This window comes from Halioglobus sp. HI00S01 (assembly GCF_001635445.1).
GTDB classification, from domain to species: domain Bacteria; phylum Pseudomonadota; class Gammaproteobacteria; order Pseudomonadales; family Halieaceae; genus Halioglobus; species Halioglobus japonicus.
On the sequence record NZ_LWEE01000006.1, the window covers coordinates 57,672 to 114,794 of the forward strand.

The 57,123-nt window shown below is 58.4% G+C and carries 58 protein-coding genes (2 of these 58 running past the window's edge); 36 read left to right on the forward strand and 22 right to left on the reverse strand.

From position 1 onward, the window contains the following. The 4 genes from A3709_RS01690 to A3709_RS22980 all read right to left on the reverse strand — a co-directional run. On the reverse strand, window positions 1-237 hold the 5' end (the start) of the coding sequence (locus A3709_RS01690; protein WP_197484035.1) for an energy transducer TonB. The gene continues 858 nt to the left of window position 1, outside the view; 237 of the gene's 1,095 nt are visible here — the first part of the coding sequence; it begins with the start codon at window positions 235-237; the stop codon falls past the left edge of the window. 706 nt (window positions 238-943) lie between these two features. After that, window positions 944-1,138 (reverse strand): hypothetical protein, encoded by a 195-nt coding sequence (locus A3709_RS01695; RefSeq protein WP_066049145.1) that lies wholly within the window; start codon window positions 1,136-1,138, stop codon window positions 944-946. Between the two features lie 329 nt (window positions 1,139-1,467). Beyond that, a complete protein-coding gene (locus tag A3709_RS01700; RefSeq protein WP_066049148.1) occupies window positions 1,468-2,265 on the reverse strand; it encodes an MOSC domain-containing protein in 798 nt (265 codons plus the stop codon). Between the two features lie 33 nt (window positions 2,266-2,298). After that, window positions 2,299-2,565, reverse strand: a complete 267-nt coding sequence (locus A3709_RS22980) for a hypothetical protein (protein ID WP_156507531.1) — start codon at window positions 2,563-2,565, stop codon at window positions 2,299-2,301. Window positions 2,566-2,758: 193 nt separating this feature from the next. On the opposite strand from A3709_RS22980, the gene A3709_RS01710 reads away from it, so the two are divergent. The 5 genes from A3709_RS01710 (at window position 2,759) to A3709_RS01730 (ending at window position 6,783) form a co-directional block, all read left to right on the forward strand. Beyond that, window positions 2,759-3,157, forward strand: a complete 399-nt coding sequence (locus tag A3709_RS01710; RefSeq protein ID WP_255359712.1) for an efflux RND transporter permease subunit — start codon at window positions 2,759-2,761, stop codon at window positions 3,155-3,157. Window positions 3,158-4,196: 1,039 nt separating this feature from the next. Further along, window positions 4,197-5,084 (forward strand): phytanoyl-CoA dioxygenase family protein, encoded by an 888-nt coding sequence (locus A3709_RS01720; protein WP_066049165.1) that lies wholly within the window; start codon window positions 4,197-4,199, stop codon window positions 5,082-5,084. Then, window positions 5,077-5,610 (forward strand): enoyl-CoA hydratase-related protein, encoded by a 534-nt coding sequence (locus tag A3709_RS24775; protein ID WP_197484037.1) that lies wholly within the window; start codon window positions 5,077-5,079, stop codon window positions 5,608-5,610. Before A3709_RS01720 ends, A3709_RS24775 begins: the two co-directional genes overlap by 8 nt. Beyond that, complete coding sequence (locus A3709_RS24780) at window positions 5,594-5,962, forward strand: enoyl-CoA hydratase-related protein (protein WP_255359709.1); 369 nt, start codon at window positions 5,594-5,596, stop codon at window positions 5,960-5,962. The genes A3709_RS24775 and A3709_RS24780 overlap by 17 nt, the downstream gene beginning before the upstream one ends. A gap of 5 nt (window positions 5,963-5,967) precedes the next feature. Next, complete coding sequence (locus A3709_RS01730; protein ID WP_066049168.1) at window positions 5,968-6,783, forward strand: putative RNA methyltransferase; 816 nt, start codon at window positions 5,968-5,970, stop codon at window positions 6,781-6,783. Here the strand turns inward: A3709_RS01730 and A3709_RS22985 are convergent. After that, window positions 6,780-6,917 carry a hypothetical protein gene (locus tag A3709_RS22985; RefSeq protein WP_156507532.1) on the reverse strand — a complete coding sequence of 46 codons (138 nt, stop codon included), beginning with the start codon at window positions 6,915-6,917 and terminating at the stop codon, window positions 6,780-6,782. The genes A3709_RS01730 and A3709_RS22985 overlap by 4 nt on opposite strands. A 155-nt stretch (window positions 6,918-7,072) precedes the next feature. On the opposite strand from A3709_RS22985, the gene A3709_RS01735 reads away from it, so the two are divergent. Next, window positions 7,073-7,582, forward strand: coding sequence for a DUF4124 domain-containing protein (locus A3709_RS01735; RefSeq protein WP_066049174.1), 510 nt, complete (start codon window positions 7,073-7,075; stop codon window positions 7,580-7,582). Here the strand turns inward: A3709_RS01735 and A3709_RS01740 are convergent. Continuing rightward, window positions 7,556-8,893, reverse strand: coding sequence for an MFS transporter (locus tag A3709_RS01740; RefSeq protein WP_066049177.1), 1,338 nt, complete (start codon window positions 8,891-8,893; stop codon window positions 7,556-7,558). The genes A3709_RS01735 and A3709_RS01740 overlap by 27 nt on opposite strands. 35 nt (window positions 8,894-8,928) lie before the next feature. On the opposite strand from A3709_RS01740, the gene A3709_RS01745 reads away from it, so the two are divergent. Both A3709_RS01745 and A3709_RS01750 read left to right on the forward strand, forming a co-directional pair. Beyond that, entirely contained in the window at window positions 8,929-9,723 is a 795-nt protein-coding gene (locus A3709_RS01745) for a glycerophosphodiester phosphodiesterase family protein (RefSeq protein WP_197484039.1), read from the forward strand. An 89-nt stretch (window positions 9,724-9,812) separates the two neighbouring features. Then, window positions 9,813-11,129 carry a DEAD/DEAH box helicase gene (locus A3709_RS01750; RefSeq protein WP_066049180.1) on the forward strand — a complete coding sequence of 439 codons (1,317 nt, stop codon included), beginning with the start codon at window positions 9,813-9,815 and terminating at the stop codon, window positions 11,127-11,129. Here A3709_RS01750 and A3709_RS01755 read toward each other — a convergent pair. From A3709_RS01755 to hexR, 4 genes are all read right to left on the reverse strand, one after another. Then, window positions 11,126-12,928, reverse strand: coding sequence for a long-chain-acyl-CoA synthetase (locus A3709_RS01755; RefSeq protein WP_066049183.1), 1,803 nt, complete (start codon window positions 12,926-12,928; stop codon window positions 11,126-11,128). The two genes, A3709_RS01750 and A3709_RS01755, sit on opposite strands and share 4 nt — an antisense overlap. 36 nt (window positions 12,929-12,964) lie before the next feature. Next, window positions 12,965-13,744, reverse strand: coding sequence for an endonuclease/exonuclease/phosphatase family protein (locus tag A3709_RS01760; protein WP_066049186.1), 780 nt, complete (start codon window positions 13,742-13,744; stop codon window positions 12,965-12,967). Window positions 13,745-13,866: 122 nt separating this feature from the next. Next, window positions 13,867-15,348: a PQQ-dependent sugar dehydrogenase gene (locus A3709_RS01765; RefSeq protein ID WP_066049189.1), complete on the reverse strand. Its 1,482-nt coding sequence runs from the start codon at window positions 15,346-15,348 to the stop codon at window positions 13,867-13,869. A gap of 71 nt (window positions 15,349-15,419) precedes the next feature. Next, on the reverse strand, window positions 15,420-16,265 hold the full coding sequence (gene hexR / locus A3709_RS01770) for a transcriptional regulator HexR (protein ID WP_066049192.1): 846 nt from the start codon (window positions 16,263-16,265) through the stop codon (window positions 15,420-15,422). Between the two features lie 126 nt (window positions 16,266-16,391). On the opposite strand from hexR, the gene eda reads away from it, so the two are divergent. The 5 genes from eda (at window position 16,392) to A3709_RS01795 (ending at window position 22,331) form a co-directional block, all read left to right on the forward strand. Continuing rightward, on the forward strand, window positions 16,392-17,033 hold the full coding sequence (eda, locus tag A3709_RS01775) for a bifunctional 4-hydroxy-2-oxoglutarate aldolase/2-dehydro-3-deoxy-phosphogluconate aldolase (protein WP_066049195.1): 642 nt from the start codon (window positions 16,392-16,394) through the stop codon (window positions 17,031-17,033). Continuing rightward, complete coding sequence (locus A3709_RS01780; RefSeq protein ID WP_066049201.1) at window positions 17,030-18,052, forward strand: type I glyceraldehyde-3-phosphate dehydrogenase; 1,023 nt, start codon at window positions 17,030-17,032, stop codon at window positions 18,050-18,052. The genes eda and A3709_RS01780 overlap by 4 nt, the downstream gene beginning before the upstream one ends. After that, window positions 18,053-19,051 (forward strand): type I glyceraldehyde-3-phosphate dehydrogenase, encoded by a 999-nt coding sequence (gap, locus tag A3709_RS01785; protein ID WP_066049204.1) that lies wholly within the window; start codon window positions 18,053-18,055, stop codon window positions 19,049-19,051. It abuts the gene before it with no gap. Between the two features lie 12 nt (window positions 19,052-19,063). Further along, on the forward strand, window positions 19,064-21,688 hold the full coding sequence (ppc, locus tag A3709_RS01790) for a phosphoenolpyruvate carboxylase (protein WP_066049206.1): 2,625 nt from the start codon (window positions 19,064-19,066) through the stop codon (window positions 21,686-21,688). A gap of 67 nt (window positions 21,689-21,755) precedes the next feature. Beyond that, the gene (locus A3709_RS01795) at window positions 21,756-22,331 is read left to right on the forward strand and encodes a hypothetical protein (RefSeq protein ID WP_066049209.1); all 576 of its coding nucleotides are present in this window, start codon (window positions 21,756-21,758) and stop codon (window positions 22,329-22,331) included. 66 nt (window positions 22,332-22,397) lie between these two features. Here the strand turns inward: A3709_RS01795 and A3709_RS01800 are convergent, their stop codons facing one another. After that, on the reverse strand, window positions 22,398-24,176 hold the full coding sequence (locus A3709_RS01800) for a wax ester/triacylglycerol synthase family O-acyltransferase (RefSeq protein ID WP_066049211.1): 1,779 nt from the start codon (window positions 24,174-24,176) through the stop codon (window positions 22,398-22,400). A gap of 226 nt (window positions 24,177-24,402) precedes the next feature. Between A3709_RS01800 and A3709_RS01805 the strand changes: the two genes are divergently transcribed. Then, the gene (locus tag A3709_RS01805) at window positions 24,403-25,554 is read left to right on the forward strand and encodes a hypothetical protein (RefSeq protein WP_066049214.1); all 1,152 of its coding nucleotides are present in this window, start codon (window positions 24,403-24,405) and stop codon (window positions 25,552-25,554) included. A 6-nt stretch (window positions 25,555-25,560) separates the two neighbouring features. On the opposite strand, the gene A3709_RS01810 is transcribed toward A3709_RS01805, so the two are convergent. Together A3709_RS01810 and A3709_RS01815 are read right to left on the reverse strand one after the other, a co-directional pair. Then, complete coding sequence (locus A3709_RS01810; protein ID WP_066049217.1) at window positions 25,561-26,181, reverse strand: methyltransferase; 621 nt, start codon at window positions 26,179-26,181, stop codon at window positions 25,561-25,563. 2 nt (window positions 26,182-26,183) lie between these two features. Continuing rightward, window positions 26,184-28,190, reverse strand: coding sequence for a DUF3604 domain-containing protein (locus A3709_RS01815; protein WP_066049220.1), 2,007 nt, complete (start codon window positions 28,188-28,190; stop codon window positions 26,184-26,186). Between the two features lie 220 nt (window positions 28,191-28,410). Between A3709_RS01815 and A3709_RS01820 the strand changes: the two genes are divergently transcribed. Beyond that, entirely contained in the window at window positions 28,411-29,055 is a 645-nt protein-coding gene (locus A3709_RS01820; protein WP_066049223.1) for a TetR/AcrR family transcriptional regulator, read from the forward strand. A 5-nt stretch (window positions 29,056-29,060) separates the two neighbouring features. On the opposite strand, the gene A3709_RS24390 is transcribed toward A3709_RS01820, so the two are convergent. From A3709_RS24390 to A3709_RS01845, 5 genes are all read right to left on the reverse strand, one after another. Then, the gene (locus A3709_RS24390) at window positions 29,061-29,246 is read right to left on the reverse strand and encodes a cold-shock protein (protein ID WP_229801718.1); all 186 of its coding nucleotides are present in this window, start codon (window positions 29,244-29,246) and stop codon (window positions 29,061-29,063) included. Window positions 29,247-29,581: 335 nt separating this feature from the next. After that, entirely contained in the window at window positions 29,582-29,794 is a 213-nt protein-coding gene (locus A3709_RS01830; RefSeq protein ID WP_066049229.1) for a cold-shock protein, read from the reverse strand. 89 nt (window positions 29,795-29,883) lie between these two features. Next, window positions 29,884-32,652, reverse strand: a complete 2,769-nt coding sequence (locus tag A3709_RS01835; RefSeq protein WP_066049232.1) for a valine--tRNA ligase — start codon at window positions 32,650-32,652, stop codon at window positions 29,884-29,886. A 136-nt stretch (window positions 32,653-32,788) separates the two neighbouring features. Continuing rightward, window positions 32,789-33,208, reverse strand: coding sequence for a DNA polymerase III subunit chi (locus tag A3709_RS01840; protein ID WP_066049234.1), 420 nt, complete (start codon window positions 33,206-33,208; stop codon window positions 32,789-32,791). A gap of 8 nt (window positions 33,209-33,216) precedes the next feature. Next, window positions 33,217-34,701 carry a leucyl aminopeptidase gene (locus A3709_RS01845; protein ID WP_231871073.1) on the reverse strand — a complete coding sequence of 495 codons (1,485 nt, stop codon included), beginning with the start codon at window positions 34,699-34,701 and terminating at the stop codon, window positions 33,217-33,219. A 93-nt stretch (window positions 34,702-34,794) separates the two neighbouring features. On the opposite strand from A3709_RS01845, the gene lptF reads away from it, so the two are divergent. Together lptF and lptG are read left to right on the forward strand one after the other, a co-directional pair. Continuing rightward, window positions 34,795-35,904 (forward strand): LPS export ABC transporter permease LptF, encoded by a 1,110-nt coding sequence (lptF, locus tag A3709_RS01850; RefSeq protein WP_066049236.1) that lies wholly within the window; start codon window positions 34,795-34,797, stop codon window positions 35,902-35,904. Continuing rightward, entirely contained in the window at window positions 35,891-36,952 is a 1,062-nt protein-coding gene (gene lptG, locus A3709_RS01855; protein ID WP_066049239.1) for an LPS export ABC transporter permease LptG, read from the forward strand. The genes lptF and lptG overlap by 14 nt, the downstream gene beginning before the upstream one ends. Before the next feature lie 45 nt (window positions 36,953-36,997). On the opposite strand, the gene A3709_RS01860 is transcribed toward lptG, so the two are convergent. After that, complete coding sequence (locus A3709_RS01860; RefSeq protein ID WP_066049313.1) at window positions 36,998-37,483, reverse strand: RDD family protein; 486 nt, start codon at window positions 37,481-37,483, stop codon at window positions 36,998-37,000. A 102-nt stretch (window positions 37,484-37,585) separates the two neighbouring features. On the opposite strand from A3709_RS01860, the gene A3709_RS01865 reads away from it, so the two are divergent. Further along, a complete protein-coding gene (locus A3709_RS01865) occupies window positions 37,586-38,272 on the forward strand; it encodes a response regulator transcription factor (protein WP_066049242.1) in 687 nt (228 codons plus the stop codon). Between the two features lie 5 nt (window positions 38,273-38,277). Beyond that, entirely contained in the window at window positions 38,278-39,660 is a 1,383-nt protein-coding gene (locus A3709_RS01870; RefSeq protein WP_066049244.1) for a HAMP domain-containing sensor histidine kinase, read from the forward strand. On the opposite strand, the gene A3709_RS01875 is transcribed toward A3709_RS01870, so the two are convergent. After that, window positions 39,657-40,502, reverse strand: a complete 846-nt coding sequence (locus A3709_RS01875; protein WP_066049247.1) for a hypothetical protein — start codon at window positions 40,500-40,502, stop codon at window positions 39,657-39,659. The two genes, A3709_RS01870 and A3709_RS01875, sit on opposite strands and share 4 nt — an antisense overlap. 114 nt (window positions 40,503-40,616) lie before the next feature. On the opposite strand from A3709_RS01875, the gene A3709_RS01880 reads away from it, so the two are divergent. The 3 genes from A3709_RS01880 to A3709_RS01890 are packed head-to-tail and all read left to right on the forward strand — an operon-like array spanning window position 40,617 to window position 42,965. Further along, window positions 40,617-41,651, forward strand: a complete 1,035-nt coding sequence (locus A3709_RS01880) for an AraC family transcriptional regulator (RefSeq protein ID WP_231871074.1) — start codon at window positions 40,617-40,619, stop codon at window positions 41,649-41,651. Between the two features lie 45 nt (window positions 41,652-41,696). After that, entirely contained in the window at window positions 41,697-42,017 is a 321-nt protein-coding gene (locus A3709_RS01885) for a BolA family transcriptional regulator (RefSeq protein ID WP_066049253.1), read from the forward strand. 3 nt (window positions 42,018-42,020) lie between these two features. Further along, the gene (locus A3709_RS01890) at window positions 42,021-42,965 is read left to right on the forward strand and encodes a rhodanese-related sulfurtransferase (protein ID WP_066049256.1); all 945 of its coding nucleotides are present in this window, start codon (window positions 42,021-42,023) and stop codon (window positions 42,963-42,965) included. Here the strand turns inward: A3709_RS01890 and A3709_RS01895 are convergent. Then, a complete protein-coding gene (locus A3709_RS01895) occupies window positions 42,946-43,677 on the reverse strand; it encodes a serine protease (RefSeq protein WP_066049258.1) in 732 nt (243 codons plus the stop codon). The two genes, A3709_RS01890 and A3709_RS01895, sit on opposite strands and share 20 nt — an antisense overlap. A gap of 126 nt (window positions 43,678-43,803) precedes the next feature. On the opposite strand from A3709_RS01895, the gene A3709_RS01900 reads away from it, so the two are divergent. From A3709_RS01900 to A3709_RS01960, 14 genes are all read left to right on the forward strand, one after another. Next, a complete protein-coding gene (locus tag A3709_RS01900) occupies window positions 43,804-44,667 on the forward strand; it encodes an SDR family NAD(P)-dependent oxidoreductase (protein WP_066049263.1) in 864 nt (287 codons plus the stop codon). A 110-nt stretch (window positions 44,668-44,777) separates the two neighbouring features. Continuing rightward, window positions 44,778-45,968, forward strand: a complete 1,191-nt coding sequence (locus A3709_RS01905) for an acyl-CoA dehydrogenase family protein (RefSeq protein WP_066049266.1) — start codon at window positions 44,778-44,780, stop codon at window positions 45,966-45,968. A gap of 23 nt (window positions 45,969-45,991) precedes the next feature. Further along, on the forward strand, window positions 45,992-46,825 hold the full coding sequence (locus A3709_RS01910) for an alpha/beta fold hydrolase (RefSeq protein WP_082849817.1): 834 nt from the start codon (window positions 45,992-45,994) through the stop codon (window positions 46,823-46,825). Between the two features lie 88 nt (window positions 46,826-46,913). After that, window positions 46,914-47,702, forward strand: coding sequence for a fumarylacetoacetate hydrolase family protein (locus tag A3709_RS01915; protein ID WP_066049273.1), 789 nt, complete (start codon window positions 46,914-46,916; stop codon window positions 47,700-47,702). Between the two features lie 78 nt (window positions 47,703-47,780). Beyond that, complete coding sequence (locus A3709_RS01920; RefSeq protein ID WP_066049276.1) at window positions 47,781-48,689, forward strand: acetaldehyde dehydrogenase (acetylating); 909 nt, start codon at window positions 47,781-47,783, stop codon at window positions 48,687-48,689. A gap of 67 nt (window positions 48,690-48,756) precedes the next feature. Beyond that, window positions 48,757-49,788, forward strand: coding sequence for a 4-hydroxy-2-oxovalerate aldolase (gene dmpG, locus A3709_RS01925; RefSeq protein ID WP_066049279.1), 1,032 nt, complete (start codon window positions 48,757-48,759; stop codon window positions 49,786-49,788). Between the two features lie 103 nt (window positions 49,789-49,891). Beyond that, the gene (locus A3709_RS01930) at window positions 49,892-51,766 is read left to right on the forward strand and encodes a S8 family serine peptidase (RefSeq protein WP_066049282.1); all 1,875 of its coding nucleotides are present in this window, start codon (window positions 49,892-49,894) and stop codon (window positions 51,764-51,766) included. A 5-nt stretch (window positions 51,767-51,771) separates the two neighbouring features. After that, window positions 51,772-52,491: a sulfite exporter TauE/SafE family protein gene (locus tag A3709_RS01935; protein ID WP_197484040.1), complete on the forward strand. Its 720-nt coding sequence runs from the start codon at window positions 51,772-51,774 to the stop codon at window positions 52,489-52,491. 22 nt (window positions 52,492-52,513) lie between these two features. Then, window positions 52,514-53,416 (forward strand): EamA family transporter RarD, encoded by a 903-nt coding sequence (rarD, locus tag A3709_RS01940; protein WP_197484041.1) that lies wholly within the window; start codon window positions 52,514-52,516, stop codon window positions 53,414-53,416. Beyond that, on the forward strand, window positions 53,413-54,099 hold the full coding sequence (locus tag A3709_RS01945; RefSeq protein ID WP_066049288.1) for a COG3650 family protein: 687 nt from the start codon (window positions 53,413-53,415) through the stop codon (window positions 54,097-54,099). Before rarD ends, A3709_RS01945 begins: the two co-directional genes overlap by 4 nt. A gap of 167 nt (window positions 54,100-54,266) precedes the next feature. Continuing rightward, a complete protein-coding gene (locus A3709_RS01950) occupies window positions 54,267-54,896 on the forward strand; it encodes an OmpW family protein (RefSeq protein ID WP_255359711.1) in 630 nt (209 codons plus the stop codon). A 171-nt stretch (window positions 54,897-55,067) separates the two neighbouring features. Next, window positions 55,068-55,676 carry a hypothetical protein gene (locus tag A3709_RS01955; RefSeq protein ID WP_066049293.1) on the forward strand — a complete coding sequence of 203 codons (609 nt, stop codon included), beginning with the start codon at window positions 55,068-55,070 and terminating at the stop codon, window positions 55,674-55,676. 177 nt (window positions 55,677-55,853) lie between these two features. Beyond that, the gene (locus tag A3709_RS22990) at window positions 55,854-55,991 is read left to right on the forward strand and encodes a hypothetical protein (protein WP_156507534.1); all 138 of its coding nucleotides are present in this window, start codon (window positions 55,854-55,856) and stop codon (window positions 55,989-55,991) included. Beyond that, window positions 55,992-56,552: a hypothetical protein gene (locus A3709_RS01960; protein ID WP_066049295.1), complete on the forward strand. Its 561-nt coding sequence runs from the start codon at window positions 55,992-55,994 to the stop codon at window positions 56,550-56,552. 30 nt (window positions 56,553-56,582) lie between these two features. Here A3709_RS01960 and A3709_RS01965 read toward each other — a convergent pair whose 3' ends face one another. Further along, on the reverse strand, window positions 56,583-57,123 hold the 3' portion of the coding sequence (locus tag A3709_RS01965; RefSeq protein ID WP_369795105.1) for a phosphotransferase. The gene runs 107 nt beyond the window's last position; the window shows 541 of its 648 coding nt (coding positions 108-648); its start codon lies beyond the right edge, outside the window; the stop codon is at window positions 56,583-56,585.

A 57,123-nucleotide genomic window follows, 5' to 3' on the forward strand; every position in this document is an offset into this window, starting at 1 on the left:
GACGAGCAGTGATGTGCCGTTAAGCGCGAATTGCGTATTGCCTTCGTCGTCACGTCGTATAACGATGCTGTCACCGCGCAGAAAGGAGCCTTGGACGCGTACTTTTATCTGCTCAATCACTTCAATGACGGTGCCCGGTGTGCGCTGCTCAGAGCCCATTTCAGCCTGAAGCAACAGCGTTCCAAAGTAGCCTCGGGTAGAGATTCGACGTGTTTCGATCCTGTATTCCATGGCCATGGCGCTGTCTGAATCCGCACTCGGAGTTACCCCTCTAGGGCTGAATAGTCCCGCCAGGTAAATGTCCCGCGCAGTGTCGGTATAGACAGACAGGCCGCTGAGGACTAGTGAATCCTGGGCTCTGGAGGCCGATGTTAGGAGCAAGAGTAAACAAAATACAAGTAGGCCGAATGCTCGCATGCGACGCATGGGGTTTGCCTCATGATGGAGATAGAAAATCTGCTCTATTCAGTGATCTGATAAGATCATGAGGTTTGTTGGTTACAATTACGTGAAGTTTTAGTGGTCATTTTTTTGAGAGAGCGTCGGTCGGATCACATCCTCGGCTTATGGCCATCAATGGTGGGATGCTCACAGATGACCTTAAGAAAGTACTGTGATTACATCCTCTGATGTTTATGCGGTCGTCGCTGTAAGACCCGCTCCAACAATTGCGGGCACGCTTGGCGGAGAGCGGCTATCCACTATTAAAACGCGCCGGAGCATTGCATCGGCTTGTTGGCAGATATCCTCAAGGTCTGAAAACCCCATTGCAGTTGAGGCGGGGCCCGTGCACTGCGACTGATTGGTGAGCCAATTTCTAAAAGACGGTTACCTGAGATGAGATCTACCCGGCGGTCTAGATACTCAAATATTTTCGGCGTTTTTTTTACCAACACTGGATGCTCGACATCATGTTACGGGTGGCAGGCCCCGAGTTATTTGTCTATCCGGTGAAGATGGCCCGCATCGCCACGCCGTGCACCCGCGCCTCGGCTTCAGGGTGCCGGGAATCATTTGGGAGTCCATCTACAAGCATTGGCACGGCGACGACGGCAAGCACCACGGGCGATACTGCCCCGATAGCTTTGGCCAAGCGATATTTGCCGTGATCGCCAATGGCTGTATCAGTGGCACTCAATAATTCTCTCTACCCGGTGAATGATCGCGTCGCGATCATTACTTTCAATCGCCCTGAGAGATTCAACGCCATCACCTGAGAGCTGGCTCGTGAACTGCCGCGCGCGATATATGTGGCAGCAGCTGATGCCGATATCCCTCTCATTGTTATGCAGGGGTCGGCGAGGGATGCTGCGGCGGTTATCATGTGCAGGAGCGCGCAGATACACATGAGGAGCACCCTTGAGGCCAGGATGAAATGCGCCCGCACTAGAAGGCTGATTTTCAGGCCATGTGGGAGTGCCCTTAGCAGATGGTGAAACACCCGGCGCGGTTTTAAAGGTAGGGGGCTCAGCGAGCCTCCAACACCTCCACTGCATCCCCCACGGTAATATCCCCGCCCGACGCATAGACCAGATTCTGCCCAAAATAGATCTGCCGATCAGTACCGCGACGATAACTGGCAAGCGCGCGCAGTATCTCCGGGTGTTTTTCACCCGTCATTTGATCCAGTGACGGCACTGCGCAGCGCGAGCAGGGTTTGGCGAGATCGAACTCAACGGATCCTATGCGAATGCGCCGCCACTCGTCTTCGGCGTGTGCTCCACAGCCCGCTACGACCAGATTGGGGCGAAATCGATCTAGCGCTACGGGCTGGGTCAGGCGGCTGTTCAATGTCTCCAGTGACGCAGCAGACACCAGGAGCAGCGGAAAGCCATCGGCAAAGCTGACCGTTTCACCACGGTGGGCGTACTCGGTATCGACGCGGCGCTGACATTCCTCGCCCATATAAACCAGCCTTAGGCTGCGACCAAATTGCTCGCTAAGCCATTGCGCAGCTTCATCACCTGCGTCGCGTGCCGTTACCTCGTCACTCCAGATGCTAACGTGGGCGGGGTGGTTGGGTGCAGGTGTCGCTACGACCAATGAGTATCCGTCGATACTGAGTTCGATGTCTGAATCGCCTGGTACTGCGTTGAGGCGCGTCATAATGGGCAGATCGCGTTGGGAGACAAAACGTCCATGGTCATCCACCAGCATCCAGCGACGATCGCCGAGGGGACCGAACCGATCGAGAACCATGTGCTGGCGGCTTAGCCCGCGGCCTGATTTCAGTGGGTAGATATGCAGAGACTGGATACGATACATGGTGATACTCGGTGCGGCCTGTTGTAGGTTAAGTTAGAGAGGGCGGTATGCCTTGTGTCCTGGTTCGAGGATATTGAGGACATTCACGGCGAATCCGCTGGCCACGAGTTCATCCAGCCCGTTGTCGAATTCATGGGACCAGTCGGCAATGTACCGCCGCTTGATGATGCGCCATTCGCCGCCGCGCTTTTCCAGTTCATCGACATAGCGACCGCCGATCAGGTGGCAGGCCAGGAGGCCTGCGATTCGGTGTCCAGCCTGTCCAGGATGCGGCAGTAGCGCCGGATAGCGTCTTCGCAAGCTCTTTTGTCCAGGAGTTGCTGCATTTGCGATTCAAGTTCCGGGGTCATGGTCATTGCTCTTTAGGGTTGTAATCTGAATCGTGGTGGCAGCGCGGTCCCAGGCTGGCCGTTTGTCTGAATGGCCATTGTGAGCCGTTTCGTATATTGTTGTCACCATCGGGCTATTTACCGATTTCCATCTATACTTTTCGATACCGACTGCCAATATCGTTGCGGTGGTAACCTTGATGATCAGCCAAGAGCCTTTGAGTCTGTACCGGCAAACTGGCATGGTGCTTCTGGTCGGGCTTGCCTCGAAAACCGCCATTATGATTGTGGAGTTTGGCAAGCAGTTGCGCGAGGCAGAGCAGATGAATCTACTGGAAGCGGCGGTAGAAGCTGTAAAGCTGCACTTCAGGCCGGTGATGATGACAGGGATGTCTTTCGTTGCGGGTGCGTTCCCACTGAAGGATTGCATCCGCGGTAGGCGCTGCCAGTCGCATCTCGCTGGGCCTTGCCGTATTTGGTGGCACCATCATGGCTGCTATTGGTGGCACGATTCTCGTGCCGGTATTTTTCAAATTGTTCCAGGGCCTGCGCGAAGTGGTTAATTGCGGGTCAATAACACCCCTGAGTAATTGGGAGAATTGAGATATGCAAGAATTTCGCAAGCAAATGGCCCTACTGGTCGGATTAGGATGTCTGTCAGATTTGGCTGTAGCAAGCGAGAACTGGGAGTTCATGGTCGAGCCCTACATGGGCGCTACAAGTATCGGCGGTGATGCCGCCATTGGGCGGGTCGGTGAGGTCGATGTTGATGTCGATTTCGATACCATTCTCGACAATCTCGATGCGGCCCTGCTGGTTCATGCGGAAGCGGTACACAACAGCGGCTGGGGTATCTGGTTTGACTACGGGCTGATGGATCTTAAGGGCGATACTCGGACCGTCAGAGACGGGCGCCTGGACGTCCGGGTGAAACAAGCTGTGACTGAGCTGGCCGCGATTTACCGCATTCCGCTCGACCCCAATGGTGAGACCTGGGATATCATTTTTGGCGCCCGGCACTGGGAGAATGAGCTGCGGGTGAAGGTCGCTCCACCGGCGGGGCCAGTCGATCAATTCACACTGCGCACGGAACCAGGNTGGACCGACGCCTTTGTGGGCGGGCGTTATCGCACACCGTTGAACGAAGATTGGTCGTTTTATGTCTATGGGGATATCGGCGCTGGCGAGGCGGATTTTACCGGTGCGGCGCGTCTAGGCGTGGAGTATGCATTTAATAATACCTGGGAGATCGATCTGGCCTACAAGGGTCTCTGGGTTGATTATGAAGAAGGGCGCCAGCGTCAGGCAGGCCATTTTATTTACGATACCCTAACCCACGGGCCGGTCGTGGGGCTCAAGATTCATTTCTAGTCCATTCAGGCCGCCGATGTTGACCGCCTGCAGACGCAGTTGAACGCCGTTGGTTGCGCCTTTGTAACGGCAGGATGCTGCTAGCGCCCAACCGGTCATGGCCACTTCGCGGTACAATCCCTCGCCATTAGGTGGCGCGGGTTTAATCTTTTCTGCATACAGATGCGCGTCACGCTCTGACCCGGCGCCTGACAGTGATAGGATGCCGGTGTACGAAACCAAGGAAAAACTGTGACAACGGCATCAGATTTTACCCAGTCTTCTCTGGGCGACCCTCTCGAAGTATTGCAGAAACGCATGGCCGACGAGGGCTACCTGTTTCTGAAGCAGGCAGTGGCTGCCAAGCATTGCAACAAGCTACTGGCCGATATCCTGGCGGTGGCAGCGCCGCATGTCGAAGGTGAGGCGGGTAGCCAGGCGCCGCGCCTGGTGGGAGAGCCCTTTTATGAAACGGATGCTATCTGGGACCAGATTTATCCCCGCATCCAGAAGCTGGAATCCTTCCACCGCTTTTTTCACCAGCCCTGGATGAATGACATCATGGCGCGGGTCGTCGGTCCCGAGGTGTTTGTCTACCCAGTGAAAATGGCGCGCATGGCGACACCGCGCATGCGCGGCTACGAAACGCCCCCGCATCAGGATGCCTACTCCCATCACGCGCCGCCGACCATGGCAGGCGTCTGGGTGGCGCTGCACGACATCGATTCCACCATGGGGCGGGTCAAGGTGTTGCCGGGGTCCCACAAGCATGGGGTCCGTGAAGTATTTCAGGCCCAGGGCGTGGGCGGTGTGCAGTGCGAAATTTTTGCAGACGAGACTCATTGGCATGTCTCTGATTTCCAGCAGGGCGATGTCCTGATATTCAATTCCTGTACGGTGCACCGGGCAGAACCCAATACCAATGAAGACGCTGTGCGCATAAGCGTAGACACACGTTTTTGTGATTACGGCGCTCCGGTATTTGCCACGAACCTGCATCCGCATCACGGCTTCCGGGTCCCGGAGATAAACTGGGAGTCCATTTACGAGCATTGGCAGGACGACGCGGACAAGTACTACTGGCGCGACTATCCGAACAGTTTCGGGCACGAAATCTTTGAGGAGATCGCCAATGCCTGAACCCCCGCAGTTTCAGTGCTTTCTCTACGACGTCAGTGACCGTGTTTCCACTATTACCTTTAATCGCCCCGAGCGGTTGAACGCGATTACCTTCGAGCTTGCCAGGGAGTTGCCCCGCGTTATCGATACCGCCGCGGCAGACCCCAGCGTTCATGTCATTGTCTTGCAGGGCGCAGGCAAGGGTTTCTGCGGGGGCTATGACTTGCAGGAGTACGCCGAGGCGCATGCCGAACATCCCTGTGGCCAGGATGAAATGCCCTGGGACCAGACGGCCGATTTCCAGGCCATGTGGGAGTGCACCCAGCACGTCATGAGTATCTGGCGCTGTAACAAGCCGGTTATCGGCAAGATTCACGGTGCAGCGGCAGCGGGTGGTAGCGATATCGCATTGTGCTGTGACCCGTTGGTTATGGCCGACGACGCCCGTATCGGTTATCCGCCGAGCCGCGTGGGGTATTCCAACCACCACGATGTGGGTTTATCGGCTGGTTATCGAACAGGCCAAGCGCATGCTGTTCACAGGTGACCCGGTGACCGGAAAGGATGCTGAAGCTATGGGCCTGGTCCATCAGGCGGTGCCAGCGGATCAATTGGATGCCGCGGTACGGGCGCTTTGCGATCGGATTAAAGGCGTGCCGCCCAATCAGCTGATGATGAGCAAAATGGTGGTTAATCAAGCGTACGAGAGCATGGGCATGACCAACCCCCAGCGCTTTGCGACCTTGTTTGATGGCTTTGACCGTCACTCGCCGGAAGGCAAATGGTTTGAAGAGCGGGCCCGCGAGGTCGGCTATAAGCAAGCCGTGGCGGAGCGTGATTCCGGCGACCCCCTCGCCGAGGGACGCAGCAAGTACTTCAGTCAGTTCGATATCCGGTGAGCCTGATGACGGGTTGGAATTGTCCACATTGCGCCCAGACTTTGCACAAGCACGAGCGCACGTATCGCTGTGAGGCGGGCCACTGCTTTGACGAAGCCAGGGAGGGGTATGTGAATCTTCTCCCGGCCAATCGCAAGCGCAGCCGTGAGCCCGGCGATAATCGCGAGATGATCGAGGCGCGCAAACGCGTGCATGCTGCCGAGGTTTACCGCCCCCTGGCGCAGGAAATTGCGGTGCGCCTGGCCGAATGGTTACCAGCGTCGCCCCGGGTACTCGATCTGGGCTGTGGTGAGGGCTATTACAGTGGCGTGTTGCTGCAACGCCTGGCGGACATGTCATTGTGGGGCATTGATATCGCCAAGCCTGCAGTGCGATTAGCTGCCAAGGCTCACCATCGGGGAAAGTTTGCCGTGGCCAGTGCGTTCGCTGTGCCGCTGCCTGATGCAAGTCTCGATGGCGTATTTACCGTATTTGCGCCGGCCAGCGATGCCGAGTTGGCCAGATTGTTGCCGCCCGGTGGCCTGTATCTGAACGTCTGCCCGGCTGCGGGGCATTTGTGGGAGCTGCGACAGCAGCTCTATGCCCAGCCTCGCCCACACCGCGAGGAGGTCGCTGCACTGCCTGGGCTGGTGTTGGAATCCCAGGACAGCGTGGAGTTTGCGGTTACGCTCGCGCCTGAATTATTGGAAGACTTGGTGGCTATGACCCCTTATGCCTACGGGGGAGAGCGTGAAAGCAAGGCCCAGCTCAGTGCACTGGGTGAATTCAAGGTGCAGATGGCGTTTCTATTGCAACGCTATCGCCGGGAAAAGGTGGCCTAGAGCAGCAAGCTGCTCAGGCCGATAACCGCCGCCACTGCAAGGGTCAGGGTGGCAAGTTCACCGGTAGATGCGCCGTGGCGCAGGCCGGTGTCGGTGCGGGCCGAATCAAATCGGTTGGAAGACGGTGTTTCCATAAATCTGAGTCTAGTCAGCCTTGTCGCAGGCGCCAGTGGCGGACGTCAAAACTGTGACCGGGGCCAAGACTTTTTGCGATTGCCTGTGATGAACCTCACACTCTTGGTGTGGTCACAGGGCTGTGGGCTATACTTGGCCGAGGGAGGAATTCGCGATGAAACGCCTGCTTGCAGTGACCTGCCTGATGACGGCATCTCTGGCCTTCGCTCAGTCATCCACCGTGTATAAGACCCTGGATCAGCACGGAGCGGTCAGCTTTTCAGACACACCACCCGGTGGCGATGAGGCGGTGGAAACACTGGTAGTAGACAGCCCTGCGGCGCAGTCTGACGGNGTCTATGAGGAAAACCTGGAAGCCATGCGCGAGACCACGGATCGCCTCGCGGAAGACCGTATGGCCCGGGAGAAACACCGGGCCGAGATGCGCGAGCTGGCGGCCCGAGCCGATGCCTACAGCGAACCACAAACCGTCGAGTACGACATTTACAATCCGGTTTACACAGGGGGCTACTACCGGCGACACCACTATCGGCCCATTTACCGCCCCGGTCACCCGGAACACCCCATTGTCAGGCCACCGCTACGGCCGCGGCCATCCCAGGTGCAGCCGCAGCGGCCTACGCATCACAATTCCCAGTTAATGCGCCCCATTACCACCCGTTGAGCGGGCGGTATAGGCGAGCGCTGCGCTGCGCCCTCGCGCTTCGCGGACACCGAGCAGCAGTGCCAGTCCCACTAGGAAAAAGGCCAGGGTGCTGAGCATCGACAACTGGTGGTCGCCGCCGCCAATACGGGTGATTATGCCGTAGCTAATGGGGCCCACAATGGCTGCCGCACGATTGGCCAGTCCCCACAGACCGAACATTTCGCCATTGTGCTGGGCGGGCGTCAGCTGGCCTACCAGTGCGCGTCCTCCCGCCTGGGTGGCGCCCATGGCCAGGCCGATTAGGTTCCCCGCCAGCCACAGGAGTGCCTCACTGTCACCGCGCATGGCCACCAGAATAGCGACGATCCACAACAGCAGTGCACCCGCCAGGCTGGGCACCGAACCGAGCCGATCCTGGACAAAGCCGAAAACGACAGCACCCAGTGCCGCCGTAAAGTTAACGACCATGATAAGTACGATCAAACGCTGGCTGCTGAAGCCCATAACCTCCTGGGCGTAAATGGCGGCGACCACAACCACAGTGGAGACGCCGGCCTGGAAGAAAATGATGCACAGCAGGAAGCGGAACAGGTCAGGTAGACGGGCGGCGTGACGCAGCGTGTCGGCCACCTGGGCAAAGGCGGCACGCACGTAAGATTGGCTGGCCTCGGCACGGGGTCGGGCTCGCTCCCTCAGCCATACGAACGTCGGTGCCGCGGTCACCGCAAATATCACCGCGGTTAAAAGTAGGGTGACGGGCACGTATTGTTCCGCGCCTTGCTCCTGGGCTGTGGCGTGGTTGATATACCCAAGGCAGCAGCCGAGCGTGAGCAGGCCGCCGAAGTAGCCCAGCCCCCAGCCATAGCCTGATATGCGTCCCATGTTTTCGCTGCTGGCGATCTCCGGAAGAAAAGCCGCGATCAGACTCTCGCCCAGCGAAAAGGCGATATAGGAAATAATCAAAATCGTCAGGGCCAAGGGGGCCTCACCCGGGCCCGCCAGTGCCAGACCCGCGGTGCCGAGTACGCAGGCAACTGAGGAGTACAGCAGATAGCGTTTCTTGCTCGCCCGCACATCCGCCATGGCGCCGATAACCGGGCTTGACACCAGCACTATCAGGTTTGCCGCTGCAATGCCCAATGTCCAGAGCAGGGTGGCGGTGCCGGGGTTGGCGGTGTCGAGATCCGCGGCAACCACCGCCACAAAAAAGGCGCTGTAGATGGTGGTGAGCACCACAGTGGTGTAGCCTGAGTTGGCAAAATCATAAAAGGCCCATGCGAGCACTTCGCATGTGCCGGCAGGCCTTGCCTGGGTGGTTGGGTCATCCACGGCTGGAAAAATGCACTATCGTGGAGACGTTCCGCTTGAAGGAGTTACTACAGAATCTGGCGATGAGCCTCGTGGACGGGGCCGCATCTTTGTGGCCGCGGTCGCTGCCGGCTGAGTCTGCGCTGCGCAATTGCAAGATCATCTCCCATCGAGGTGAACACGATAATGTGCGAGTCCACGAAAATACCCTGAAGGCCTTCTCGCATGCAAGGTCTGCCGGTGTCTGGGGAATTGAGTGCGATATTCGCTGGACGCAGGACAATGTGCCCGTTATTTGTCATGACGCCGATACAGCGCGGGTATTCGGCCGCAAACTGGTGGTTGCTGCGACCCCATTTGACGAGCTGCGCCAGGCACTGCCAGAACTGCCGAGCCTCGCGGAGTTGATTGACGCCTTTGCCGGACAGGCGCACCTCATGCTCGAAATCAAAACCTTTGATCCTGACCGGTTGGACGAGCAGCGTGCGATTCTGGAGAGCCATTTACAGCCTCTGCAGCCTGGCACTGATTATCACTTTCTGGCCCTGGATCCGGAACTGTTCGCGCTGGCGGCGTTTGCGCCAGCGAGCGCACTGCTCCCCGTTGCCGAAACCAATGTCGCGTCCTTAAGTGCCGTGAGCCTGGCGCGAGGCTATTGCGGCCTGGCGGGGCACTTCCTGTTAATGTCGAGTGCAGTGCAGCAGCGGCACGAGGCGGCCGGGCAGCGGATTGGGGTGGGCTTTCCCCGCTCGCGTAACAGCCTGTTCCGGGAACTGAACCGCGGCGTGGAGTGGATTTTCAGCAATGATGCGGTGAAATTGCAGGGCATTCTGGACCGAAATCTGCCTTGAGACGGCGGGGCGGGCTGCTATCTATTCAGGCCCCAATACAGTAAGATGCGCGCCCTCGCCGTATCCGGCATCTATCAACAAGAGAAATCATGTCATTTGAGCAATTGGGCCTGTCCCCTGCGCTGCTTCAGGCCGTTCAGGAAAAGGGCTACAGCAAACCCTCTCCCATCCAGGCACAGGCGATCCCCGCTGTACTGTCGGGCCGGGATGTTATGGCTGCGGCCCAGACCGGTACTGGCAAGACCGCGGGCTTTACGCTGCCTCTGTTACATCGCCTGCATGACACGGCGCCGGTGCACCCTCACCGCTTGCGCGCGCTGGTGCTGACCCCCACGCGGGAACTGGCTGCCCAGGTTGGCGACAGCGTTGAAACCTACGGCGCCCATCTGCCGCTGAAATCGGCAGTGGTGTTTGGCGGGGTCAAGATCAACCCCCAGATTGCCAAGTTGCGTCGCGGGATCGACATTCTGGTGGCCACGCCGGGCCGCTTGCTGGATCTGCATGGGCAGGGTGAGGTCGATTTTTCAGAGCTGGAGATTTTGGTGCTGGATGAAGCGGACCGGATGCTGGATATGGGCTTTATCCACGACATTCGCCGAATCCTGAAGTTGCTTCCCGCCAAGCGCCAAAACCTGTTGTTCTCGGCCACGTTCGCGCCGGAAATTCGCGAGCTCACCGGCAGTATTCTATCCAACCCCGTGGAAGTGGAGGTCAATCCTGCCAACGCCACGGCTGATACCGTTGAGCAGTGGATTTACCCGGTCGACAAAAAGCGCAAGAGTGCGTTGCTGCGTGAACTGGTGGAAAACCATAACTGGCAGCAGGTCCTGGTATTTACCCGCACCAAGCACGGCGCGAATCGTCTCGCGCAGCAACTCGACAAGGCGGGCCTGGAAGCGGCGGCTATCCATGGCAACAAGAGCCAGGGCGCACGTACCCGTGCCCTGGAGGGCTTTAAGCGCGGTAAAGTTCGCGTACTGGTGGCCACGGATATCGCGGCCCGCGGTCTGGATATTGCCCAGCTGCCTCAGGTGGTGAATTTCGACCTACCCAATGTGCCTGAAGACTATGTTCACCGTATTGGCCGCACCGGCCGAGCTGGCGCGGCGGGCAAGGCCTACTCATTGGTCAGCGCCGATGAGATCAAACAGCTCAATGGTATCCAGCAGCTTATTCAGCGGCATATTACTCGCGAGTATGTGGATGGCTTCGAACCTGAGCACGAAGTGCCGGAGAATGCGCCGCTGCGCCGCGCCCACAAGCCAGGCAAACACGCCGGCAAGAGCAAGGGTGGACCTCAGCGGGCCGCGGGTGCAGGTGCACGTAATGAAGGTAACCAGCGCCCTCGTAGACGCCGTCGCGCCCGCGCCGGAGGCGGCGGTCGCAATAGTAGTGGTAACCGTTAAAAGCCGCTGTTGCCCGCCAGCAGTTCTGCCAAAAACTTATCGTCCAGCGGCTCGTAGCGGCGACTACCGGGCTTGAGTACGTAGACGACACCACCGACTTTTACAGGGTCAAAACCCTGATCACGCAGCTCGCCCTTGAGCATCTTGAACGTGCCGGTCGTCTCCATGCTGGGTAGTATTCGTAGGAACAGTGGGCGCGCGTAGGCCGGCAGCTGTTCCTGTACCAGCGTAGAGAAACTCTCCAGATCCAGCTCGCCGGCGTTCTCTTCAAGCATGAGCGCGGCCATCCCCGCACGACCGTCGGTGCCCGGCACAGCCACGCCGTACACATTACAAAAGTGCACCTGGCTGTGCGCATTGAGAACTTCACCCACCTCATTGGTAGAGACGTTTTCGCCTTTCCAGCGGAACGTGTCGCCGACACGGTCGACGAATTGATAATGGGGTAAACCCATGGCAAAGCCCACATCGACGCGTTTGAGCAGATCGCCGGTGTTAAACCAGGCGTCACCCGGCATGAACACGTCGCGCAATATTTTCGCTTCCGTCGCCTCGCGGCTGGTATAGCCCTCAAACTGGTTGGTAGCGGTGATTTTGCCCAGTGCAAGCCCGGGCTCGTCCACGTCGGCGCGGAGACAATAGCCCTGTTCGTCATGCAGTATCTCGTCGTTGTCCACGTCGTACTTCACCAGTGCGTGAGGCAGGGGGATGGCGCCAATCGTACAGTCGCGATTGAACAGGTTGATCGCCGACACGTTGCCTTCGCTGGAACCGTAAAACTCCGAGACCAGATCAATCCCAAAGCGTGACTTAAACGCATGCCAGATGTCCGGGCGGAGTCCGTTGCCCATGACCGTACGCAGCGGGGTAGCATAGTCGTCTTCCTGGGCGGGCGTCGCGAGCAGGTACCGGCAGATTTCACCGATATAAATAAAGCAGGTTGCCCCGGCTTCACGTACCTCGGGAACAAAGGCTGTCGCTGAAAATTTGCGCCGCAGGAACAGGCTCGCACCCGTCAGGAAGGCCGCCCCGGCGCCTAGAAAAAGCCCCGTACCATGGTAGAGCGGCAGGCACAGATAAATGCAGTCGTGCTCATCGCAGCGCAAGCCCACAAGACTGGAGAGACCTGCCGATAAGAGCAGCCGTTTATTGCTGACCACACTGGCTTTTGGCAGCCCGGTGGTGCCCGAGGTGAAAATGTTGAGTGCACTGTCAGCGATGGTCACATCCTCGGTTTCCGCGAGGTCGTGGGATTCGCGCGCAGCTGCCGCTTCCCCGAGGTCCACTGCCCACTCCGGGCAGGGCGTTGCGCCGTGGTCCGCCACATAGAAGCTGCTGCGCAGTGCCTCGAGGTCCTCGCCCTGGGTGAGCTGATCCAGGGGAGAAATTCGCTCCTCGCCGAAGATGCAAAAGCGCGAGCCAGTGATCGTCAGGCAGTGGGCGAGCGATTTACCAATGAGATTGTGGTTGATCAGTGATGCGCAGGCGCCCAGTTTATTGATAGCCACCAGGCAGCTGAGATACTCGATCCGGTTCTCCATGAACAGGCTGACGGTGTCGCCCCGGGCAACCCCCGCGTGCTGCAATGCCCTGGCAAATCGGTTGGCCTCACGATTGAACTCACCCCACGTGCATTCTGTGCCCTCGAAGGTGATTGCCACATGATGAGGCAGTTTTTCGGCCTGTTGCTGGACTCGCATGGCAACACAGTCTCGCGCGGAGGCGGGCCTGGGCTTAATCATGCCGGGTAGTTTGGCGAGTACCGGAACGGCCCGGGCAATGCCGACTGCGCTTCTCATCTGATCAGGCTCTCTGTCAACAGGGAAGGGGTAACCTTAGCTATCATTGTCCGCGCATGCCAGTGCAAACACACCGGCCAGCGCGGCGTGATCTGAGAGGTCTCGCCAGTGCCCGCGGCACAGGCGATCACAGCTGAGCGGCGTGATACCTCGATAGTAAATACGATCCACGGGCAGCAGGGGTGCCCAGACGGGAAAGGTGCGCGCGTGTCGGCCCTGTAACTCGGCGAATAACTCAGTCAGGTTGAGATCGTCGTGCAGATGGTTTTCGGCCCGTCGGCGCCAGTCGTTGAAGTCTCCGGCAATAATCATCGGCTCGTCGCCCGGCACGTGTTGATCAATCCGGGCGGTCAGGGCCTGCAGTTGTTCCTTGCGCTCCTGCTCCAGCAGACCGAGGTGCACGCACAACGTATGCAGTGGCTTGGCGGCGCCAGGTATCTCGATGATGCCGTGCAGAATGCTGCGACTGGAGCGCGGAAATTTCGAGACATCGATATTTTCCCAGGCCACAAAGGGGTAGCGACTCAATATAGCGTTACCGTGATCCCCCTTGCGATAAATGGCGTTGCGGCCATAGGCATAGTGCGGCCAGGCCTGGTCAGCGAGGAATTCAAAGTGCGGTTGCTCGGGGTATGAAAACTTGCGTTTCTGGGCATCAGTTTGGATGGCAGTGCCGTGAATTTCCTGCAGAAAGACGATGTCGGCCTCGGTTTCGGTAATGCGATCACGCATCGACTCCAACATGAATTTTCGGTTGCCCGTGGTATAGCCCTTGTGGATGTTATAGGTGAGCGCTTTGATCTGGATGGCGGACATTCAACAACTCAGTAATTTTCATGCGCTGCCGGCGCGCATAGCTGGCGGGCCGTCAGTAGCTCCGGCGGCAGGCCCAGGAGCAGGCTCGAGTGCGCATTGGGCAGCCAGCGGAGCATGCGTGGCTACTGCCCGCTAACGATAAATGCAGCGAGTGCGCGTCGCTCTGTCTCGCTGAGCGGCAGTAGCGGCATAGGCGCCTGGGGTGCTACCAGGGCCCGTTCAACTGCGTCGTAGCTGACCTCGACCAGGGGCAAGGGGTTCTCGCCCTGTTCATGGCAAGTGGAACAAGCGTGCTGCTGGTAGAGCGCAGCACCTTGTCGAGCCAGTGCCTGTACATCGCTCTGCGCTACCCAGTCGGGTGTGGTCGTGTCTGCGGCAGTATTGAGCGCGTCGAGGGCATTTGGCCCCTGGGCTGGTGTATCTGTAGAGACGCGGTATATGGCACCGGCGTAATCGTCAGAGATATAAATGGCACCGTCCGGGCCCTGAATAACGTCGACCGGGCGTCCCAGTATATTGCCGTTCTGATTGAAGCCGCCGAGAAAGGTTCGTTCCTCGATACCATCGTCGCTGAAGTGCAGGGATACCACTTCATAGCCATCGGGTTCGCTGCGGTTCCAGGACCCGTGGAGTGCGACCAGGGCCACGAGGTCGAAGTCTCCGGGCCAGTCGCTGCCGTCCACAAAGCTGATACCCAGGGGGGCATTGTGGGCACGAAAGCCGTGCACGGGGGCGACAGGAAGTCGCTGCTGGGCGAGGGGATCGGGGCCCATGTCCTTGTCCGGAACGTTGTTGCCGTTGAAGTACGGCCAGCCGTAAAAATTACCTAACTCCACCCGGTTGAGTTCACAGGGAGGAAAGTTGTCGCCGAGCATGTCCCGGCCGTTGTCAGTGGCGTACAGCGCGCCGTCAACAGGCGACCAATCGAACCCGACACTGTTGCGCAGGCCAGTGGCAAATATTTCGCCGTCACTGCCATCGGCCCTGAAGCGCATGATAGTCGCTCTGCGCGGGTCGGACTCTACGCAGATGTTGCAGGTTGAGCCCTGGGCCAGGTACAGCATGCCATCCGGCCCGAAGCGAATGGTTTTGCTCCAGTGGTTACCGTCGCCGGTGAGGCTGGTGACAACGTCTTCGTAGTGGTCCACTGTCGCGCCGGCGTTGTGGTCGAAGCGGATACGACCAATGCGCTCGCGCTCAGCGATATAGAGCCATTCACCGTCAAAGTCCATGCCCTGGGGGCGATCCAGCTCGCTGATGATGGTGCGCCGGGCGTCGCTGTAGCCGTCGCCATCGCGGTCGGGTTCGAGGAGCACAATGTCGCCGGCGTGAGGACGGCTGACCAATAGATCGCCGGCCTGGGTGAAGCGCAGGAAGCGCGCCTTGGGTAAATCGTTGGCGAAGATCTGTACCGAGAAGCCGTCAGGCAGCGTGTAGTGTTGCTGCGCGGATTGCTCATCAATACTTGCCCCGGGGCGGCCGGTGGCAACATTAAGAATCATGGAAACACTGTAATTGGCAATGTTGCCACTCATGAGCAGACTGACCCAGGCGATCGCGAGTAAGCCGACGAATACCAGAACTCCGGCGAGCAGTTTTTTCAAGGGATGAATCCTTTTGTGTTGGCCTATCCCCAGATATTAGTCCGCATCGCTGCCACAAGCGAGAGCTGGTGTTATTCGGGCTGGTTACGCGTATCGCTGAGATTGTTCTTTACGGCTGCCAGGTGCTCGCCGAATGAATCACCCAGGCGCAGGGCCAGGCAGGTTGCCAGCACGTCGATGATGACCAGCTGGGCAATACGAGAGCTCATGGGGGTGTAGAGGTCGGTGTCCTCACCACTCTCCACGCCCAGGACCAGATCGCAGGTGTTGGCCAGTGGTGAGCCTGGGGCGGTCAGGGCTAGTACGCGGGCACCAGTGCCAGCGGCCAATTGTGCCAGCTCCACCATCGCCGTGGTGCGGCCGGTGTAGGAAATGCACACCAGGCAGTCGTCGCGGGTCAGGCCTGTGGCCAGCATGCGTTGATTGATGATGTCCGTATGGGCCGATACGGGCACTGGGAAACGCAGTAATTTGTGTTGCGCATCCAGGGCCACTGAGGCCGAAGCCCCCAGTCCGCACAGGGCGATCGAGCGGGCGCTGGCCAGGGCGTCAACAGCTCGATGCAGTGACTCCAGCTGCAGGTGTTGCTGCGCACTGTTGAGGCTGGCCTGGGTGTGCTCAAACACCTTTGCCACGACCTGGCCGGCTGAGTCGTCGGTGTCGATGTCCTGGGTGATGCGGGGCTGGCGTCGGGCGAGCTCGCCCGCCAGCGCCAGTTTAAAATCCGGAAAGCCCTTATATCCCAGGCCAGTGCAGAAGCGGTTTACCGTCGGTTCGCTGACGCCGGCGAGGGTGGCCAGGGTGGCGGTGCTCATGGAAACCACCGCCTGCGGGTCTCCAGTTACGCAGGCGGCCAGCTTGTGCGCAGATTTGCTGCGTTTAACCCTGGGGTCGGCGAGATCGGCCAGTAGTGTCATGGGCGTACTCCGTACAATCCATAAATATGTAATAAAAATACATAAAGATGCTCATAATAGCTTGAATGATGCAAAAAATGGAACTAAAGTTCATTAAATGTAATAAAATTACACGCGAGTGAGCTCATGTTAGAACAGACACTGGCCGCAAGCCGGGTTTTGCCGGTGGTAACGGCAGGTGATATCAGCGCAACGATCAATCTGGCCCGCGCGTTGCAGCGAGGTGGCATGACTGCCATAGAAATCACCCTGCGCACGCCGACGGCGCTGGACGCTATCGCCGCGGTGCAGCGTGAAGTTCCCGAATTGTTGGTCGCCGCCGGAACCGTGAATACACCTGCAGACGTCGCCAGGGTGGTCGATGCCGGGGTGACGCTGGCGCTCAGCCCCGGGGCGACCCCGGCGCTGTTGCAGGCCGCTGCTGAGGCGCCGCTGGATTTTGTACCTGGTGTCGCAAGTGCCTCTGAGATCCTGCAGGCCCAGGCCTATGGTTTTGAGTTATTCAAACTATTTCCCGCGGTCACGCTCGGGGGGTTGGGCATGTTGAAAGCCCTGGGCGGGCCTTTCCCTGAGGCCAGGTTCTGTCCCACCGGGGGGCTTAGCCCCGAGAACTTTCGCGATTTTCTGGCCCTGCCCAATGTGGTGTGTTGCGGTGGGTCGTGGATGGTCGCTTCGAGTCTGGTGGCCGGCGGCGACTGGGATGAAATTGAAAGACTGGCGCGCGAGGCCATGTCGACAGACACACAGAGATCAGGAGAAAACACATGACACAGCGTAGGCCCATCCGAGTGGGCATTATGGGGTTCGGCCAGACCGGCCGCCAGATCTATCAGCTGGCTGCTGCCAGCGACGATCTTGAGGTGGTGGCTATCGCCGATATCGGCAAACCGGAAATTCTGCACTACCTCTTGTGCTCAGAGGGGTCTGACCCCGAGCAGCATAGACTCGAGGGCAACTTTCTGGTCAATCATCGTTTCCGGGCGCGGCTGATGGAAATTGATCGCCCGGCGGAGATGCCCTGGGATATCTTCGGCGTGGACATGGTCATTGATTCCACGGGTAAGTATCGCGATCGTCGTTATATGGAAGATCATCTGGGCAATGGCACGCCGCGCGTACTCCTGCGCACGCTGCCGACTGATGGGATTGATCGCATTGTCATTCCGGGTATTAACGAGCAGAGCGCCACGGCCAACGATCGCATGATATCCGCTGGCAGCGCGACGACCAGCGCGCTGGCCCTGCTGCTGGACAGCCTTGCCGGCCACTTTGAGATCGAGTGCGGCAGCATGACTACCGTCCATGCCTTTACCTCTGATCAGGCACTGCAGGACTATGCGGGCTCGGACTTCCGCCGCAGTCGTTCTGCCGCCAAGAATATTATTCCTAACAGCCATGAGGCCGCCCTGTGGCTCGGCAACATTCTGCCTCAGTTCGACGGCAAGATACTGACCTCAGCGCTGAATGTGCCGGTTCAGGAGGGTTGTCTGCTCGACGTCAATCTGGTGCTGGGCGATGCCTCCGTGGACGCCGATGCGGTCAACGAAGTTATGCGCGCTGCCGCCGCGGCAAAGCCGGGCATTCTCGGCGTTGCGGAGGATCCAATTGTGTCTTCCGATGTCATCGGTAGCCCCCTCTCGTTGCTGTTCGATGCTAAGGGCACCATCAAGGCGGGCAACAACACCATTAAAACCCTGAGTTGGTATGAAAATCTCGGGCACGCCTCGCGGCTGCTGGACGTGGTCAGGCTGTATGCCACGCTCGATGCGCAGAAGGAGGCCGCGTAAATGAAAGTTGCAATTAATGGTTTTGGTCGTATTGGCCGTTCGGTATTTCGTATTCTCGAAAGCGTCGAAGGTGTCGATGTGGTCGCCATCAATGATTTGTTCGATAACGATGCGCTGCGCTATTTATTGAGTTACGACACGGTCATGGGCCCCTTCGGAAAAAACCTGGCGCTGGAGGGTGACGAATTTGTCACCGACAAGGGGCGGGTGAAACTCCTCAAGGAACGCTTGCCTGCCGACTTACCCTGGCGCGAGCTGGGTATTGATGTGGTGGTGGAGGCCACCGGCGTATTTCGCGCCCGAGAACAGCTACAGCAACACCTGGCAGCTGGCGCCGGTCGGGTTGTGCTAACAGTACCCTCGAAAGATCCCGTTGACTACACCGTGGTACTGGGTGTGAATGACGAGGGCCTTGTCCCCGAGCATCGGATCATCTCCAACGCCAGCTGTACGACGAATTGCCTGGCGCCAATGGCGCGGGTGCTCAACGATGCCTTTGGTATTGAAGAGGGCGTCATTAACACCGTACACGCGTACACCAATGACCAACGTCTGGCGGACGTGCCGCACTCAGATTGGCGCCGCAGTCGGGCCGCTGCGGAAAATATTATTCCCACGTCGACCGGTGCCGCCAAAGCTGTCGGCGAGGTATTGCCCCAGTTGCAGGGGAAACTGCACGGTATCGCTGCGCGGGTGCCGGTGCCGGACGGTTCCGTGGTTGACCTGTTTGTGAAGCTGGGTAAATCGGTGACCACCGACGAGGTCAATGCGGTGGTGCGTGAGGCCGCGCAGTCCGACCGACTCAAAGGAATTCTCCAGTACAGCGATACGCCGATCGTCTCTTCAGATATTATCGGCAACTCACACTCTTCGATTTACGATGCAGGTTTTAGCGGCGTGACCGCCGATCGCTATCTGCGAGTGCTCAACTGGTACGATAACGAGTGGGGTTACTCCTCGCGGGTGTGTGACCTGTTGGGCCGGATCAGTCACTGGTAGCAGGAACCAAACATGGAAGCAGATTACGCAAGCTTGCGCGGCAATGTCAGTTTGCTGGGAAGAATCCTGGGTGAAACCGTGGCCAGTGCAGAAGGCGAGGACTTTCTGGCGCTGATTGAGCGTATTCGAACGTTGTCTCGCGGTGCCCGCGACGGCGACGTCGATGATCGACAGTCATTACTGGAGCAGTTGCGCGGGCTGGAGGGCGAGCAACTGGTGCCGGTGGCTCGCGCTTTCGCCCAGTTTCTGAACCTGGCCAATATCGCCGATCAACAGCATATGATTTCGCGGGGCATGGACCCGCTGCTGTCAGCGTCACGGAATCTCGACAGTAACCTGCGTGAGCTTGCCACGGAGGGAGCGTCGGCTGCGGATATCGCCGCTGCGATTGCCAATCTCAATATTGAGTTAGTGCTGACCGCGCACCCTACCGAGATTACGCGGCGCACGCTTATTCATAAGCACGGAGAGATTGGGCGTTGCCTGAGCCAATTGGAGCTGGGCGGGCTGGCTGAACGCGAGCGTGAGCATCTCCACGCGCGCTTGCGCGAGCTCATCGCCCAGATATGGTACGGCGATGATTTCCGCACGGAACGCCCCAGCCCTGTCGACGAGGCCAAGTGGGGTTTCGCTGTTGTCGAAGAATCGCTGTGGTGGGCTGTCCCCGAGTTCCTGCGGCGCCTCGATACTGCGCTGCAGGAACATGGCGATTGCCAGCTGCCGCTGGATGCGGCCCCGGTGTCATTCGTGTCCTGGATGGGGGGCGACCGCGACGGCAATCCCAATGTGACGGCGGCCGTGACGCGTGAAGTATTGCTGCTGAGTCGCTGGCAGGCGGTTGAGTTGTATCTGGGCGATCTCAATCGCCTGATTGAAGAGCTGTCTATGACTCGTTGCAGTGCCTCGCTACAGGCGCTGGCCGGTGGCGCCCACGAACCCTACCGTGCAGTGGTGCGCAATTTGCGCACGCTGCTGCGTCGCACTCGCGATCATATTGAAGCCCAGCTCAATGACGAGTTGCCCCAAGAGGGTGACATTCTCACCGACATCGCCCAGCTCTGGGATCCCCTTGAAGCCTGTTATCAGTCGCTGCTCGAGTGCGGTATGGAGATTATTGCCCGGGGCACGTTGCTCGATGTGTTGCGTCGGGTGCGTTGCTTTGGCGTGCACCTGGTGCGCCATGATGTACGCCAGGACAGCACCCGTCATACGGAGGTTTTATCCGAGCTGACCACGTATCTTGGTCTCGGGGATTACGCCGATTGGGATGAACCTGCGCGCCAGGCATTTTTGTTGCGCGAACTGTCCAGTCGCCGCCCGCTGGTGCCGCGCAACTGGCAGCCCAGCGCTGACGTTCAGGAAGTCCTGGACACCTGTGCCGTAGTTGCCCAACAGCCACCCGAGGCACTCGGTGCCTATGTGATTTCCATGGCCAGGCAGGCCTCGGATGTATTGGCTGTACACCTGTTGTTACAGGATGCCGGTGTTACTTACTCGCTGCCGGTGGCGCCCCTGTTCGAAACGCTGGATGATCTTTCCCGGGCGCGTCAGGTGGTCACAACGCTACTAGATGACAGCTGGTATCGAGGGCATATTGGCGGTCAGCTGATGGTGATGATTGGTTACTCGGATTCTGCCAAGGATGCCGGCGTGCTGGCCGCATCCTGGGCGCAGTATCGCGCCCAGGAGGAACTGCTGGAGGTGTGCGGGGCTCATCAAGTGAGCCTCACGCTATTCCATGGCCGCGGCGGCACGATTGGCCGCGGCGGTGCGCCGGCGCGCGAGGCATTGCTGTCACAGCCGCCTGGTTCGTTGCGCAATGGCCTGCGAGTTACCGAGCAGGGCGAGATGATTCGCACCAAGCTTGGGTGGACGTCACTGGCGGTCAAAACACTGGCCCTCTATACCGTGGCTATTTGTCGCGCGAATCTGCAGACGCCGCCAGCACCGAGCGATGCCTGGCGAGAGATCATGGACACCTTGTCAGAGCGATCCTGCGATGCCTACCGCGCGGTGATTCGTGGTGAGCCCGAGTTTGTCCCTTATTTTCGCCATGCGACGCCGGAACAGGAGCTGGCCAAGTTGCCGCTGGGTTCACGGCCTGCCAGGCGCAAGAGCGGCGGAGGTATCGAAAGCCTGCGCGCAATTCCCTGGATTTTTGCTTGGTCACAGAACCGGCTGATGTTGCCGGCATGGCTGGGTGCGGGTGAGGCCCTGGCGATGGCGGTGGCTGATGGCGAGGGTGACCGCTTGCAGGAAATGGCCGAGCAGTGGCCTTTCTTTGCGGCCAGGTTGTCGATGCTGGAAATGGTGTTTGCCAAGAGTGAATCGGGGCTGTCGGCGTTTTATGACGACCGCCTGGTGCCGGATGAGCTCAGACCGATTGGCGAGCAGCTGCGCGCCAAGCTCGCCAGTGACACTGCGACGGTGCTGGCGCTGACCGGTGCTGAATCGCCCATGGGAGAGGATTCCTGGGAGGCGGAATCATTGCGGTTGCGCAATATTTATACAGACCCGCTGAACTTCCTGCAGGCGGAGCTGCTGCGCCGCAACCGCGAGGCGTCTCGCCCGGAACTCGAGCGTGCGATTATGGTCACAATTGCCGGTATCGCCGCAGGGATGCGCAATACAGGCTGATGTTCTTGACCCGGGCGTGTCTGCTGCTGAGAATAGCCGCTGATAGAAATACTCTGAGGAAAATTCCATGTCACAGATTGTCCGTACGCTCTGCCTGTTTGTTGCTCTTGCCCTGGTAGGGCAGGGGGCCGTGGCGCAAGACAAATACGCCAAAACGCTCTCGGCGTTCCAAGCCGCCGCAGGTACGGCGCCATTTTTTAACAATGCCTATGGCTATGCCTTGTTCCCGACCATTGGCAAAGGCGGTATTGGCATTGGCGGCGCTCACGGCGGAGGCCAGGTCTACGTGGGTGGTCGCCATGTCGGCAACACCACCATGACCCAGCTGACGATGGGTTTCCAGCTGGGTGGCCAGGCGTTTAGCCAGATCGTTTTCTTCGAAGACCAGCGCGCATACCGTGAGTTTACGACAGGCAACTTCGAGTTCAGTGCCCAGGCAACAGCCGTCGCCCTGACGGCGGGTGTGTCGGCGGAAGCGAATACCGGCGGCGGTCTGGCGGCAGGCGCCTCGGGAGGGCAGAACGATGCCTCTACCTACAATTCGGGCTATCGCAAGGGTATGGCCATCTTCACTATCGCCAAGGGCGGCTTGATGTATGAGGCCGCACTCGGCGGACAGAAATTTACTTACACCCCGCTATAGCGCGGTGTCAGGATGACGATAAGCCCGGCCTTCGCGCCGGGCTTTTTTGTGGCTGGCCGAGGGTGATCAGCTGGCCAGCTTTGGCTTGGCCTTGGGCCGCGCTTTGGCAGGCGCTTTCTTACGCGCGGGTGCCTTTTTTACCGTGGCCTTCTTTTTCGCCGCTGGTTTTTTCTTTGCTGCGGCTTTCTTTACCGGAGCCTTTGCCGCCGCCGTTTTTTTGGTAGGCGCTTGTTTGGTGGCCGCCTTTTTCCCTGCAGGTGCTTTTTTCTTGGCAGCGGGCTTTTTCTTTGCCGCAGCTTTCTTTTTGGCAGCAGCTTTTTTCGCCGGTGCTTTCCCGGAGGCGGTTTTGCCGGCAGTTGTCGCAGGCTTGGCTGCAGCGCGTTTGCGCTTGCGGGCGTCAACCTTGCCCTCGGTGGCCTTGGCGTCGGTCGTGACCGCGGCATAGAGGTTTTCATAGGCCTCTACGAGGCAATCATGGTAAGTCTCTGGGTCGGGAATGATATTGCGATCGCCCAGCATCGATAGCGTCACCTTGCCAGAGTAGCTGAACACCAGGTGGAACAGCCCCACACCCGGGGTGAGTAATCCCAGACCGAAGTAATCCACCATGCGGGCCCCGGCGCAATACAGCGGGAAATCGGGTCCCGCGACGTTGGAGACCACCGTGGAAATGTTCGCGGGAACATAGGTGGAAAGCTCATTGCGCGCCCAGATTCCGGCAGCTGTTTTTGCCACGACCGGAGAGACTGCACCGGCAATTTTCAGTACGTCTACCAGTGGGCTGGCTTCGCCGCTGGTCTTGGCATCCTGTGAAGACTGGTGAACGGCGCGCAGGCGCTCCAGGGGTTCTTCAATATCCGTGTGCAGTGAACAGTACACCGAACCCACCTGGTTGTTGTCGTCGGTGACACCACGGCGAGTGCGCATATTCAGTGGAATACCTGCGGCCAGAGACCCTTCCTCGGGGGCATGCCCATGATGCTTGAGGTATCTTTGCATGGCGCCGCCAATAACGGTGAGCGCCACATCGTTGACGGTGACACCGGCGGCGTTTTTGATCGCCTTGAAACCGTCGAGTGGAAACTCCGCCGCGTCAAACACGCGGTGCGGTCCGACCGGTTGGTTGAGAATGGTTTTGGGAGCGGTAATGTCGGGTGCAGGGATTTCGTTGCGGGCGACATCCAGGGCATAACGTCCCAGATCCACGGCGTTTCTCACCGTGCCCTTGAGCAGATCGACGGTGTTCTTCACGCCATTGAAACTGGCCTTGGTGAGCAGTTCCGACACGCTCGGCTCTACATCGACCAGCATTGGCTCTTCATCTTCTTCGACGTCCGGACCTGGGTTGGCAACCAGGTCGTGAATCAGCGCCATAAACGAGGAACCGCCAGCGCCGTCAACCAGAGAGTGATGCATTTTTGTATAGATGGCGAAGCAGCCGCTGGGCAGGCCGGGAATATTGTCCAGGCCCTCGATAATATAGGCCTCCCAAAGGGGGCGGCTCATGTCGAGCGGACGGGCGTGCAGCCTGGCGACCTGAATGCACAGTTGGCGCCAGTCGCCGGGTTCGGGCAGGGCAATGTGCCGCAGGTGGAATTCGACGTCAAAGTTAGCGTCTTTGACCCAGTAGGGGCGATCCAGTCCGCCGGGTACTTCTATCAGGCGCGTGCGAAACATGGGTTGTTTGTTAAGGCGTCGCTGGAAGCTGGAGATAACATCCTTGAAACGCACAAAACCACCCGGGGCAGTCGAGGGATCGTAAATACCGAGGCCGCCAATGTGCTGAGGTGTATTGGTTTGCTCCAGATTGATAAAGGCGGAGTCGAGAATACCTAACTGCTTCATGAGTAAGTGCCTTGCCAGTGGTCTTGGGTCGGTAATAACAGGGGGAATTTCCTGTTTCCAAGGTGAGGCGTCGTTATATCATTGAATGTAGAAGGTCGCCAGAATGGTTGTGCAAATTTTGTCCAGTGTGTTGAATAGTTGTCCCCTTAAATGCTTTGCCGCGGGCATCGCACTGCTAGTGAGCGTGTCCTCTTATGCGGCTCCGGCCGCGTATGGGAAGTACTTTTTGCGGGCTGAACCTGGTGTTGATTCCGGGGTGGCGGCGCAGTCCGGCCCGGCCATTGATCGGGATAAGCTGCAACGCCTGTTTGAAGAGCGCGAGCTTGTCGGTGGACCCTATGCCGATACATTGACCGAACCACTGGCCCAGTTGGGCGATCAGTTATTCGCGGTGGGTGATTACCCCGCGGCTGTCATCGTGTATCGCAGGGCGCTGCACGTATTGCGCATTAACGATGGGCTTTACAGTGAGCGCCAGGTGCCCGTTCTAAGACAGCTTATTCTGGCGTTTCGCGCTACCCAGGACTGGCAGACCCTGGATGGACGCTACGAATATTTCTTCCGTGTTTATGGCCGGGGCAAGCCACCGTATACCGAGTTGCGCCTCAGGGCCGCGCTGGAGTATTTACGCTGGCAACGCGAAGCCGTGCAGCTGAAGCTCGGGGGTGAGCCCCGCCGATTATTGGATCTGGTGTCTCTCAACGGCGATTTGCTGAAGGCGACCATGAATGATTCGCAGGCGCCATACGCATGGAAAAAGGGCCTGGCGCAAAGCCAGATGGAAAACCTGTACCTCGTGATGGATGTGATTGAGCCGCTGGTGCGGCAGGCTGAATTCAGTAATTCGAGAGATATCTTCGGCGCCCAACCACTGTCAGCCGATCTCGACCAGCAGCGGATGAGCGGGCTGCTGCGCACCGCCCCGGCCAAAGGGCGGCAAATAGTGCAGGCGCTGCAACTTGCAGCGGGCGACGATACTGTGGAAATTGCTGCCCTCGATCTGGCACTGGGCGATTGGCACCACTGGACGGGTAATCGCTATCGAGCTGCGGAAGCCTATACGCGAGTCGAGCAAAACCTGCGCGAAGCGGGGGAAACTGCGCTGTTGAAGCAGTGGCTGGGAGCACCGGTGGCGTTACCCGCCAATAACGCGTTTGTTCGTCCCTTGCCCGATGAGAATCTGGTGCGGGTCAACGCCCTGTTTGACGTGTCGCGGCAGGGGCGCGTCAGCAACGTTCGTGTCGAGGCGCTGGACGACAAGTCAAGCAGCACGTCGCGCTTTCGTCGCCGTTTGAATGCGACGTTGTTTCGACCGCAGTGGGAGGGCGGCGAGCCGGTCGAGAGCAGGGTTGAACGCGAGTATAAGCTGCTGCCCTGATACCCCTTAGGCGTTCTCGACAACCATGATGGCGCCGTTGGCTTCGATCGATCCCCGGGTGCTCCACTCGTGTACTTCAGCGAAGTGTTTGTCCGCGCACTTTTCAGCGATCTCGAAGAACGGTGAACGCTCAGGGTCGGCGACCAGAATATGTTTGACGCCGGCTTTGACCGCGCGGTTGATCATGTTGGTGACCGGCTTCACCAGTTCATCCCAGAAGCAGATGTCTGCGGCAATCAGCATGTCGTATTGACTGAGCTGACGCGTGGTCAGTTTCTCAAAGCGTGACACGAGGTGCTCAGTAGTCACGCCATTCAGTTCGGCGGTGGCGCTCAGAAAAGGGAAGACGTCCGGGTCGGCATCCATGGAGGTGACTTCAGAGCGGAAATTTTTCGCACACCAGATGCCTGAAATGCCCCAGCCACAGCCCACGTCCAGCACCTTGCCCGTGTGCTCGGGCGGATGCTGTTTGAGGTAGTCGATAAGCAGGCAACTGGATTTCCACAGCTTGTTGCCGTGAATGGAGGGCTCAATGCCCAGACGTTTTACCTTGCGAATGGCGGGATGCGACGCGGTGGGTATGCGAACGCCGCGGAAGCGGCGTTCCAGAACAGGCTTGTTGGCCAAAACTATACCTCATTGGGATTAATCCATATCGGCGATGTCCAGGCGCGTTCCTGCAGAGTGGGGGCGTAGAACGGTTCCTCTTCAGGATTCAGGCAACAGCGGCCGAATACGTCGCCGATGGCACCGGCTTCATCCTGAAATATTTCCGTTTGCTGTGCTGCCTGCTCACTGCAGTTTTCAGCGAATGGATTAACGCCATAGGACTGACACTGTAGTGTGCTCCAGCGACAGGAGGGGTTTTCCAGCACTCTGACATAGTAAAACGCGGACTCGGCGGCATTGTACGCGGGATCGCGCCAGACCGTACATAGATTTTTGTGGCCGCTGCCAACAGGAGTACAGGTCTCGGGATTTACACTGGCGCTGTTATCGGCGCTGCCAGCGACATCAAACACCTGCTCGTGGGTGTTGCCATCGGCATCGAGCCAGCCTTTGATCACCTGAATGCGCTGCAAATCCAGGCCGGGGTTGGCTGCTGTGCCTGGATCTTTAGCGGCGCTGACGATAAAGGCCGGCGATGCGCCCGGGGCGGCTAACTCGCCACCCATGGGTACGCCGCTCGCATAGGCTTTCTCCAGCATCTGTGGGTCATTGCAAATGTCATCTGGGAAATCTTCGCCCGCGAAAAAGCGCACCATGGGGCGTGTGCCACTGGTGGCATAAGCCTCGCGGCGACGCATGCCTTCGAAGATCGCATCGCGCGAGTTCTCTTCTGCCCAGACAACGGCGAGGCCGCCCGGGTTATCGAAGAAATGATCCTGTACATTGCGATAGCCGGCGTCTCGGCGCCCGAGGTGGCCGGTGTAGTTGAACTCTTCAGCCCCGCCGGGAGATGCGCTGTGGGTGTCAGTACTGCCGATAAAGCCCGGTTTGAAAGGGTTGATACCCGTTTTTTGCTCCAGTGCCAGACCGTCCTTGAGTACATTGCGCATCATATTGCGCCGACCGTATTCATCCAGTGGCACAGGATCGGCCTCCGCAGTTTGTACTTCGCCGAACAAGGTGCCCAGCATCGCCAGGTTGTCAGCGACAACCTGTTCAAAGTCGCACAGTTCGTCTTCGGTATCGAGGCCGCGCCCCAGCAGGCGATCGAAGCGACATTCGCTGGCGGCCTTGTGTTGCACCAGCTCTACCAGGGGTTCGAAAAACAGACGTTCCTTGGCTTCCTCTTCCGACTGTGGGTCGGGGAACATCAGGCCGCGGCTGAGGTTGGAGTTATGCGGAATGGCCAGGACATCACAGCCTTTCTTGCCTTCGATACATTCCTCTCGCAGCCGTCGCCACAATTCGGGCACATTGCGTGACCCTGTGTCGTACGTGGAAATGGCTGTGTCGGTCACCTGGGCGTTCCGATAGATAACGTTGCGGTGCAGGTTGGAGTAATTGGGCGCGTCAGTGTATTCGTAGCCCACAAAGGTGGTGAAGCTGCATTCGGCACTGCGGTCGTAGTGTTCTTCAGCCGCATCCTGTACACCTTGCCAGGCTTCCTTGTGCGCTGCATCACAGTCGCCCATGGTGCAGACAAACGATTCTGCTTTGGTGCTGCTGTTGTCGACGACGCCAATCTTTGCCCAATAGTCAGCCGCCAGTAATTGGACGATGTACCAGTCGCTGCGGCCCATGATACACGCGGGAAACCAATAGGCGAGCTTGGAGGAATCCTGGGTACAGAGATTGATCGGTCCCAGGAATTCTGAGTGATCGGTCACCGCGGTAAAGTCCAGTGGCCGCTCTATCTGTGCTCGCAGCGTTTGCTGACCATCGGCGTCGGACAGCGTGATCGCCTCACCCTTAGCATAGCGATAGGCTGCTGAGGGCTCATTGCGCTGACTCGACACATAGCTGTCAAATGAGTAACTGGTGTGCACATGCAGGTCACCAAACATAGGCTTGCGCGTTTCACTGTAGTCGTGGCACGGCTCGCGCTCCTCGGTTCGCTCGAAAGCGCCAGCGTAGGAAGCGTTAGCGGTCGCCGTAATCAGCGCCAGGGCTTTAAGGGTCGGATGCATCGGCAACTCCAGTCTCATTCTTATCGATGTGAAGCATAGGGGGTGGCCTGGCCCGGCGGGATGCACTAGCGGGTCAATTTCGTGGTCTAAATAGATCCCGTGGACCGTTACATGTCGATATTACGTCCTCTTACGTTCGGTAGCCAAGACTCTCGACCTGAGCTAGGCTGATTGACACAGATTCGACAACCAACGCTGGTTGCGAACAGTAGGGGCGCCCATGACGACGACCAAACGACAAGTAGAGTTACTTGAAAAGAACCGTCCTCGCCAGGAACGGGCCAAGCGCACCTACGAGGCGATTATTAATGCGGCCGCAGAGTTGTTGGTGGAAGTGGGTGTTGAGCGAATCTCTACCAATCTGATCGCCGAGCGCGCCGGCATTACCGTTCCCGCGCTGTATCGTTATTTCCCGAACAAGTATGCCGTCCTCTATGCCCTGGGGGCCGTGCTTATGGATCGGCAGAACGAGGCATTTCAACGGTGGCTTGAGGAGTTCGCCACGCCAGGGACCGAGCCGGATGTGGCCGAGGCTATCTACAGCGTACTCAAGCTGACCTACGATGTGACCCGGGATATGTCCGGTGGGTTGGAGACATCATTGGCCCTGCGTGCGGTAGAGCCTCTGCGTGAGCTGCGTATCACGTCCAACCGCATGGTGGCGGAACAATTTGCCGCCTACCTGGCGGAGCGCACTGGTGTCAGTCTGGATGCTGAGCTACAGATGCGCTGCAGGCTGGGTGTGGAGATGGGTTATGCGGTCGTAGAGAGCGCACTGGAAGACAGTGCGCTGCCGGCTGATGCCTTGATTCGCGAAGGCGCGTTCATGTTGCACGCCTATATGCAGGCCGCCGTGGGCAACTGAGCCGCTTATTCGGCGACAACATCCTCGGCCTGAGGGCCTTTATCTGTCTGTGCTTCCACAAAGTTGACGCGCTGGCCGTCTTTCAGGCCGCGGCGATCGCCACCGCGAATGGAGCGGAAGTGCACGAAGATTTCATCGCCATTGTCCTTGGTGATAAAACCGAAACCCTTGGTGCCATTAAACCATTTCACGCTGCCCTGTTCTCTGGGGCCATTAGCCCCGGTGCTGGCGGGAGCGGCAGCTTCGCGGCTGTCGGAACCTGTTGCCGCTGCGTTGCCGCCGGGCAGTAGGGCGCTGGCGATAGCGGCGACAACGAACAGAGCGATGGTTGGNATTTGGGGGAGTGCTGTGCTAGCGGCCCAGCAGGCGGCGCCGATGGCGGTGGCGATGGCGACTTTGGCGAACAGGTTCATATTGGATAGCCTCTGGTTTCTCTGGGCAATAGTAAGCCGCGAAAGCTATCGCTTCCGCAGGGTGGTGACTGAACGAGGGAATCTCTGCCCGGGAGTGGGCGAATCCAGGTCAGTTACAGCTTCTGGACGTTCTCAGCCTGGAGCCCTTTGGGGCCTTCGACCAGTTTGAACTCTACCGTCTGCCCTTCATTGAGCGTGCGATAGCCATCTCCCTCGATGGAGCGGAAGTGAACAAATACATCGTCGTCGCCTTCCTCGCGGGTGATGAAGCCAAATCCTTTGGCGTTGTTAAACCACTTTACCGTGCCATTTACACGATCACTCATACCACTTTCCTCGGTTTTTAGCGTATTGCTTTTATTATGCTCCCGCGCCCGAGAGGGCGAAGGAGACTTGAAACCGTTTGCGGCTGCGATTACATCTGCTGGATCTGCGTCTGCTGCTCCTGAAGCTTCTCCAGCGCCTGTTGTTGCGCCTGCATTTTCTCCCGCTCTTTTTCCACAACGGCTGCGGGGGCCTTGTCGACAAATGCACTGTTAGCGAGTTTCCCTTTGACTCGTCCCAGCTCTTTTTCCAATTTGTCGATTTCCTTGGCAAGGCGCGCCAACTCTGCGTCCTTGTCTATCAGGCCGGCCATCGGAATCAGAATCTCCAGTTCACCTACCAGAGCCGTGGCCGCCACGGGTGCTTCAGCTTGTTCGTCCAGCCACTCGATGTTCGAGAGCTTGGCAAGCTTTCTGAGGAATGGCGCGTTTTCTTGCAGTCTGCGTTTATCTTCGTCGCTGCCATTCTTCAGGAGTACTGCGAGTTCTTTGCCCGGTGCGATATTCATCTCGCCACGGATGTTTCGGACACCCACAATGACACCCTTCAGCCATTCTATATCCGCATTTGCGGCGCTGTCCATAGCGCTAGTATCCGCTATCGGATAGGGCTGCAGCATGATGGTGTCACCTGACTTGCCCGCCAGTGGGGCAACGGTCTGCCAGATTTCCTCCGTAATAAAGGGCATAAGTGGGTGTAGCAGGCGCAGCGATGTCTCCAGTACCCGTATCAGGGTGCGGCGCGTGCCGCGTTTGGCTTCGACGCTGGCGTTGTCGTCCCACAGGACGGGCTTGGACAGTTCCAGGTACCAGTCGCAGTACTCATTCCAGATAAATTCGTAAATAGCCTGCGATGCCAGGTCGAAACGGTAGCTGGCGATGGCCCGCTCCACGTCCTGTTCGGTTTCCTGTAGGCGGCTGATAATCCAGCGATCGGCGAGGCTGCGTTCGATGGGCAGCGACTCGTCCTGGCCGCAATCTTCGCCGTCGCAGTTCATCATCACATAGCGCGCGGCATTCCAGATCTTGTTACAGAAGTTGCGGAAGCCTTCGATGCGGCCGATGTCGAACTTGATGTCGCGACCAGTGGATGCCAGCGAGAAATAGGTGAAGCGCAGTGCGTCAGTTCCGTAGGGGGCTATGCCCTCCGGAAACTCCTTGCGGGTCTGTTTCTCGATTTTTGCCGCCAGCTTGGGTTGCATCATGCCGGCGGTGCGTTTTTTCAGCAGGCTGTCCAGGTCAATGCCGTCGATCAGGTCGATCGGGTCGAGCACGTTGCCCTTGGATTTGGACATCTTCTGGCCCTGGCTGTCACGCACCAGGCCGTGTACATAAACCGTGTGGAAGGGCACTTCCTTGCGGAAATGCAGGGTCATCATAATCATCCGGGCAACCCAGAAAAAGATGATGTCAAAGCCGGTGACCAGCACGGAACTCGGATGGAAAATTTGCAGCTCTTCGGTTTCGTCGGGCCAGCCCAGGGTGGAGAACGTCCACAGTGCAGAAGAGAACCAGGTATCCAGTACGTCCGGGTCCTGGTGCAGGGCAATGTCGTCGGCCAGGCCGTGCTCGCTGCGCACCGCGGCCTCGGATTCACCGACATAGATGTTGCCTTCGCTGTCATACCAGGCGGGAATACGGTGTCCCCACCACAACTGCCGGCTGATACACCAGTCCTGGATGTCGCGCATCCAGGCGAAATAGGTGTTTTCCCACTGTTTCGGCACGAACTGAATATCGCCGTCTTCCACCGCCTTGATGGCGGGTTTGGCCAGCTCGCGGGCGTCTACATACCACTGGTCGGTCAGGTAGGGTTCGATCACGACACCCGAACGGTCGCCGCGGGGTACCTTTAGGGTGTGGTCGTCGATTTTTTCCAGCAGGCCAAGGGCATCGAGATCGGCGACGATTTGCTTGCGCGCGTCGAAGCGGTCCATGCCGACATACTGCTCCGGCGCTTCGCCGCCGATACGGGCGTCGTCGTCGAGGATGTTAATCATGACAAGCCCGTGGCGCTTACCCATTTCATAGTCATTGAAATCGTGGGCGGGGGTGATCTTCACGCAACCGGTACCGAACTCGCGATCGACATAATCGTCACCGATAATCGGGATCTGACGACCTGTCAGGGGCAACTCTACCATGCGCCCGATGAGATGCGCGTAGCGCTCATCTTCCGGGTGTACGGCCACGGCGGTGTCGCCGAGCATGGTCTCAGGACGGGTGGTGGCCACGGTAAGATGGCCTTCGCCGCCAGTGAGTGGGTAATTGAAGTGCCACAGGCTGCCCTGTTCCTCCTCGGAAATAACTTCGAGGTCGGAGATGGCGGTGTGCAGTACCGGGTCCCAGTTCACCAGGCGTTTGCCGCGGTAGATCAAGCCTTCCTTGTAGAGGCGGATAAATACTTCCTGCACCGCATTGGACAAACCTTCGTCCATGGTGAAGCGCTCGCGCGACCAGTCCATGGAGGCGCCCAGGCGGCGCAGCTGGCGGGTAATGGTGCCGCCAGACTCTTCTTTCCACTCCCAGACTTTTTCGACAAATTTTTCGCGGCCGAGATCGTGGCGGCTAATGCCCTGGGCTTCGAGTTGGCGCTCAACCACCATCTGGGTAGCGATACCGGCGTGGTCGGTACCGACCTGCCACAGGGTGTTGTAGCCCGCCATCCGATGGTAGCGAATCAAGGCGTCCATGATGGCTTCCTGGAAGCCGTGGCCCATGTGCAGGCTGCCCGTCACATTGGGCGGGGGAATCATGATGCTGTAGGCCTCATCGCCGCCCTGCGGGGCGAAATAGCCTCTCTCTTCCCATTCCTGGTACCAGCGGGTTTCGATATCTGCGGGTTGGAACGTTTTATCCATGCTCGAGTGAATCCGGGGGTCAAAATAAGGGGCGCGATTATACGCGAAGGTGCCCGGTTATTATAGAAGCAGGCAGAGGGTTTGATTTGTGCCAGGGGGCGCTTTGAATCCCGGCCTTCGGGGGAGTGTCGGGGCGTTACAAGTCGTGTTTTTCGAGCTGGTAGCCCCGGTCCTTGTAGAACATCCAGGACTCGCGCAATGCCGCCAGACTGTCCTCGTCCTGGGTGACAACTTCGGCCACACGCGCAAACCGGCTGAAAAACGCCGGGATGTCCAATTGCAGGTTGATCAACAGGTCGTTGTGATCACCCGGATCCTGCCCCCAGCCTATGCCAATGGGCTGCGCCAGGGCGTCGCCGGCCAGGGCATGGGGGAGAAAACTGCTGGGTCGGTAGCTCCACAGGAGCTGGTCGAGGGCCTCTGCCTGAGCTCGGTCGACCGCATTGATGTAGATACGATGCCCCTGGGCGAAAGCCTTATCAGCCAGGCGCGCGGCGACGGTGAGGCGCTGGGTCGCCTCAGCCGCCTGGACTACGTAGAAACCGACTCGGGTCATGCGCCGCGTTAGCCTGCGCGATCTTGCAGGTAGCGGGTCAGCAGGCTCACGGGGCGACCCGTAGCGCCTTTGGGTGCACCACTCCAGGCAGAGCCCGCAATGTCGAGGTGGGCCCAGTCGTAGGCCTTGGTGAACTCCGACAGGAAGCACGCAGCGGTGACACTGCCGCCGCCAGGGCCGCCAATATTGGCAAGATCGGCAAAATTGCTTTTCAGCTGGCGGGTGTAGTCGTCCCATAGCGGCATGCGCCAGGCGCGATCGTGGCTCTCGGTGCCCGCTGCCAGGAGCTGCTCGGCCAGCTCATCCTGATTGGCGTACAAACCGGTGGCGTGTGCCCCCAGCGCGATAACACAGGCGCCGGTGAGTGTAGCGATGTCGATGACTGCTGCAGGCTTGTAGCGCTCCACATAGGTAAGCGCATCGCACAGCACCAGGCGACCTTCGGCATCGGTATTAAGCACTTCAATGGTCTTGCCTGCCATGCTTGTTACCACATCGCCGGGCTTGGTTGCGCGGCCGCTGGGCATGTTTTCCGCGGCGGCGACCACGGCCACCACATTCAGTGGCAGGTTCATTTGGGTTACCGCTGTCATGGTGCCGAATACGCTTGCAGCGCCGCCCATGTCGTATTTCATTTCGTCCATCTTGGCGCCGGGCTTGAGGGAAATGCCGCCGCTATCAAAGGTAATACCCTTGCCGACCAGCACGTAGGGCTTGTCACTCTTCTTGCCGCCGTTGTACTCCATGACGATGAGTTTGGCGGGTTCGTCGGTGCCAGCAGTGACAGACAGCAGTGAACCCATACCCAGCTCACGCATTTTCTTCTCGTCGAGAATTTGCACTTTTACCTGCTTGTGGCTGCGGCCCAGCTTGCGAGCCTGGGCTGCAAGGTGCGTGGGCGTGCAGTAGTTGCCGGGAAGGTCGGCCAGATGGCGTGCTACGTTAATGCCCTCGCCGGTAGCGGCACCGGTTGCGAGCGCCTTTTCAGCCGCTGCTTTACTCATGGTGCCAGCCACAACCAATTTATTTAGCGCCATGGGCGGACGCGGCTTGGACACTGTTTCGGTATATCGATAGGCGCGGGACGTGAGATCCCGGGCCAACATATCCAGCAGCCAGGCTTCGTCGGCATCGGTGACAGGAATCTCACCGATGAGCAGCAAGGCGTCCTTTGCGTCCAGGTGGTTGAGAGCGGTGTACAGGCCCTTGGCAAAATCGCGTGCTGCGGCGCGGTCAAAGGACTTCTTCTCGCCGCAACCTATCAGCAGGACGCGCTTGAGCTTGCCGCAGCCCAGCAGCGTGTGGCCTTCGCCGGTTTTGCCTTTGAAATCGCCCAGTTCGATAGAAGCGCTGATCGCGCCGCCACAGGCCTTGTCCAGTGCTTTGGCCTGGCCTTTCAGGGCTTCGCCTTTGAACAGCGGCAATACGGCGCAGGCGCTGCTCGCCTTGCTCGCGTCTTCGACTTTGCGAGCGGAAAACTTGATGGTAGTCATAGGGGAATTGCCTCGTAGTATCAACGGGCGATAGTGTATGATGTTGTGCACATAAACTGAACCGAAAAAGCCCGCTGCAGCAGACGCCCCGGCATGAGAATTTTACGCTACCTAACCCGCGAAGTACTCACCCACATGCTGGCTGTGAGCTTTGTCTTGCTGGTGATTATTATCAGCGGGCGTTTCGTCAAGTATCTGGCCGAGGCCGCCGTCGGCGATCTGGCGGCCAATGTACTGTTGCCGGTGATGTTCTATCGCCTGCCCGGGTTCCTCGAACTGATAATTCCTCTGGGGCTGTTCATCGGCATTCTCATGTCTTACGGCCGCCTCTACGTCGAAAGTGAAATGGTGGTGCTCTCTGCCTGTGGCGTCAGCCCGTCCCGGCTGGCCCGCTACACGCTGGTGCCGGCAGTGATTGTGAGTGTGCTGGTAGGAGTGCTCAGCCTCTGGGTGACGCCCATGGGGGCATCGCGCTCCGAGGCGCTGCTGGACGACCCGGAATCCTCACAGGGGCTGCATGCCATGGCCGCGGGACGGTTTCAGAGCCGGCGCGCTAGCGATACCGTCAGCTATGCCCAGCGTATTGATCAGGACGGCACGATGTACTCGGTTTTTCTGTCCCAGCGCGAGCGCGACAGTAGCGGTAATCTGCGCATGGTGGTCACGGTGGCAGAGGAGGCCGAGATCATTCTCGATGGGGTCTCCGGCGCCCGTTACCTGGAGTTACGCAACGGCTATCGCTACAGCGGATATCCGGGCAACATGGACTATGATATCGCCCAGTTCGATACGTTTGGCGAAATGCTTCCCGAGCCGGAGGGCGGTATTCGCACCGCCGACCCTGTCGATGGTCGCGCAACCTCGCGGCTGTGGGCCTCCGACAGCCTGGAAGACAGGGCGGCACTGCAGTGGCGTTTGTCGATTCCCCTGATGGTGCCTATTGTGGCGGTCATTGCCATGTGCCTGAGCCGCACCGATCACCGCCGCGGCCGCTACGCGAAGATGGCTCCGGCGTTTCTCATTTACCTTGCTTACCTGATGTTGCTGGCGAATGCTCGAACGGCCTTTGCCGAGGGCGGTGGGGTGCCCGGCGGTTTGTGGTGGGTGCACTGCCTGTTCGCGCTGGTGGCGCTCGCTATGTTGTATGGCGACAGCCTGCGCACTCGATTCACCTACTGGAGGCGGAATCGTGCGTCAGCTTGATCGCTACATCGGAAAGACCGTGTTGATGTCCATTCTGCTGGTGCTGGTGGTCATCGTGGGACTGGACGGCATTGCCGCATTTATCGACGAATCCGAGGATGTGTCCGAGACCTACACCTTTGGCAAGGTCGCTCTCTACGTATTGCTCACCCTGCCAGGGAGTTGCTACGAATTTATTCCCTTTGCCGCGCTAATCGGCTGCATGCTCGGCCTGGGTCAACTGGCAACTTCCAGTGAGTTGGTGGTTATGCGTGCCGCCGGGGTCTCCATAGGACGGCTTACGTGGCTGGCGCTGAAGCCGGCATTGGTGATCGCGCTGGTGGGATTTGTGTTGGGCGAGTTTATGGCGCCGCGCACCGATCAGATGGCGGAAACCCAGCGTGCGCTTGCGCAGAACCCGGGAGAGAGTTTCTCCGGCAGGCACGGTGTTTGGAACCGTGAGGGAAATACCTTTTTCCATTTCAATGCCGTGGAACCCCAGGGCATTGTGCACGGTATCACCCTGTTACAGATGGACGACCGCAACCAGCTGCAGTCATCGCTGCGCGCTCGTCAGGCGGTGTATCAAGGCACGCACTGGGTCATGGAAGATGTGGTGCAAACCAATTTCAGCAGTTGGCAGACCAGTCGCGAGGAGCACGTCAGCCTGCGCTGGGATACGGGGATTACACCGGAGCTGTTGTCACTTGTGATTGTGGAGCCGGGGCAATTGCCGCTGGCGGACCTGTATCGCTATAGCCGCTACCTGCAGCAACAGGGCTTGGAGCCTGACGATTATCAGCTGGCCCTGTGGCGCAAGCTGTTTCAGCCGCTGGCTGTGAGCGCCCTGGTGTTGATAGCGATTTCCTTCATCTTTGGCCCGCTGCGCGAGGGCACCATGGGCTTTAGGATATTTGCCGGCGTGATTGTCGGGATCGTCTTTCGGACCAGCCAGGATTTGCTGGGGCCGGCCAGCATGGTTTTTGGCTTCCCGCCCATTTATGCGGCTCTGGGGCCAATTATTCTGTGTATGCTGGCCGGGATTCTATTGCTCATGCGCGCAAGGTAGGCCCCGGGGCCCTTTGTTTGGGTCAGTTGGCCTCGGGATTGAAGCCTACTTATCCCTGCTGGCTTTAGGCAGCAAGATCAGCTCCGTACCGGACAGGTAGTCGTGCCAGTAGCGGTGATTGCGATCCACTAGTTTCCACCAGTAGCCCAATCCCAGACACGCGGCACTGATAGCCGCCCCGAGGCAGCGCAGTACGACCTGGCCCGCGTTGATCCTGCCGCCGTCGGACCGCACCAGTTTGATACGCCAGGCCTGCATGCCCAGGGTCTGGCCACTCTTGAGCCAGAAGGCGCCAAAAAACAGTATCAGTGACAGAGCTGTGAGGACTTGTCCCGCCAGTGGCGGCAACACCTCCCGTTCACCGCCGCTCAGCTGTACCGCTACGCCCAGCCCGAGGGCGTTCACCACAAAGATCAGCGCGATGACCAGCAAACTGTCGTAAATCATTGAGGTGAAATGGCGTAGGATCGAGGGCGACGGCCCAGCTGGGCCCGTTGCAGGCGGCGGCTCGTTGACGATGTCTTTACTCATGGCGCAGTAGTCTACCACCATTGCGCTTCGATTAATGTTCGTTAATGGAGCCGGGGATTCGGGCTGTGCTACATTGCGCGTCGAGTAATAGAGTAATTCTTTATGCAAGTTTTGCTGGTTGAAGACGACCAGGCTCTGGCCGAGTTTATCGGCACCGAACTACAGCGCAGTGGCAGTAGCTGTGTGCACTGTGATGACGGTGATCAGGCCTACGCCACCGCGCTCGAGGGCGCGTTCGATGTCATGGTGGTCGACCGCATGCTGCCCGGACGTGATGGCCTGACCCTGATTCAGGATTTGCGTCGCCAGGGGCTGACCACGCCGGCACTGGTGTTGAGTGCTCTGGGCGAAGTCGATGATCGGGTGCAGGGCCTTAAATCCGGTGCCGATGATTATCTTGTGAAACCCTTTGCCATCGACGAATTACAGGCACGCCTGCAGGTTTTGCTGCGCCGAGGAACGGCAGGTGGCAATGAAACTGTGACCCGCTTGCAGGTGGCCGATCTCACCATGGATTTACTGCAGCAGCAGGTCGACAGAGGCGGGGTTTCGATTAATCTGCAACCGCGCGAATACCGCTTGCTTGAATACCTGATGCGCCACGAGGGCCAGGTTGTCACCCGGACCATGTTGCTTGAGCATGTCTGGGGCTATAACTTCGATCCACAGACGAACGTGATTGATGTGCATATCTCGCGACTGCGGCAGAAGCTCGACAAGGAGTTTGAGCAGCCGCTGCTGCACACCGTACGCGGCGCCGGTTATCGCCTCGGTCACGGCGCCGAGTAACCGCCGTGAATTTTCGCGAGGTTATCGCCAGCCTCACATTCCGCTATATCGCCAAGTATCTGCTGGTACTTAGCGCCGCAGTGACGGCGCTGATGGCCAGTCTCTACGCACTGTATAGCTATGCGTATTTCCATGATCTGGGCTCAAGTATTGTAGAAGAACACGAAACCCTGAAGCTTGTTTACCGAGGGCAGGGCATGGACGGCCTGGGCAAGTATGTCCAGGACCAGCGGCAGAGCTGGTATGTCGATCGCTTTCACTACCTGATTCGGGATGGCGAAGGGAACACCCTATTAGGCGATTTGCCTGCGGGCACCAGTTACAGCGAGTTTGAAGACGGCTGGCTGGGCTTTGAGCTGGCGCTGCTGGAATGGGGTGAGGAGGTTGGCGTTGAGTTTCTGGCCCGCCAGGTACAGTTAGATGAAAATGTGTTTGCACTGGTGGCGCGCAGTTTTGATGAAGCGGGCAAGCAGGGCAGGGTTGTCGTGGTCATGCTTTATCGCACCATGGCGGCGACGATTCTTCTGGGGCTGATCGGTGGCTTCTTTGCCGCGGCCCGCAGCCTGCAGCGAGTGGACTGGCTGAGTAGGGAGATGTCGCGGATTATTCGCGGCGACCCTTCCCAGCGGCTGGATGTAGACCGCGAGAAGGGCCAGGTAAAACAGCTGGCCCTGATGATGAACGAAATGCTCGACCAGACTGAGTCCCTCATGCAGGGGGTGCGCAGTGTATCGGACAATATCGCCCATGATCTGCGCACACCGCTGAGCCGCATGCGCAACCAGTTGAGCCAGCTGCGAGATAATGTGACACCGGATCGCAGTGCAGACGTGGAGCATCTACTGGCGGACTGTGATGCGCTGTTGACCTCGTTCAATGCCGTACTGCGCATTTCTGCCCTCGAGGCAGGTAGCCGTTATGCCGGTGGCACCGAGCTCGACCTGGCGGCGCTACTGGAGGATGTAGGCGACCTCTACGAACCGGTGGCTCACGACAAGGGCATCGAATTCAGCGTGAGCGCCGCAGGCCCACGCCACTGTGAGGGTGAGGCCGACCTGCTGTTTCAGATGTTTGCCAATGTGCTCGATAACGCCATCAAGTACACGCCGGAGGGCGGTCGTGTTGCGGTGAATCTGCAAGTGGGAAGTGGTGCCGAACTGCGGGTCAGTATCAGCGATACGGGGCCCGGTATATCAGCCGAGCACTGGGAAGATGTGTTCCGGCGTTTTTACCGGGTTGAACCCAGCCGCTCTGGCCAGCCAGGTCATGGACTGGGCCTGAGCATGGCGCAGGCCATTGCTCACTATCACCATGGCGCCGTGGATCTGCATGACAATCACCCCGGCTTGCGGGTAACAATCAGCCTGCCGCGTCGGGTCCGGAGCTAGTCTTTCAGGGCGATGTGATCGGTGTCAGGCGCGGTGGCGGTTTCCGTCCTGCGGAATTCTTCTTCCAGTACTGCACTGCCTTCCGGTGCGAGTACGATCGACGACAAGTCCAGATCCGGGGCCTCGGCTTCCGGGGCCGCACAATCGGCAAAATCGGTACCCTCGGGAGACAGGTCGAGGTCATCGGTGTTGGGTGCCAATGGTGTCTCGTCCGCAGCCAGGGTGGGGATCTCTTCGCCTGCGTCACCCATACTCAGGTGGGAGGTGTCCGGCGCAGCTGGTGCTGCAGCAGACGGCTCACTCAGGCGTGTCGCCGCCGCATCAACGGCAAGCGTACCGGTGTCGATATCTCTGGCTTCAGTCACCGTGCGCTCTTCGGGGCGCAGTACGTCACTTTGGGGAGGGGCGAGTGTGACGCCATCTTCATCCGCAGCGGGTGCGGATGGCGGGGCTGGTTGCGAGATGCCGGCATCGGGGGCCGCAGCGAGCGCGGCAATGCGCTCCGCTGCGGTTTGTGGAGGAGCGGCCGGCGGTGGCTCCACCGGCTGTGGCGCGGCGGCCGGCGATGCGGCGGGTTTGGATTGGGGCGGCGCAGAGGCATCCGCTGGATCGGCAGTCTTGATGACCGGACGCGCCCCGACTTTCTCCATGGCTTGCTTGTATTTGAGCGCCGTGGGCTTGTCGCAGTCGCGCTTCACCATGTGCATGCGACCGTTAAAGAGCTTGTTCACCATGGCTTCGTTGGCCTTGAACAACTGGCCAATACCCTGGCGAACTTTGGCCGGGTCCTGACCGGCGAGGACTTCACCGGCGAAATAAACGTTGTAGCGCGTATCCATCATCCTGACTCCTGTCGATGACACGTTCCAGTATACGCAGATTGACCGTTGGGGTCTTGCCGCAGAGCACCGCTGATCTGGTAATATGGCGGTTTGCAACTTGCTGGCGTTTCCGGTTTGAGCGATAGCGTCCCCACTCGTTTTATGAATACCCTGCTGCGCATGGTGAATGCCCGCGGCTACGATTTCAGCGCAATGCTCGCTGAGGCGGGCATTGAGTTCAATCCATTGGATGAGCACTCGCCAGGATATCGAAGCGAGATTACCGCAATGCAGTACTCGCAGGTCTATCAGCAGGTATTGCGGTTGCTGCAGGATGAGACCTTCGGCGTTACGGGCAGTGAGTTGGTGGCGCCAGGCGCCTTTCGCATGATGTGTTACTGCATTATTTCCTGCGACAACCTCGGCCAGGCCATTCAGCGCGCATCAGAGTTTTACCGCACCTTCTTCGATGAGCGTAGTCAGCTGTACGCGAACTTTTCCCAGGTTCATGCCCGGGTAGGTTATCGCACCATCGATCGTCGAGAGCGTCCCCAGGTGGGGCCTGCTGACGCCTATGGACTGCAGGTCTGGCACCGTTTCTTCGGGTGGCTCTGCGGTCGACCGATAAAACTGCACCGGGTGGATTTTACCGGTGAACCGCCGGCTAATCCCGACAAGTATGAGGAGTTGTTCTACTGCCCGGTCTACTACGGTCAGCCCAACGACTTGCTGTATTTTGACAGCGAGTGCCTGGCTTGGCCTGTGGTTCACACTCAGCATTCACTGCGTGAATTCCTACGCACCGCGCCCTATCAAATGCTGATTATGGACAGCCACCCGGGCAGCGATAATTTGTCGGCCCAGGTGCGGGCCATGATTGGCCACGATTTCAGCGCTGGGTTTCCCAGTTTTGAAATGATCTGCAGTGCCCTGGCGATGTCGGCACCCACGCTGCGCCGGCGTCTGAAGCGCGAGGGAACCACATTCCAGCAACTTAAGGATGACGCCCGCTGTGAGGCGGCCAAGCTGTGCCTTAATCGCCACGATCTATCAATTAACGAAGTTGCACTGGAGATGGGGTTTACCGACCCGAGCGCATTCCATCGTTCCTTCAAGAAATGGACAGGGCAGACTCCGGGCCAGTTCCGCGCCACTTTAAAACGCGATTGATGGCCCGTAAACGCGTATAATGCGGGCCTCTTTAGAGGTATTAGCATGATAGTCCAGACCGAAATTGAATTTATTCTTGGCGAGCAGTTCCAGCCCGCTCACCTGCAGGTGGAAAACGAGAGCCATATGCACAGCGTGCCACCGAATTCGGAAACCCACTTCAAGGTTGTCATTGTCACCGACGCTTTTGAAGGTAAGCGTAAAGTGGCCCGGCACCAGCAGGTTTACGGTGCGTTGGCGGCCCAGCTGGAAGGCCCTGTCCACGCGCTCGCCCTGCATACCTATACGGCAGCCGAATGGACTGAGCGCGAAGGCGCACCGGCGTCCCCCGATTGTCTGGGCGGTTCCAAGGCGGAGGCGCAGTAGGTCGTGGGTGAGTTTGTAGTTGCGGCACTGTACCGATTCGTCACTCTCGAAGACTACCGAGATATGCGCGAACCCCTGCTGGACACCTGTATCCGCTACGGCATTAAAGGCACTTTGCTGCTCGCTGAGGAGGGCATTAACGGCACGATAGCGGGGTCTCGTGAGGGTATCGATGCGGTCCTTGACTACCTGCGCCAGGATCTACGTCTGGCAGCTCTGGAGCACAAAGAGTCGGTGGACGATGTCATGCCGTTCTACCGCATGAAGGTGAAGCTCAAGAAAGAAATTGTGACCATGGGCGTGGACGGTATCGACCCGAATAAAGTAGTCGGCACCTATGTCCAGCCCAAGGACTGGAACGCACTGATCGATGATCCCGATGTGTTGCTAATCGATACCCGCAATGACTACGAGTTTGAAATCGGCACCTTTCGCGGCGCAGTCGATCCCCACACCGACAGTTTCCGTGAGTTTCCCGAGTATGTGCGCAGCCATCTCGATCCATCCAAACAAAAGAAAGTGGCGATGTTCTGCACCGGCGGTATTCGCTGCGAAAAAGCGTCGGCATTCATGCTTCAGGAAGGGTTTGAAGAGGTTTACCACCTCCAGGGCGGTATTCTCAAATATCTCGAGGAAGTGCCGGCCGAAGAGAGTGCCTGGGAAGGCGAATGCTATGTCTTCGACAATCGTGTGGCAGTCAATCGCGAACTGGAAAAGGGCAGCTACGACTTGTGCTTCGGTTGCCGCATGCCCATTACCGATGAAGACAAACACTCGGAGCAATATCGGGCCGGAATATGCTGCCCCCGGTGCGCAGATCGCTTAACGCCAGAGCAAATGGCCCGCTTTGAAGAGCGCCAGAAACAGACACAGCTGGCGGCCGAGCGCGGCGAACGCCATGTCGGTGCCATGCCCCCTGCGCGGCAAATCAACGAAGCGCCAGATTAAGCGGCGAGCGAAAACCTTCCACGGGTACGAAAATGCTGACGCCAGCGCTGTCCCCACGCGAGATGACGCCGGTGAGGCGTGCCTGCCCCTGATCATCAAGTTGAATGACTGCGCCCCCTGAGGCGCCCTTATAGGCCTGGCAATTGCTTGTGCTGGCGCCAGGCTGTTGTGCGGTAATCCGGCAATCGACGTGGTATGTCATTACCTGTCCGTCCTGTCCCAACCCCTCGTCGCCTGAATAACCAGCCATCACCACGGCCCGCGTAGCATCTGCCCGAACCGGGTCTATCGTCAGTCCGCGCACCGTAGTGGCATCGACGGGCCTGGCCAGCTGCAGTACTGCCCAATCGGCATGCATATCGCCGCCGGTATCCAGTCGTCGTGCCTCGAGGGTGATCGGCTGGTGACTATTCGGCAGAAGGGTGAACAGAATGGGCCGGCTGAGGTCCTGGTAGTACTCCAGACAGTGCCAGGCGGTGACGACAATATCTGCGCGTCGGCTGTCCGGCGCGCTGGCCACCAGGGTGCCACTGCAGTCTTCGCGCTTGTGACGACGATAGCCATTTTCGACGCGGCTGCCCGGAACCTCGAGTTTACCCACGGCCTGGAGCCATGCCGGTGACGCTGTGGAATAGGCGAGGCGTTGCTCTGCCTGGGCAGGCAGTGCCAGGCACATTGCAGTGAACAGCGAGGGCAGGGTGATACAACGCACGGGAAATACTTGCTCCGGGTTTAATGCATGAGTCCAGTCGAGCTTGGCGCTGGCACGGCGCGGCCCTAGGATGAAGTGATACTAGAGAAACAGGCATCGCCGGTAAAGGACCCAAAGAGACTCACCATGGAGCAACAACAAAACATTGTAGCGCTGGTCACAGGTGCTAGTCGGGGTGCCGGCAAAGGGATTGCGCTGGCGTTAGGCGCCATGGGAGCGACGGTTTACGTTACCGGCCGTTCGCGCGAAGAGGGTTACGCCGCTTTACCCGGCACTGTTGACGCCACCGCGGCAGCGGTTACTGGTGCCGGTGGGGCGGGCGTCGCGGCGTACTGTGATCACGCCGACGATGCGCAGGTTGAGGCGTTGCTGGCGCGTATCGACGATGAGCAGGGCAAGCTCGATATTCTGGTGAACAATGCCACCGCATTACACGATGCCCTGACTGAGGCCGGACCCTTCTGGGAAAAACCACTGGCCCTGACCGAGATCTGGAATGTGGGCATGCGATCGCACTACACCACCACTTATTTCGCAGCCCCGCTGTTGCTCAAAAGTCAGCGCGGTCTGGTGGTGAACACCTCTTCCTTTGGTGGGCGCATCTATATGCACGGTCCGGCCTATGGCGCCGGCAAGGCCGCCATCGACAAGATGGCCCACGACATGGCCTACGACTTCCGGCCCTATGGTGTGGCGGTTGTCTCTATCTGGATGGGGCTGTTGCTGACTGAGCGCAGTCAGCGCGTATTTGATGCCGAACCGGACAAATACGCTGAGCTTATCCCCACCTGTGAAAGCCCGGAGTTTACCGGCAGAGTGATTGCTGCGCTGTATCGCGATCCGGCGCTGATGTCGCGTTCGGGCAAGGTCTGGGTAGGCGCCGAATTGGCCGAAGAGTTTGGCGTTACCGATACCGACGGCCGCCAGCCGCCATCGCACCGGGCGTTTTTCGGGCCGACGACCTCGTTCGGCGACGCGGTAATCGAGTAGCGCTAAATACCCTAAATGGAGGATGCGGACGCTTTCCTACGAGCGTACATTAGGCCACACATGCGGTCAGCCGCTCTGGCCATCCGAATCTTGGAACAGGTAGAAAGATTATGAATGAATACGGACTTGAATCCCCCCGCGCCCAGCAACTCATTGAGGCAGCACGTGCCATGGGGCCTGCCTTGGTTCAGCGCCGTGCCCAGGCCAAGACGGAGCGTCGGGTGCCTGACGCTACAGTCCAGGACTTCCACGATGCGGGATTCTTCAAGATCCTGCAGCCGGAGCAGTGGGGCGGTTACGCCATGGATCCGCAGGTGTTCTACATGGTGGGCTATGAAGTGGCGCGTTTCTGCCCCTCCAGTGCCTGGATCCTGGGCGTGATTGCAGTGCACAACTGGCAGCTGGCGGTATTTGATGACCAGGCTGCGCAGGATGTCTGGCAGGAAGATCCCACGGTGCTCATCTCCTCTTCCTATGCGCCAGTTGGCAAGGTCAAGGTTGTCGATGGTGGTTTCCGCCTCAGTGGTCGCTGGAGTTTCTCCAGTGGTTCCGAGCACTGCAAGTGGGCATTCCTGGGTGCAGTTGTACCGACGCCGGAAGCGCCCTTTGATATGGCCAACTACCGCACGTTCCTGGTGCCGATTGAAGACTATGAAATTGCTGACAACTGGGATGTGGTTGGTCTACAGGGCACCGGCAGCCACGACATCGTTGTTGATGACGTGTTCGTGCCTGAGCACCGTACCCACAAATCTATGGATGGTTTCCTGTGTGACAACCCGGGCAACGCTGTTAACGACGCACCGCTGTACCGTATGCCGTTTATGCAAGTGTTCGTGCGCGCAGTCTGCACGGCCACGCTGGGCGCCTGTGAAGGTGCTCTGCAGTCGTTTATCGATGTGGCCAAGACCCGTCAGGTCGGTCCTAACAAGATGAAGGACGATCCCTTTGCGCGCCAGTTGGCCGCCGAGGTACGTACTGAAATTGAGGAAATGAAACTGGTGATGGTGCGCAATTTCGACGCCATGATGGAGCGCTGCCGTGCCGGCGAGGCGATCGCCGTGGAAGACCGTATCCGCTACCGCTACGATTCGGCGATTGTTGCCGATCGCTGCCTCGCCCTGTCCAGCCGCATGCTGAAAGCGTCGGGTTCCGGTGGCGTGCGTCAGGGCAGTGAATTGCTCGACTACCACCTGGATATTCTGTGCAGCCAGGCACACGTGGCAAACCATTCGGTTCCGTTTGCCAACAACATGGGTGGTGTTATGTTTGGTGCCGAGAACATGGATTACGCTATCTGATTGACGGGCAGGGAATGACGCCAATGAAAATGAATGGACTGCTACCCGAGGCCAACTACGCCAAGTGTGCGAACGGCCACACCATCCACTATATCGATGAGGGACAGGGTGATGTCGTGGTATTCCTGCACGGTTCGGGCCCGGGAGCCAGTGGGCATTCCAACTTCAAGGGAAACTATCCTTTCCTGGTAGAAGCGGGGTATCGCTGTATCGTTCCCGATCATATCGGCTACGGTTTTTCGGATAAGCCCGACGATGTCGATCACCCGCTGTCGTTCTTTGTCGAGTGCATCAAGCAGACCTTGGACGTAGCCGGTGTTGATCGCTGCACCCTGGTGGGTAATTCGCTGGGCGGCGCAGTGGCCTTTGGCCTCGCCCTGGAGCATCCTGAATTGGTGGAACGCCTGATTCTGATGGCGCCGGGTGGGCTTAACGATCTGCCTGAATATCAGGCCATGCCAGGCATGCAGCAGGTATTCAAAGCCTTTGGCTCCGGTGAGCCGGTGACGCCTGCCACCATGAAAACGCTGTTTGCTACTGGCCTCATGTACAACGGCGATCTCGCAACCGATGAACTGGTGGCGGAGCGCATGCAGATTATGCAGATCATGAATGGCCACGTGATGGCGACGATGCAAATCCCGAATCTGGTGGATCGGTTGGCCGACATCACGGTACCTTGCCTGGCGTTCTGGGGCATGGATGAGAAAATGATGCCCGAGAGCGGCCTGCATAAAATGGTCAAGGGAATACCGCATCTGCGTACTATTCTGGTCAACGAATGTGGCCACTGGGTTATGGTTGAGCACGAAGGTATGTTCAATCGCGCCTGTCTGGATTTCCTGCAGTACGGCTGAGAACTCGCAGCCGGACAATCAATTTGAACCCGCCTCAGGAGCAGGGGAGTGTAGAATAGCGCTCTCCTGTCCCGTTTGTGACAACGCTATGGAACAACAGAAAATCGAACAACTAGGCGACGAACTGTACGCCGCCATGCGCGAGTGCCGCACCCTGGCACCGCTGACAGATCGCGAGAGTGATATTACTATCGAGGATGCCTATCACATCAGCCTGCGTATGTTGAATCGCAGGCTGGACCTCGATGGCGAGAAAGTTGTTGGCAAAAAAATCGGTGTTACCAGCAAGCCGGTGCAAGATATGCTCGGTGTGTTTCAGCCGGACTTCGGTTTTCTCACCGACGCCATGGTTTACCCTGACGCCGCTGACATTCCAGTGGCTGGAAACCTGATTCAGCCCCGTGCCGAGGGCGAGATCGCGTTTCGTCTGAAAAAGGATCTGGTGGGCCCGGGGGTGACCGAGGCGGACGTACTTGACGCCACTGAGACCATCATCCCCTGTTTTGAAATTGTCGATTCGCGAATCGATGACTGGCAGATCAAAATTCAGGACACCGTGGCCGACAATGCCTCCTGCGGCGTCTATGTGCTCGGTGAGAGGGAAGTGGATCCCAATGACTTCGACTTGCCGAACCTCAAAATGAAGATTTACAAAAACGGTGAATTCCATTCTGAAGGCCTCGGCAGTGCTGTGCAGGGCAATCCGCTGACTGCGGTGGCCTGGCTTGCCAATACCCTGGGTGAGTTCGGGATACCCTTCAAGGCCGGAGAAGTGATTCTTTCGGGCTCATTGGCACCATTGATTCCGGTGGTTGCTGGCGATGAAATGCGCCTGGAGCTGGAAGGCATTGGCGACTGCAGCTGCAAATTTGTGTAGGTCATCAGCGGTGCGTGATCGGAGTATCCGTGCCGGCATGCATCAGGCCTACCGCAACCCATACATTGAGAGAGTGATATGACCCAGAAAATCAAGGCAGCTATCATTGGCCCAGGCAATATCGGCACCGACCTGCTGATGAAGGCTATGCGCAGTGACGTCATTGAGCCGGTCTGGATGGTCGGGGTAGAACCTGATTCACCGGGCCTGGCCCGCGCCCGGGAAATGGGATTGAAGACCACTCACGAGGGTGTCGATGGCATGGTGCCGCACATGCAGGCGGACGGTGTGCAGATTTGTTTTGATGCCACTAGCGCCTACGTTCATGCCGAGAACAGCCGCAAGGTGAATGAGCAGGGTGCGGTCATGATCGATCTGACGCCAGCGGCCATTGGCCCGTTTTGTGTACCACCGGTCAACCTCGCGGAGGCGGTAGCGCAGAAGGCCATGAACGTGAATATGGTGACCTGTGGCGGCCAGGCAACGATTCCCCTCGTGGCCGCTGTTAGCAGGGTTCAAAAAGTTGCATACGGCGAGATTGTGGCCACCGTCAGCTCCAAGTCTGCCGGCCCTGGTACCCGCAAGAATATCGATGAGTTCACGCGTACCACCTCCCGCGGTATTGAGATCTGTGGCGGCGCCGACAGCGGCAAGGCCATTATTATTATCAATCCGGCAGAGCCACCCTTGATTATGCGAGACACCATTCACTGCCTGACTGAGGATGCGCCCGATGAAGCGGCGATTACCCAGTCGGTGCATGACATGATTGCCGAGGTACAGAAGTACGTGCCCGGCTACACCCTCAAGAATGGCCCCGTATTCGATGGCAAGCGCGTATCCATCTACATGGAGGTTGAGGGGCTGGGGGACTTCCTGCCCAAGTATGCCGGCAACCTGGACATCATGACTGCGGCGGGCCTGCGTACCGCGGAAATGTACGCCGAAGAAATTCTGGCGGGCAACTTCGTACCTACGGCGGCATAACCCACATCCAGCAGTGTGGCAATTGCGAGTGGCCCACTGCCAATAGGTAAATTCGAGAGATAGAGCAATGGACCTGAAAGGAAAGAAAGTAACAGTTCACGATATGTGTCTGCGTGACGGCATGCACCCCAAACGCCACCAGATTACGGTGGATGAAATGGTTGCCGTGTCCAAAGCCATGGACGAGGCGGGCGTGCCCCTGATCGAAGTCACCCACGGCGACGGTCTTGGCGGTACTTCGGTGAACTACGGTTTTCCCGCGGCTACCGACGAGGAATATCTCACGGCGGTATGTAAGGAGGTGAACAATGCCAAGGTGTCAGCGCTGCTGCTGCCGGGGATTGGCACGGTCGATCACCTTAAGATGGCCGTGGATTGCGGTATCTCCACCATTCGGGTCGCCACCCACTGTACCGAAGCGGATGTCTCGGAGCAGCACATCAAGATGGCCGCTTCCATGGATGGCCTGGATACCGTTGGCTTTCTGATGATGGCCCACATGATTGAGCCCGAGGAGCTGTTGGCACAGCTGAAGCTGATGGAGGACTACGGTGCCAACTGTGTCTACATTACCGATTCGGCCGGCTACATGCTGCCGGACGACGTCACTGCCAGAGTTGCACTGGCCAGGGCAGAGCTTCGTCCGGAAACCGAGATAGGCTTTCACGGGCACCACAATCTGGCGATGGGTGTGGCCAATTCCATTGCCGCGGTGGCCGCCGGGGCGAACCGGATTGACGGCTCCATGGCGGGCCTTGGTGCCGGCGCGGGCAACACGCCGCTGGAAGTATTTATCGCTGTCTGCGACCGCATGGGTATCGAGACGGGTGTGGATACCTTCAAGGCCATGGATATTGCCGAGGACCTGATCACGCCCATGATGGATGAGCAGGTGCGTATCGACCGCGATGCCCTCACGCTCGGTTACGCAGGGGTTTACTCGTCGTTCCTGCTGTTTGCCAAACGATCAGCGGAAAAGTACAACCTCTCCAGCCGCGACATTCTGGTGGAACTGGGACGGCGGCGCACTGTGGGTGGCCAGGAAGATATGATCGAAGACCTCGCGCTGGATATGGCCCGGGAGCAGGGCACCATTTAGGCGGTATTCGCCCCAGACTGCGATTCGTCGCAAAGCGCTGGACCCGCGGGCAGTATTCACCAATACTGCCCGTTTTGGTTCTGGAGCCTTGCACGTGAAAATAATGACAAGCCTTGGCAGCGTTCTGCTGCTGGTTGTATCCCCGCTGGCCGCGCTTGCCGCCAAACCCGTCATCGAAACCCAGGATGACCTACCGCGCCATACCTACGACCTGGAATTAAAGGTCGTCGACCTCTATGCCAGCGAAAATCGCGAGACTCTGCTGGACCTCGCCGATCAGGTGCAGGCCGATATCGAGGGTGATCTTGAGAAGTATGATATTCGCGATGACAACACGGTTAAGGGTTTCTACTCTGTGCTGGGCACGATCGCGATTCTTGAAGGTCGCTGGCAGGACTACCTGGATTATCTCGGCAAGCGCCGTGAGCTCGAGAGCAAGGAAGCCAATCGCCTGACCATGGGCTTGTTCGGCGAGGCATTGGCGACGGTAGAAATTGCCGGTAAGGGCGATGATGCCCAGGCCCTCAGAGCGGAGCTCAAAAGCCTTGTGGAGGCGCTCCCCTATGAGACAGTCCAGGACAACGTGAAGAGTGGCAAGGGCAGGGCGGAGATCCTTACCGAGGCGCTGGTCCTTGGTAATCTGGAGTCGTCGTTCCAACCCGTGGTCGACAATACTGGCGGCGAAATCAGCTACGATGTGGCATCCACGCTGGTGTCGGTCAGTTTTACCTTGGACGAGTTCATTCCCAATCGCGCGGTGGTCGGCGAGGTGTATGCCGACTTTATTGCCGCCAATGATGTGGCCAAGGAGGATATCTGGGCTGCGCGCGAGGTTGTGATTCCTGCGGATGCAGATGCGACACCGGTGATTGTGTCTGTGTGGGACAGTGGTGTGGACACGGTCATTCCCGGCCTGGCACAGCAATTGTGGACTAACAGCGATGAGATCCCCGGCAATAACATCGACGACGACAAGAATGGCTTTGTCGATGATGTGCATGGTTTTGCCTATAACCTTGATTCCGAGAAGGTGACGCAACTGCTGCGTCCGATCGAGCAGGACTTCGGTGTGAATCCCGCGGACTTGCAGGGGCACGCCAAAGGCCTGGGCGACAACAGTTCCAATATCGACAGCCCCGAGGCCGCTGCACTGCGCAAGTATATTTCCGGCCTGCCCCAGAACGAGGTACAGAGCTTCCTCGAAAATCTCAGCCTGTATGGCGGCTATGCCCACGGCACCCATGTCTCGGGTATTGCCCTGGCGGGTAACCCCTTCGCTGAACTGCTGGTGGCGCGGATGACCTATAGCCACACGCAAATGCCCCCCAAGCCGAGCATTGAACAGTCGGAACGCGATGCTGCGATGTTCCGCGAGGCAGGCCATTATTTCCGTGACAACGGTGTGCGGGCAGTCAATATGAGTTGGGGCGGAAGTGTACGCAGCTACGAGACCGCGCTGGAAGCGCACAACATTGGTGAGTCTCCCGAGGAGCGCAAGGCGCTGGCGCGGAAGATCTTCAAGATCGGCGACGCGGGTCTCAGAGAAGCGATTGGCGGTTCTCCGGACATCCTGTTTATTACCAGCGCAGGTAATTCCGACAACGATGTGACTTTTGACGAGTTCTATCCGAGCAGCTATGAGTACCCCAATTTGTTGACGGTAGGCGCGGTTGATATCGCGGGTGATGAGACCAGTTTCACCAGCCTCGGCAAAGTGGATATCTATGCCAACGGTTTTGAAGTGGAAAGCTATGTGCCAGGCGGCGACAGAATCCCCTTTAATGGCACGTCCATGTCCTCGCCCCAGGTGCTCAATCTCGCCGCCAAGCTGTTGGCCATGGCGCCGGACCTCAGTGTCGCTGAACTGCGCCAGTTGATTCTGGACGGTGCCGACGAAAAGCAGCTGGAAAGCCGCACCATTCTGCTCATGAATCCCAAGGCATCCATGGCCTTGCTGGAAAAACAGCTGGCCAAGTAACCACGGTGGGGGTTGAGTGGCTGCTGCTGCCGATTGCCTTTCTGACCTCGGCACTCGCCGCGGTCATGGGGCTGGGGGGCGGCATGCTGCTTATCGCGGCCATGCCGGGATTGCTGCCACCCCAGGCAATTATTCCGGTGCATGCCTTCACCCAACTGGCCAGTAATGCCTCTCGTGCAGGCTTTGCCTGGCGCCATATCGCCTGGGAGATAGTGCCCGCATTTACCCTCGGCGCTGTCCTGGGCGCCTGGCTGGGCGGTGAGATCTACGACCAGCTCGAGCTGAGTTGGTTGCCTGCCGTGATTGGTGTTCTGATTCTACTAGTGACCTGGGTGCCGTTGCCGCCGGTGCCCGGCGGCGGACAGGTGGCGCTCACCGTACTGGGCTTTTACCAAACAGGGCTGGGCATGATTGCCGGTGCTACCGGGCCGCTGGGAGCCTCCCTGCTGAAGCGACGCAATTCTGAGCGCGATTGGGTGGTGGTGAATACGGCACTGTATATGGCCCTTAACCATGCGCTGCGCCTGGCGGCTTTTGCGTTACTGGGTTTCAGTTTTGGCCCATGGTGGCCGTTGATGTTGGCCATGGCGGCAGCGGTCATTGTCGGTTCCTGGGTAGGAACGCGGCTGCGCGCTCGCATACCACAGCGAAATTTCACTAGACTCTTCAAAACACTGGTAACTGTGCTGGCTTTGCGTATGATCGCCATGCCTTTCTTCAGCTGACGGATCCGACATGTTTGCCACAATGAGCGACCAGCAACGCGGGGCTGCCTATGGTGTTACCGCGTATCTGATCTGGGGTTTCGCCGCACTTTACTGGGTGCAGACAGAGCCCGTGGATCCTCGCGATCTGCTCGCACATCGGGCCCTGTGGTCCGTGCCGTTTGTGTTTGTCTGTCTGTTGTTCAGCGATCGACTCAAGGCTGCGCTGGCGGTGTTCAAACAACCGCGCGTGCTGGGCATAATGGCCATAGCGGCAGCACTTAGCGGCACCAACTGGCTGGTTTTCCTGTGGGCTATTAGTAATGGTCAGGCGACTGAAGCGAGCCTGGGATACTTCCTGTTGCCGCTGCTCAACGTGGTCATTGGACTCACCCTGTTTGGCGAGCGCGTTGATCGGGCGCAGCAGGTGGGCATTGCGTTTGCGGTCGCGGCAGTGTTGTTACAGATCTTTCATCGCGGCGGTCTGCCTTTGGTATCGCTAGGCCTGGCGTGTACCTTTGGTTTATATGGTGCCATTCGCAAGAAGGTCAGCGTGAGCTCGCTGGAAGGTCTGTTTATTGAGACCTTGATGATGTCCCCCCTGGCGCTTTACTGGATGCACACCCATGAATGGGCGGGCCTGGGTGCGCATGGCCTGCGGGTGGATATGTTCTTGCTCGGGGCCGGCGCTATGACCGCGATTCCGCTGATCAGCTATGTCGCTTCGAGTCGCTTGTTGCCGCTGACCGCACTGGGACTGATCTTTTATATCGGCCCCACCGCGCAGTTGCTGGTGGCGCTGCTAATATTCAAAGAGCCATTCGATCTGGTTCAGGGCATTGCATTTGGACTGGTCTGGTGCGGGCTTGCTTTTGTGACAGTCGATGGCATCAGGCGCAGTCGCAAACGGCGCGCTCATCTGGACGTCAACAGGAGAGATTCGTGAATAGGTTTATTTGTAGTGTGGCGTTACTCGCGCTGGCGGGCTGCGCCACTTCCGAAACCCACACCCCGACCAGCACCGGCAGCACCAGCAATGACTTCCAGCCTGACGCCCGCCCGATTGCACAGACCTACGTCTACGAATGCACAGGAATGGATTTCATGACCCGTGTAGGCCCTGGTGAAATGGCTATCTGGCTGGAAGATCGCTACCTGGTGTTATCCCAGGTGCGCGCTGCTTCAGGCAGCAAGTATGTCGAAGGCGATGTCATGTTCTGGAGCAAGGGTCACGATGTGCTTCTGGAGGTGGACGGGATTCGCTACAGCGATTGCAGTCTCAATCCGCAACGTGCCCCCTGGGAAGACGCCCGCCGGAGGGGTGTGGACTTCAGGGCAGTCGGTAACGAGCCCGGTTGGGTGGTGGAAGTGCGCGACGGGCAGAATATCCTGTTTAAAGGAGACTATGGCGCCACCGTGTTGTTGTTTCCCGATCCGGCCAAATCGGCGACAGGTAATGGCAGCGAGTACACTGCGCAAAGCGGTAAACACAGCCTGCGCCTGACTATTGAAGATGCCTTCTGCGCGGATACCATGGCGGACATAGAGTATCCCACCACGGTACAACTTGTTGTCGATGGCCGTAGCTATGCCGGTTGCGGACGCGAACTGGATTATCCCTGGGAGTAACAGGCCGGGAATCCCCGCTTCACTCGGGTTCTGTTGACCCGGTTCAATGTTACGAATTACGCTCCCTTCTACGATATCCGTAAATATCGAGGGGACGACTATGCTTATTGGTGGATGTCCATAGTGAGGAGTAACCCATAAAAAATGTAATCACCCTAGCCGCTGCCGTGGCACTTGCCGGCAGTACTGCGGTGGTACAAGCCTACGAGGCTGGTGATTGGATTCTGCGGGCAGGTGCAGTGACCGTGGCCCCGGATGCAGACAGCGATATTGTCGACGAAACGCTGCCGGTGACGGTCGATGTTGATGACAATACCCAGTTGTCGATTATTGGCGCTTCTATGGTCGATCCCAACTGGGGCATTGAGCTGCTGGTAGCGACGCCTTTCAGTCACGACATTGACGTGAACGAAGTAAACGCGCAGGCGGGTGAGACCAAGCATCTGCCTCCAACGCTCAGCGTGCAATGGTATCCGCGCGGTGCAGCCAGTGGCTGGCAGCCCTATGTCGGAATCGGCATCAACTACACCCATTTCTTTGATGAGAAGGCGGACAGCGACCTGGAAGGCATAGTTGGTAACGCTGACCTCGATCTGGACGATTCCTTCGGCCTGTCGGCTTCTGCAGGAGTCGACATGCCCCTGGGTGAGCACTGGGCCCTGAACGCAGGGGTCTGGTATATCGATATCGATACGACGGCCACGGTCACGCTCAAGGACGCGGGCGATAGCAAGGTCAGGTTTGACGTGGATATCGATCCCTGGGTGTATAACGTCGGCATAGCCTACAAATTCTGAACCCCAGTATGGCCCGCTCACCTAGGGTCATCTGGCGCCTGGCCCGGCTCTTTTGAGTCGGGCTTTTTTTGTTTTTTTCCACCGGTGATGGTTCGGGCGATGTCGGTGCCGTTTGCGAAGGGCTATGCCGGTGTTATGGTGGTGTCAAAGCAATAACAACGGAGTACCAGCATGCCAGGCCAGAAGACCGTTCCCTTTTTCGTGTCCACCACACTGGCGGGAGTTCTGTTGATAGTGCCCGTGGCGTTGTTGGCCGGTGTTTTATTTTACGCTTACGGCCTGTTGGTAGAGCTGGCACAACTGTCGGGCCTGCAGTTGCCGTTCAGTGATTTCCTCAATGGTTTGATTCTCGGTCTCGGTGCGCTGGTCAGTTTAATCGTTATATGTTTTTTGATTGGCCTGGCGTTGCGCACCAGTATTGGTAACGTCATCGAACACAAGTACCAGGGACTGCTGGACAAATACGTACCCGTTGTCGGCATGCTGCGCGGCCTGGTTATGCAAATTGTAGGTGGCAACGACGCCGTGGCGAAATTACGTCCCGCAGAGGTGTGCCTGCACGGGGGTGCAAGTCGTCAGTACGGTTTGATTGTTGAAGAACTGCCCGACGGGCGCGCAGTGGTATTCGTGCCTACTGTGCCGGCTGCAACCATTGGTCAAATTTATGTCTTAACCGCTGACGCGATCACCGAACTCGATACTCCCGTTCAGGATATGCTCAATGCGGTCACTCAATGGGGCGCAGGCGCCACATTGATGTACAAGGGCAACGAGGATTAATACTATGGTTCGTAGATACTGCCCGCGCCAAAGATGACACATTCCGGTATGCCGATTTTTCCACGACTTAACTCGGTGATTGCTGTCATCGCAATGCTTCTTGTGCTGATGTCGCCAGGCAGTTGGGGATAGGAGGGCGGCTTCGCCGACGAATGGAAGTTAATCATCAACTTTCCCATGTTGTGGCTGCCGGATATCGAGGGCGAGATCGATGTAGACGGTGAACTGATTAACGTGGATACGCCGATTTCCGACACGCTAGACAATCTTGATTTCGGTTTCATCGGCGAAATCTATGCGCGCCACGGTCCCTGAATGCTCGGTTTGCGGGTCATGCATCTGGATACCTCCAGTAGCTCGCGTATTGGTCCAGTTGGTCTGTTGCCGGGCCTGCCTCCACTGGTGGGTGAATACGATGTGACGGTGGAGTCATCGCTCTTCACTAGTGACGTGATTGGCGGTTACACGCTGAACGACTACATTGCCCTTTACACCGGGGTGCGGCGCAGTGGACTGAACATGAGAGTGAGAACCCCTGCCAACGAAGAAGGCAGCGGGATCGTCGAGTTGCCCGGCCGGGTGACGATTACCGATGAGGCATTGTATGACTGGATTGGTGGCGTGGCGCTGACAGCCCCTCTGGGCCACAGTGGCAAGTGGCGGGCGGTTCTGGAGGCCGATACCTTGATTGACGGTGACAACGACACGAATTATCAGCTCAATGGCTTTATCGCCCATCATTTCAATGAGCGTCACAGCGTCTGGTTGGGCTACCGTTATCTGAATATGGTGCGCAGCATGCGAGTTGAAGGGTCCCGGGTGGAAACCGATTTCGTGCAAAGCGGGCCGACCCTGGGCTGGGCCTTTACGTTCTAATTAAGGGGCGGGTTTGTTCGACCAGTCAACTTAGCTGAGGCGGCGAATAACACGGCGGGCTAGTTGCTCACTGTAACTGTTAATCTTCCAGTGGCCCGGGCTCCAACCCTTCACAAAGCGATGAAAATCTGCCCAGGCGACGTCGTAGAGCTCTCGCCATTGAGCTTCCAGGGCGCGATGATCGATGGCGGGATGTCGTAACCGCGCGTGGGTGCCAAGTGCGCCAAAATAGTAGTCCAGCAGGGCAGTTTCCAGCGCGGCACACTGTGCTTCATCCAGGCAACTGCCGATAAAGTAAGCCACATCCTTCATGCCACAGCCGGCGCCAACATACTGGAAGTCCACGGCGGCGACACGGGGTGTGCCACCTATGGTGGCAAAGCAAAAGTTGGCCAGTTTGGCATCGCCGTGTACCAGCGTCTGGAAGTCGCTTCTTCTCAGGACCGCGTCGATGTGTGGCGCCGCTTCGCGCAGCGGAATATCGGTTAGAGCCGCCAACTCATCCGGGCGGGTATCGAGATGCCAGTATGTGCCGCACTCCCAGAGCCCAATGGCGTCCGAGCCCAGGAAG

What these genes read in the sequence shown, in the direction of transcription:
- A3709_RS01700 (WP_066049148.1), bottom strand. Translation starts at nt 2,265, where the DNA reads ATGTATCGTATCCAGTCTCTGCATATCTACCCACTGAAATCAGGCCGC.
- A3709_RS24775 (WP_197484037.1), top strand. Translation starts at nt 5,077, where the DNA reads ATGCCTGAACCCCCGCAGTTTCAGTGCTTTCTCTACGACGTCAGTGAC.
- A3709_RS24780 (WP_255359709.1), top strand. Translation starts at nt 5,594, where the DNA reads ATGCTGTTCACAGGTGACCCGGTGACCGGAAAGGATGCTGAAGCTATG.
- A3709_RS01730 (WP_066049168.1), top strand. Translation starts at nt 5,968, where the DNA reads ATGACGGGTTGGAATTGTCCACATTGCGCCCAGACTTTGCACAAGCAC.
- A3709_RS22985 (WP_156507532.1), bottom strand. Translation starts at nt 6,917, where the DNA reads ATGGAAACACCGTCTTCCAACCGATTTGATTCGGCCCGCACCGACACC.
- A3709_RS01750 (WP_066049180.1), top strand. Translation starts at nt 9,813, where the DNA reads ATGTCATTTGAGCAATTGGGCCTGTCCCCTGCGCTGCTTCAGGCCGTT.
- A3709_RS01755 (WP_066049183.1), bottom strand. Translation starts at nt 12,928, where the DNA reads ATGAGAAGCGCAGTCGGCATTGCCCGGGCCGTTCCGGTACTCGCCAAA.
- A3709_RS01760 (WP_066049186.1), bottom strand. Translation starts at nt 13,744, where the DNA reads ATGTCCGCCATCCAGATCAAAGCGCTCACCTATAACATCCACAAGGGC.
- hexR (WP_066049192.1), bottom strand. Translation starts at nt 16,265, where the DNA reads ATGACACTACTGGCCGATCTCGCCGACCCCAGGGTTAAACGCAGCAAA.
- eda (WP_066049195.1), top strand. Translation starts at nt 16,392, where the DNA reads ATGTTAGAACAGACACTGGCCGCAAGCCGGGTTTTGCCGGTGGTAACG.
- A3709_RS01780 (WP_066049201.1), top strand. Translation starts at nt 17,030, where the DNA reads ATGACACAGCGTAGGCCCATCCGAGTGGGCATTATGGGGTTCGGCCAG.
- gap (WP_066049204.1), top strand. Translation starts at nt 18,053, where the DNA reads ATGAAAGTTGCAATTAATGGTTTTGGTCGTATTGGCCGTTCGGTATTT.
- ppc (WP_066049206.1), top strand. Translation starts at nt 19,064, where the DNA reads ATGGAAGCAGATTACGCAAGCTTGCGCGGCAATGTCAGTTTGCTGGGA.
- A3709_RS01795 (WP_066049209.1), top strand. Translation starts at nt 21,756, where the DNA reads ATGTCACAGATTGTCCGTACGCTCTGCCTGTTTGTTGCTCTTGCCCTG.
- A3709_RS01800 (WP_066049211.1), bottom strand. Translation starts at nt 24,176, where the DNA reads ATGAAGCAGTTAGGTATTCTCGACTCCGCCTTTATCAATCTGGAGCAA.
- A3709_RS01815 (WP_066049220.1), bottom strand. Translation starts at nt 28,190, where the DNA reads ATGCATCCGACCCTTAAAGCCCTGGCGCTGATTACGGCGACCGCTAAC.
- A3709_RS01820 (WP_066049223.1), top strand. Translation starts at nt 28,411, where the DNA reads ATGACGACGACCAAACGACAAGTAGAGTTACTTGAAAAGAACCGTCCT.
- A3709_RS01830 (WP_066049229.1), bottom strand. Translation starts at nt 29,794, where the DNA reads ATGAGTGATCGTGTAAATGGCACGGTAAAGTGGTTTAACAACGCCAAA.
- A3709_RS01835 (WP_066049232.1), bottom strand. Translation starts at nt 32,652, where the DNA reads ATGGATAAAACGTTCCAACCCGCAGATATCGAAACCCGCTGGTACCAG.
- A3709_RS01840 (WP_066049234.1), bottom strand. Translation starts at nt 33,208, where the DNA reads ATGACCCGAGTCGGTTTCTACGTAGTCCAGGCGGCTGAGGCGACCCAG.
- A3709_RS01845 (WP_231871073.1), bottom strand. Translation starts at nt 34,701, where the DNA reads ATGACTACCATCAAGTTTTCCGCTCGCAAAGTCGAAGACGCGAGCAAG.
- lptF (WP_066049236.1), top strand. Translation starts at nt 34,795, where the DNA reads ATGAGAATTTTACGCTACCTAACCCGCGAAGTACTCACCCACATGCTG.
- A3709_RS01860 (WP_066049313.1), bottom strand. Translation starts at nt 37,483, where the DNA reads ATGAGTAAAGACATCGTCAACGAGCCGCCGCCTGCAACGGGCCCAGCT.
- A3709_RS01865 (WP_066049242.1), top strand. Translation starts at nt 37,586, where the DNA reads ATGCAAGTTTTGCTGGTTGAAGACGACCAGGCTCTGGCCGAGTTTATC.
- A3709_RS01875 (WP_066049247.1), bottom strand. Translation starts at nt 40,502, where the DNA reads ATGATGGATACGCGCTACAACGTTTATTTCGCCGGTGAAGTCCTCGCC.
- A3709_RS01885 (WP_066049253.1), top strand. Translation starts at nt 41,697, where the DNA reads ATGATAGTCCAGACCGAAATTGAATTTATTCTTGGCGAGCAGTTCCAG.
- A3709_RS01900 (WP_066049263.1), top strand. Translation starts at nt 43,804, where the DNA reads ATGGAGCAACAACAAAACATTGTAGCGCTGGTCACAGGTGCTAGTCGG.
- A3709_RS01905 (WP_066049266.1), top strand. Translation starts at nt 44,778, where the DNA reads ATGAATGAATACGGACTTGAATCCCCCCGCGCCCAGCAACTCATTGAG.
- A3709_RS01910 (WP_082849817.1), top strand. Translation starts at nt 45,992, where the DNA reads ATGAAAATGAATGGACTGCTACCCGAGGCCAACTACGCCAAGTGTGCG.
- A3709_RS01915 (WP_066049273.1), top strand. Translation starts at nt 46,914, where the DNA reads ATGGAACAACAGAAAATCGAACAACTAGGCGACGAACTGTACGCCGCC.
- A3709_RS01920 (WP_066049276.1), top strand. Translation starts at nt 47,781, where the DNA reads ATGACCCAGAAAATCAAGGCAGCTATCATTGGCCCAGGCAATATCGGC.
- dmpG (WP_066049279.1), top strand. Translation starts at nt 48,757, where the DNA reads ATGGACCTGAAAGGAAAGAAAGTAACAGTTCACGATATGTGTCTGCGT.
- A3709_RS01930 (WP_066049282.1), top strand. Translation starts at nt 49,892, where the DNA reads ATGACAAGCCTTGGCAGCGTTCTGCTGCTGGTTGTATCCCCGCTGGCC.
- rarD (WP_197484041.1), top strand. Translation starts at nt 52,514, where the DNA reads ATGAGCGACCAGCAACGCGGGGCTGCCTATGGTGTTACCGCGTATCTG.
- A3709_RS01955 (WP_066049293.1), top strand. Translation starts at nt 55,068, where the DNA reads ATGCCAGGCCAGAAGACCGTTCCCTTTTTCGTGTCCACCACACTGGCG.
- A3709_RS22990 (WP_156507534.1), top strand. Translation starts at nt 55,854, where the DNA reads ATGTTGTGGCTGCCGGATATCGAGGGCGAGATCGATGTAGACGGTGAA.
- A3709_RS01960 (WP_066049295.1), top strand. Translation starts at nt 55,992, where the DNA reads ATGCTCGGTTTGCGGGTCATGCATCTGGATACCTCCAGTAGCTCGCGT.